This is a genomic window from Streptococcus sp. V940 (genome assembly GCF_054353495.1).
Genome location: NZ_JBTHHZ010000001.1, coordinates 109,725 through 167,395, shown reverse-complemented (window position 1 = coordinate 167,395; position 57,671 = coordinate 109,725). Strand labels below are relative to the sequence as shown.

50 protein-coding genes (2 of these 50 cut by a window edge) are annotated in these 57,671 nt (G+C 41.0%); 9 read left to right on the top strand and 41 right to left on the bottom strand.

Features of this window, described 5'->3' with window-relative positions:
- The 10 genes from infB to ACXYSM_RS00940 all read right to left on the bottom strand — a co-directional run.
- Positions 1–2,100, bottom strand: partial view of a translation initiation factor IF-2 gene (gene infB / locus ACXYSM_RS00985; protein ID WP_458634024.1) — the 5' portion only. Its footprint begins 642 nt before the window's first position; the window shows 2,100 of its 2,742 coding nt (coding positions 1–2,100); it begins with the start codon at positions 2,098–2,100; its stop codon lies off the left edge, out of view.
- Between the two features lie 16 nt (positions 2,101–2,116).
- Positions 2,117–2,416, bottom strand: a complete 300-nt coding sequence (locus ACXYSM_RS00980) for a YlxQ-related RNA-binding protein (protein ID WP_447263580.1) — start codon at positions 2,414–2,416, stop codon at positions 2,117–2,119.
- Complete coding sequence (rnpM, locus tag ACXYSM_RS00975) at positions 2,409–2,702, bottom strand: RNase P modulator RnpM (protein WP_006144965.1); 294 nt, start codon at positions 2,700–2,702, stop codon at positions 2,409–2,411. Before rnpM ends, ACXYSM_RS00980 begins: the two co-directional genes overlap by 8 nt.
- A 21-nt stretch (positions 2,703–2,723) precedes the next feature.
- Positions 2,724–3,860, bottom strand: coding sequence for a transcription termination factor NusA (gene nusA / locus ACXYSM_RS00970; protein WP_006147911.1), 1,137 nt, complete (start codon positions 3,858–3,860; stop codon positions 2,724–2,726).
- Between the two features lie 41 nt (positions 3,861–3,901).
- The gene (gene rimP, locus ACXYSM_RS00965; RefSeq protein WP_458634023.1) at positions 3,902–4,381 is read right to left on the bottom strand and encodes a ribosome maturation factor RimP; all 480 of its coding nucleotides are present in this window, start codon (positions 4,379–4,381) and stop codon (positions 3,902–3,904) included.
- Between the two features lie 165 nt (positions 4,382–4,546).
- Positions 4,547–5,698 carry a glycoside hydrolase family 3 protein gene (locus ACXYSM_RS00960; RefSeq protein ID WP_458634022.1) on the bottom strand — a complete coding sequence of 384 codons (1,152 nt, stop codon included), beginning with the start codon at positions 5,696–5,698 and terminating at the stop codon, positions 4,547–4,549.
- A 169-nt stretch (positions 5,699–5,867) separates the two neighbouring features.
- Positions 5,868–6,503 (bottom strand): tRNA (guanosine(46)-N7)-methyltransferase TrmB, encoded by a 636-nt coding sequence (gene trmB / locus ACXYSM_RS00955; RefSeq protein ID WP_458634021.1) that lies wholly within the window; start codon positions 6,501–6,503, stop codon positions 5,868–5,870.
- Positions 6,500–7,294 (bottom strand): cell cycle regulator CcrZ, encoded by a 795-nt coding sequence (ccrZ, locus tag ACXYSM_RS00950; protein WP_458634020.1) that lies wholly within the window; start codon positions 7,292–7,294, stop codon positions 6,500–6,502. Before ccrZ ends, trmB begins: the two co-directional genes overlap by 4 nt.
- A 47-nt stretch (positions 7,295–7,341) precedes the next feature.
- Positions 7,342–8,391: an ABC transporter permease gene (locus ACXYSM_RS00945; RefSeq protein ID WP_458634019.1), complete on the bottom strand. Its 1,050-nt coding sequence runs from the start codon at positions 8,389–8,391 to the stop codon at positions 7,342–7,344.
- Positions 8,388–9,119, bottom strand: a complete 732-nt coding sequence (locus tag ACXYSM_RS00940) for an ABC transporter ATP-binding protein (protein ID WP_458634018.1) — start codon at positions 9,117–9,119, stop codon at positions 8,388–8,390. Before ACXYSM_RS00940 ends, ACXYSM_RS00945 begins: the two co-directional genes overlap by 4 nt.
- A gap of 67 nt (positions 9,120–9,186) precedes the next feature.
- Between ACXYSM_RS00940 and ACXYSM_RS00935 the strand changes: the two genes are divergently transcribed.
- The 3 genes from ACXYSM_RS00935 (at position 9,187) to ACXYSM_RS00925 (ending at position 10,620) form a co-directional block, all read left to right on the top strand.
- The gene (locus tag ACXYSM_RS00935) at positions 9,187–9,597 is read left to right on the top strand and encodes an HIT family protein (protein WP_458634017.1); all 411 of its coding nucleotides are present in this window, start codon (positions 9,187–9,189) and stop codon (positions 9,595–9,597) included.
- A gap of 9 nt (positions 9,598–9,606) precedes the next feature.
- Positions 9,607–9,894, top strand: coding sequence for a hypothetical protein (locus tag ACXYSM_RS00930; RefSeq protein ID WP_004251799.1), 288 nt, complete (start codon positions 9,607–9,609; stop codon positions 9,892–9,894).
- A gap of 84 nt (positions 9,895–9,978) precedes the next feature.
- Positions 9,979–10,620 carry a hypothetical protein gene (locus ACXYSM_RS00925; RefSeq protein WP_458634016.1) on the top strand — a complete coding sequence of 214 codons (642 nt, stop codon included), beginning with the start codon at positions 9,979–9,981 and terminating at the stop codon, positions 10,618–10,620.
- A gap of 72 nt (positions 10,621–10,692) precedes the next feature.
- On the opposite strand, the gene dnaJ is transcribed toward ACXYSM_RS00925, so the two are convergent.
- From dnaJ to recJ, 20 genes are all read right to left on the bottom strand, one after another.
- Complete coding sequence (gene dnaJ / locus ACXYSM_RS00920) at positions 10,693–11,829, bottom strand: molecular chaperone DnaJ (protein ID WP_458634015.1); 1,137 nt, start codon at positions 11,827–11,829, stop codon at positions 10,693–10,695.
- A 545-nt stretch (positions 11,830–12,374) separates the two neighbouring features.
- The gene (gene dnaK / locus ACXYSM_RS00915) at positions 12,375–14,198 is read right to left on the bottom strand and encodes a molecular chaperone DnaK (RefSeq protein WP_458634014.1); all 1,824 of its coding nucleotides are present in this window, start codon (positions 14,196–14,198) and stop codon (positions 12,375–12,377) included.
- A 261-nt stretch (positions 14,199–14,459) separates the two neighbouring features.
- The gene (gene grpE, locus ACXYSM_RS00910) at positions 14,460–14,975 is read right to left on the bottom strand and encodes a nucleotide exchange factor GrpE (protein ID WP_247912803.1); all 516 of its coding nucleotides are present in this window, start codon (positions 14,973–14,975) and stop codon (positions 14,460–14,462) included.
- Between the two features lie 26 nt (positions 14,976–15,001).
- A complete protein-coding gene (gene hrcA, locus ACXYSM_RS00905; RefSeq protein ID WP_458634013.1) occupies positions 15,002–16,036 on the bottom strand; it encodes a heat-inducible transcriptional repressor HrcA in 1,035 nt (344 codons plus the stop codon).
- Positions 16,037–16,197: 161 nt separating this feature from the next.
- Entirely contained in the window at positions 16,198–16,710 is a 513-nt protein-coding gene (locus tag ACXYSM_RS00900; protein WP_458634012.1) for a DUF2812 domain-containing protein, read from the bottom strand.
- 21 nt (positions 16,711–16,731) lie between these two features.
- Positions 16,732–17,307, bottom strand: coding sequence for a DUF2812 domain-containing protein (locus ACXYSM_RS00895; protein WP_458634011.1), 576 nt, complete (start codon positions 17,305–17,307; stop codon positions 16,732–16,734).
- Positions 17,307–17,627, bottom strand: coding sequence for a PadR family transcriptional regulator (locus ACXYSM_RS00890; RefSeq protein ID WP_000423982.1), 321 nt, complete (start codon positions 17,625–17,627; stop codon positions 17,307–17,309). Before ACXYSM_RS00890 ends, ACXYSM_RS00895 begins: the two co-directional genes overlap by 1 nt.
- Positions 17,628–17,746: 119 nt before the next feature.
- Positions 17,747–19,093 carry a type I glutamate--ammonia ligase gene (glnA, locus tag ACXYSM_RS00885; protein WP_458634010.1) on the bottom strand — a complete coding sequence of 449 codons (1,347 nt, stop codon included), beginning with the start codon at positions 19,091–19,093 and terminating at the stop codon, positions 17,747–17,749.
- A 33-nt stretch (positions 19,094–19,126) separates the two neighbouring features.
- Positions 19,127–19,483 (bottom strand): transcriptional repressor GlnR, encoded by a 357-nt coding sequence (gene glnR, locus ACXYSM_RS00880; RefSeq protein WP_458634691.1) that lies wholly within the window; start codon positions 19,481–19,483, stop codon positions 19,127–19,129.
- Positions 19,484–19,565: 82 nt separating this feature from the next.
- Complete coding sequence (locus ACXYSM_RS00875; protein ID WP_075568048.1) at positions 19,566–20,087, bottom strand: FUSC family protein; 522 nt, start codon at positions 20,085–20,087, stop codon at positions 19,566–19,568.
- A gap of 131 nt (positions 20,088–20,218) precedes the next feature.
- A complete protein-coding gene (gene mraY / locus ACXYSM_RS00870) occupies positions 20,219–21,199 on the bottom strand; it encodes a phospho-N-acetylmuramoyl-pentapeptide-transferase (protein WP_458634009.1) in 981 nt (326 codons plus the stop codon).
- A 1-nt stretch (position 21,200) separates the two neighbouring features.
- Positions 21,201–23,456 carry a penicillin-binding protein PBP2X gene (gene pbp2x, locus ACXYSM_RS00865; protein WP_458634008.1) on the bottom strand — a complete coding sequence of 752 codons (2,256 nt, stop codon included), beginning with the start codon at positions 23,454–23,456 and terminating at the stop codon, positions 21,201–21,203.
- A 3-nt stretch (positions 23,457–23,459) separates the two neighbouring features.
- A complete protein-coding gene (ftsL, locus tag ACXYSM_RS00860; protein ID WP_458634007.1) occupies positions 23,460–23,777 on the bottom strand; it encodes a cell division protein FtsL in 318 nt (105 codons plus the stop codon).
- A 9-nt stretch (positions 23,778–23,786) separates the two neighbouring features.
- Complete coding sequence (gene rsmH / locus ACXYSM_RS00855; protein WP_036754792.1) at positions 23,787–24,737, bottom strand: 16S rRNA (cytosine(1402)-N(4))-methyltransferase RsmH; 951 nt, start codon at positions 24,735–24,737, stop codon at positions 23,787–23,789.
- 68 nt (positions 24,738–24,805) lie between these two features.
- Complete coding sequence (gene uvrC, locus ACXYSM_RS00850; protein ID WP_458634006.1) at positions 24,806–26,632, bottom strand: excinuclease ABC subunit UvrC; 1,827 nt, start codon at positions 26,630–26,632, stop codon at positions 24,806–24,808.
- A 69-nt stretch (positions 26,633–26,701) separates the two neighbouring features.
- Positions 26,702–27,403 carry a M57 family metalloprotease gene (locus ACXYSM_RS00845; protein WP_458634005.1) on the bottom strand — a complete coding sequence of 234 codons (702 nt, stop codon included), beginning with the start codon at positions 27,401–27,403 and terminating at the stop codon, positions 26,702–26,704.
- A 106-nt stretch (positions 27,404–27,509) separates the two neighbouring features.
- Positions 27,510–28,289 (bottom strand): alpha/beta hydrolase, encoded by a 780-nt coding sequence (locus ACXYSM_RS00840; RefSeq protein ID WP_458634004.1) that lies wholly within the window; start codon positions 28,287–28,289, stop codon positions 27,510–27,512.
- Between the two features lie 68 nt (positions 28,290–28,357).
- Positions 28,358–30,019, bottom strand: coding sequence for a ribonuclease J (locus ACXYSM_RS00835; RefSeq protein WP_458634003.1), 1,662 nt, complete (start codon positions 30,017–30,019; stop codon positions 28,358–28,360).
- Between the two features lie 324 nt (positions 30,020–30,343).
- On the bottom strand, positions 30,344–31,000 hold the full coding sequence (locus ACXYSM_RS00830; protein ID WP_006147881.1) for a COG3942 and LysM peptidoglycan-binding domain-containing protein: 657 nt from the start codon (positions 30,998–31,000) through the stop codon (positions 30,344–30,346).
- Positions 31,001–31,212: 212 nt separating this feature from the next.
- Positions 31,213–33,432, bottom strand: a complete 2,220-nt coding sequence (recJ, locus tag ACXYSM_RS00825) for a single-stranded-DNA-specific exonuclease RecJ (protein WP_458634002.1) — start codon at positions 33,430–33,432, stop codon at positions 31,213–31,215.
- Positions 33,433–33,651: 219 nt separating this feature from the next.
- On the opposite strand from recJ, the gene ACXYSM_RS00820 reads away from it, so the two are divergent.
- Both ACXYSM_RS00820 and ACXYSM_RS00815 read left to right on the top strand, forming a co-directional pair.
- Positions 33,652–34,230 carry a class I SAM-dependent DNA methyltransferase gene (locus ACXYSM_RS00820; RefSeq protein WP_458634001.1) on the top strand — a complete coding sequence of 193 codons (579 nt, stop codon included), beginning with the start codon at positions 33,652–33,654 and terminating at the stop codon, positions 34,228–34,230.
- Between the two features lie 220 nt (positions 34,231–34,450).
- Positions 34,451–38,188, top strand: coding sequence for a pullulanase (locus ACXYSM_RS00815; protein WP_458634000.1), 3,738 nt, complete (start codon positions 34,451–34,453; stop codon positions 38,186–38,188).
- Between the two features lie 313 nt (positions 38,189–38,501).
- Here the strand turns inward: ACXYSM_RS00815 and ACXYSM_RS00810 are convergent, their stop codons facing one another.
- Positions 38,502–38,939, bottom strand: coding sequence for an Rrf2 family transcriptional regulator (locus ACXYSM_RS00810; RefSeq protein WP_458633999.1), 438 nt, complete (start codon positions 38,937–38,939; stop codon positions 38,502–38,504).
- Between the two features lie 70 nt (positions 38,940–39,009).
- Complete coding sequence (locus ACXYSM_RS00805; protein ID WP_458633998.1) at positions 39,010–39,849, bottom strand: metallophosphoesterase family protein; 840 nt, start codon at positions 39,847–39,849, stop codon at positions 39,010–39,012.
- Between the two features lie 144 nt (positions 39,850–39,993).
- Here ACXYSM_RS00805 and ACXYSM_RS00800 point away from each other — a divergent pair, with 144 nt between their 5' ends.
- Positions 39,994–40,446, top strand: coding sequence for a universal stress protein (locus tag ACXYSM_RS00800; protein WP_458633997.1), 453 nt, complete (start codon positions 39,994–39,996; stop codon positions 40,444–40,446).
- A gap of 32 nt (positions 40,447–40,478) precedes the next feature.
- Here the strand turns inward: ACXYSM_RS00800 and ACXYSM_RS00795 are convergent, their stop codons facing one another.
- The gene (locus ACXYSM_RS00795) at positions 40,479–41,870 is read right to left on the bottom strand and encodes a Cof-type HAD-IIB family hydrolase (RefSeq protein WP_458633996.1); all 1,392 of its coding nucleotides are present in this window, start codon (positions 41,868–41,870) and stop codon (positions 40,479–40,481) included.
- Between the two features lie 65 nt (positions 41,871–41,935).
- On the opposite strand from ACXYSM_RS00795, the gene ACXYSM_RS00790 reads away from it, so the two are divergent.
- On the top strand, positions 41,936–42,898 hold the full coding sequence (locus tag ACXYSM_RS00790) for an asparaginase (RefSeq protein ID WP_458633995.1): 963 nt from the start codon (positions 41,936–41,938) through the stop codon (positions 42,896–42,898).
- A gap of 39 nt (positions 42,899–42,937) precedes the next feature.
- Here ACXYSM_RS00790 and ccpA read toward each other — a convergent pair whose 3' ends face one another.
- Positions 42,938–43,945: a catabolite control protein A gene (ccpA, locus tag ACXYSM_RS00785; protein WP_004251755.1), complete on the bottom strand. Its 1,008-nt coding sequence runs from the start codon at positions 43,943–43,945 to the stop codon at positions 42,938–42,940.
- 204 nt (positions 43,946–44,149) lie between these two features.
- On the opposite strand from ccpA, the gene ACXYSM_RS00780 reads away from it, so the two are divergent.
- Positions 44,150–44,467 (top strand): DUF960 domain-containing protein, encoded by a 318-nt coding sequence (locus ACXYSM_RS00780; protein ID WP_004251754.1) that lies wholly within the window; start codon positions 44,150–44,152, stop codon positions 44,465–44,467.
- 33 nt (positions 44,468–44,500) lie between these two features.
- On the opposite strand, the gene ACXYSM_RS00775 is transcribed toward ACXYSM_RS00780, so the two are convergent.
- From ACXYSM_RS00775 to ACXYSM_RS00745, 7 genes are all read right to left on the bottom strand, one after another.
- The gene (locus tag ACXYSM_RS00775; RefSeq protein WP_458633994.1) at positions 44,501–45,784 is read right to left on the bottom strand and encodes a DUF308 domain-containing protein; all 1,284 of its coding nucleotides are present in this window, start codon (positions 45,782–45,784) and stop codon (positions 44,501–44,503) included.
- Positions 45,777–46,598, bottom strand: a complete 822-nt coding sequence (gene folB, locus ACXYSM_RS00770) for a dihydroneopterin aldolase (RefSeq protein WP_458633993.1) — start codon at positions 46,596–46,598, stop codon at positions 45,777–45,779. The genes ACXYSM_RS00775 and folB overlap by 8 nt, the downstream gene beginning before the upstream one ends.
- A gap of 38 nt (positions 46,599–46,636) precedes the next feature.
- On the bottom strand, positions 46,637–47,191 hold the full coding sequence (folE, locus tag ACXYSM_RS00765; RefSeq protein ID WP_458633992.1) for a GTP cyclohydrolase I FolE: 555 nt from the start codon (positions 47,189–47,191) through the stop codon (positions 46,637–46,639).
- Between the two features lie 3 nt (positions 47,192–47,194).
- Complete coding sequence (locus tag ACXYSM_RS00760) at positions 47,195–48,493, bottom strand: bifunctional folylpolyglutamate synthase/dihydrofolate synthase (RefSeq protein ID WP_458633991.1); 1,299 nt, start codon at positions 48,491–48,493, stop codon at positions 47,195–47,197.
- A gap of 1 nt (position 48,494) precedes the next feature.
- Entirely contained in the window at positions 48,495–49,439 is a 945-nt protein-coding gene (gene folP, locus ACXYSM_RS00755; protein WP_458633990.1) for a dihydropteroate synthase, read from the bottom strand.
- Between the two features lie 400 nt (positions 49,440–49,839).
- The gene (locus ACXYSM_RS00750) at positions 49,840–51,039 is read right to left on the bottom strand and encodes a phosphoglycerate kinase (protein WP_006147868.1); all 1,200 of its coding nucleotides are present in this window, start codon (positions 51,037–51,039) and stop codon (positions 49,840–49,842) included.
- A gap of 234 nt (positions 51,040–51,273) precedes the next feature.
- Positions 51,274–56,277: an endo-beta-N-acetylglucosaminidase gene (locus ACXYSM_RS00745; RefSeq protein WP_458633989.1), complete on the bottom strand. Its 5,004-nt coding sequence runs from the start codon at positions 56,275–56,277 to the stop codon at positions 51,274–51,276.
- A gap of 298 nt (positions 56,278–56,575) precedes the next feature.
- Here ACXYSM_RS00745 and ACXYSM_RS00740 point away from each other — a divergent pair, with 298 nt between their 5' ends.
- On the top strand, positions 56,576–57,671 hold the 5' portion of the coding sequence (locus tag ACXYSM_RS00740) for a Na/Pi cotransporter family protein (RefSeq protein WP_458633988.1). 536 nt of this gene lie beyond the right edge of the window; the window shows 1,096 of its 1,632 coding nt (coding positions 1–1,096); its start codon is at positions 56,576–56,578; the stop codon falls past the right edge of the window.

Genomic DNA, 57,671 nt, shown 5'->3' with positions numbered 1-57,671 from the left:
AAGACTTACACGCTGTGTAGCTTGACGTTGTTTCATAAGAGCACGTTTGGCACGTTCTTCACCGGCTGCACGCGCAGACTTCTCATCTTCATAAACGGCAAAGTGATCACCTGCCATCGGTGCTTCGTTCAAACCTGTAATAGATACTGGTGTTGATGGTCCAGCAACCTTCACACGACGTCCAAGGTCATTGGTCATGGCACGAACACGTCCAAAAGTATTACCTACAACGATTGGGTCTTGAACATTCAAGGTACCTTGTTGGACAAGAAGGGTCGCAACCGCACCTTTTCCTTTATCCAAACGAGCTTCGATAACGGTACCAATGGCACGGACTGTTGGGTCTGCTTTGAGTTCTTGGATTTCAGCTACAAGAAGGACCGTTTCCAAGAGTTCATCGATGTTTTGGTTGAATTTGGCTGAGATTTCTACAAACTCAGAATCTCCACCCCAGGCAGTTGACATAACTCCGTGTTCAGCCAATTCACCGATTACACGTTCTGGGTTGGCACCTGGTTTATCAATCTTATTAATAGCAACGATAATTGGAACATTCGCTGCTTTTGAGTGGTTGATAGCTTCGATCGTTTGAGGCATAACACCATCATCTGCCGCTACGACCAAGATCGTAATATCGGTAACAGAGGCACCACGTGCACGCATAGAAGTAAAGGCCGCGTGTCCAGGTGTATCAAGGAAGGTAATCTTCTTGCCATTTTCCTCAATCTGGTAGGCACCGATGTGCTGAGTAATACCACCTGCTTCTCCTGTAGCGACACGAGAATTACGTAGGGTATCCAAAAGGGTTGTTTTACCATGGTCAACGTGTCCCATGATGGTTACAACTGGTGGACGTTCAACCAACTTGTCTTCATTCAGATATCCATCTTCTACGAAGAAACGTTCGATATCCGCATTGTCCACTTCAACCTTTTGTTTAGCTTCGATTCCGTAATCAACCATGAGAAGTTCGATTGTTTCTCCATCCAAAGATTGGTTTTGAGTGGCCATAACGCCCATCATAAATAGTTTCTTAACAATCTCAGCTGGTTCACGTTTGATACGTTTTGCGATTTCCGCAACGGTCATCCCATCTGTATATTCAAATTCTGTTGGCAATTCATGGAATTTGCGTTCTGTAATCGGTTTTGGAGTCTGATTACGGTTATTTTGTTTATTGCCTTTTTTATTTTTCTTATTGTTATTCCAGTTACTATTTCTTTGATTTCTCACTTGATTCTGACTACTTCGATTCTTTTGTTGTTTTCTAGGACCATCTTCCTCGTGATCGTAATCATCACGATCTTTGTCTGGTCGAGCTTGCTTTTTACGACGTGTATCCACTACAGCCTCTTTGGCTACAGGAGCTACTTCCACTACAGGCTGACTTTGTTCAGCTAGTTTAGCAGCTTCCTCAAAGATTTCCTCTGGCTCTTTACGTTTGTTAGCTTGAGCCATGGCTTCTTTGGCAACTTGAGACTGTTTGTAGCGTTCCTCGCTTGAGCGTGCGTACTCCGCATTTTGCTCTGCTTTCAGAGCTGCTGCACGAGCTTTGAAGTCAATACGAGGACCAGCTTGGTTGGAACGATTATCAGCTTGTTGGCGATAATCATTGCCACGATTCCCTTGACCTTGTGGTTTCTTCCCTTGGTCGTTAAAACGACGATTGTCACGGTTTCCTTGACCAGGTTTCCCACCATTACGGTTATCGTTCTTTTGACGGTTACCGTTTTGTTGTTGATCGCGGTTGTTGCCCTTGTTTTGTTTGCGTCGTTCTGCTTGCTCTTTGGCACGTGCCTCACGTTCTGCTTTAAAGTTTCGACTCTGTGGTCTTGCTGCTACAACTTTTTCTTCCTTTGGAGTTGCTGGTGTAGCTGGTTTACTTTCCACCTTTGCTTCACTTGCTTTTGGTGCTGTAGGCTTTGCTTCAGCTTTAGGAGTAGCAGGTTTAAAGCTAGCAACGATTTTTTCAGCAGCCGCTGCTTCTACGCTTGATGCATGGCTTTTTACTTCCAAGCCCAACTCTTTTGCACGCGCTACAACTTCCTTACTTTCTTTTCCAAGTTCTTTTGCGATTTCGTACAATCTTTTCTTAGACAAATCATGTCCTCCTCTTCTATTCCATAAGAGACCTCATTTTCTTTGTAAATCCAGCATCTGTCACAGCTAAAACCTTTCTTGATTTTCCGACTGCTATGCTTAATTCCAGTGTTGAAAACACGGTAATAACTTCTACTTGATAATAGTCACTTTTATCATGAATCTTCTTGGTCAGGTTGGGAGCCGCATCGTGGGCTAGAAATACCAGCTTTACTTTCTGGTCTTGGATGGCCTTGACCACCATTTCTTCACCCGAGATAATTTTCCCTGCTCGTTGAGCCAATCCCAAGAGATTACTTATTTTTTGCTTATTCAAGTCCTAACTCTCTTCTTTTTACTTTGTGATCAACATATGCGATCAACTCGTCATAAAAGCTTTCTTCAACTTCCATGTTAAAGCTACGGTTAAAGACTTTTTTCTTTTTGGCCTCTAGGGCTTCTGCATTGTCTAGCTTGATATAAGCGCCACGGCCATTAGCCTTGCCTGTCGGGTCGATGAAGACCTCACCTTCTTTGTTCTTGACAATACGGAGTAAATCTCGCTTATCAATCACTTCGTTAGAAACAACAGACTTGCGCAAAGGGATTTTTCTTGTTTTCATCTTTCCCTCCTCTAGCAGATCTTATTCTTCAGTCAATTCGTCTGTTTCAGCGTAATCCACTTGACCTGCTTCTTCCATAGCTTCAAATTCACTTGCAGACTTGATGTCGATACGGTAACCAGTCAAATGTGCTGCCAAGCGAACATTTTGTCCACGACGACCAATCGCAAGAGAAAGCTTGTTATCTGGAACAACTACCAAGGCACGTTTGCTGTCATTTTCATCAAAGATAACTTGATCAACTTCAGCAGGAGCAATGGCGTTATAGATAAACTCAGCTGGATCTGCTACCCACTCGATAACATCGATGTTTTCTTCTACAGGTACCATGCGGTCGCTCTTAGCATCGTAGCGAGCCGGATGGAACTTGCTAGTGATTTTCTTGATGTTGGCTCCACCACGTCCAACAATTGTCCCGATAGCATCCACGTTTGGATTGTGGCTACGAACCGCAACTTTAGTACGGTCACCTGCTTCACGAGCGACGCTCATGATTTCAACAGTTCCATCATATACTTCTGGAATCTCTTGTTCCATCAAACGTTTGATCATTTCTGGATGGCTACGGCTAACAAAGACATTTACTCCACGAGGATTGTCTTCAACTTTGTAGACATAGACTTCAATACGGTCATGAGAAGCAAAAACTTCTCCAGGAATTTGGTCTTGTTTTGATAATTGGGCTTCGATGCTACCAAGGTTAACATAAATGAAGCGGTTGTCAAAACGCTCTACTGTACCTGACATGATTTCTTGTTCATGTTCTTTGTAAGTATTGTAGGTAATAGCACGTGTTTGCTTGCGCATCTTTTCCATGATTGTTTGTTTGGCAGATTGGGCTGCTACACGACCAAACTCTCCTGGCGCTTCTTCAAACTTGATTTTATCACCAAGTTCATAGGCTGAATTAATGGCAAGAGCATCTTTCAAGCTGATTTCCAAACGGCTATCAAACACTTCATCAACAACTTCACGGACAGTATAGACAGTAAAGTCACCTGTCTTTTCGTTGAAATCGATAGCTACACTGTCTGATTGACCATAGCGTCTGCGATAAGCAGAACGAAGTGATTCTACTACTGCATCAATGATATCTTCCTTCTTGATTCCCTTGTCTTCTTCCAAAATGCGGAAGGCCTCTAGCATTTCTTTACTCATGTTTTTTTCACTTTTGAATTTTCAAAAGCTATCCTTTCTTTCTATAATTTTACTGCTAAACGTGCTTTTGATACCAAATTGTATGGAATTTGAACTGTTTTTTTACGAGTTTTGTTCATATATTCCATGGTCAACTCATCCTCTTCAAAGGATAATAAGGTTCCTTCAAAAATCTTTTGCTTGTCGATAGCTTGGTAAAGCCCGACATGGATATATTTCCCGACCGCTCCAGCGACTGCTTCCTTGGTTTTCAAAGGACGCTCCAATCCTGGACTGGTAATTTCTAGGAAATATTGTTCTGGGAAGGGATCCGGCTTGATAGTATCTAGGACAGGACTGATAATTTCAGTCAAGTCTGCCGTATCATTCAAGGTGATTCCTTCAGGCTTGTCTACAAAAATACTAAGAATCATGTCACTGCCAATCTTTCCGTACTCGATATCTACGAGTTCAAAAGGAGCTTCAATAACAGGTTCTACGACTTCTCTGACTAATTCAACGATCGTTGCGATTGCGTCCACCTCCTCATAAGCAAGAGGCGAAGATATCTCCCCGCCTCTCTTTCTTATATTCTTGCTATAAGTATACCACAAATCATTCCAGCCTGCAAGGATTTGACCTTTTCACAACCAATAGAAGGCTTTCCTTCAAAGGTTTCTGCATGATTTTATAAATGACGTTTCCTTTTACTGAGACGTATCGAATAATCCCAAGTCATATTTCCATGCTAAAATACGTCTTACAGACTCATCAATACGCTCTTCTGTCAAGTCTCCAGAAGAAATTTTCTTTAATAGATAAGGAATCTGAGTTTGGTAGGAAGAACCTAGGATTAGATCATTTCCAGCTAATATTACCTGGAGAGCAGCTTCATCCTGATTGACAATATCGGCTAATCCTGCCATATCTAAATCATCCGTCATTATGACCCCTTTAAAATTCAGCTCCTTGCGAAGAATTTCGTTGATTTTTGGCGAGATAGATGACGGCACTGTATCAATTTTAGTCAGGATGTTGTGAGAAACTAAAATACTATCCGAACCTGCATCTATGCCAGCTTGAAAGGGTAGAAAATCTGCTTGTCTTAAATCATCCAAAGAGCGGTTATCTCGGATAATGTCGGTATGACTGTCTCCATTATCACCATATCCTGGGAAATGCTTCAAGGTTGAACCGACCTTATTCTTTTGAAGTTCTTCTACAACTTGCTTAACATAACTCGCAGTTGTTTGAGCATCTTGTCCGATGGTCCGATCGTAAATAAAGGCTGATGAATCACCTGCAAGATCCGCAACTGGAAAGAGTCCAGCATTGATACCAACAGATTTCAGCAGCTCTGCCTTTTTCCTAGTATCAGAAAGAACAGCCTCCATCCCTCCTTGATGATAAAGGGTCATAGGAGATTGGAAAGGAGTATCCAAAATCGAACTAATACGAGTTACTGTTCCTCCTTCTTCATCGGAACCAATTAACAAAGGTGTCTTTGAAGCAGCTTGGTAGCGACTTGTCAAAACTTTCATATCCTCTAAGGTTTGTCCTTCAAAATCTCGTCCAAATAAGATATAACCAGACAAATGATAGGATTTGAGATCTTCTATTTGATGATCGGCAGGAACTCTGGCCCAGAATAATTGCCCGACTTTCTCCTCCAAAGTCATCTTAGCTAATCTATCTTCAACAACCTTTTCCTTATCTGTTTCACTCGTTTGAGTAGTTTTCTCAGTTTTTTCTACTTGCACATCTGCTTGTCGATGGTGTTGATGATCCAAAAAAATCAAACCACCTATCACAAGGAGAAAGAAAAAATAGACTACAACAGGTTTTATGCTTCTTCTCATAACCCCTTCATTATACCACTTATCAGGGCACAAGTACACACTTATCAAAATCCCAAATCTATTAAAAAACTCAAGGATTTAGTCCTATCGAAGACAGAACTAAATCCTTGAGTTACATGTTTACATTCCATTTGAGTGAACGACAGTCTTTCACTAACAAGTCTTCACATTAAAACTGAGCTTCAACTCTATAAATGACTTGACCCTTGCTTGAAAACTTTTGCTCATACTCCGTCATGACATTTCCTTCAAAGTCGCTGGCATGTAAGTCTAACCAAACACCATTGAGTTTCATGCCATATTGTGAAAAGCTCACTAAGCTATATTCAAACAAGCCACGATTATCTGTCTTGAAATGAATTTCACCGTGTTCAGGTAAGATTCGTTTGAAAGTGTCCAAGAAGCTCTTATAAGTCAAACGACGCTTCTCATGGCGTTTTTTAGGCCATGGATCCGAGAAATTCAAATACAAGCGGTCAATTTCACCATCTTCAAAATAATTGGTCAATTCTGAACCATCAACCCATAGAAGTTTGATGTTGGGAACTCCAACTTCTAAGACCTTGTCTAATGCATAGCTTAATACAGACTTCTGAATATCAATCCCGATATAGTTGATGCCAGGGTTTTGTTTGGCCATTCCTGTTACGAAAGCACCTTTGCCACTACCAACCTCTACATGGATTGGATTGTCATTGCCAAACAAATCTCGCCACTTTCCTTTAGCTTCTGCGGGGTTTAAGACAACATACTGCGGATTAGCCTCTAACAGTTCTGTTGCCCCTTTACGATTTCTAACTCTCATTTTTTCTTTCCATACTTTTCTCGGAAGCTACGCAAAGCATAGATTTCCCGATTTACATTATCCAAATCTTGATTTTCATAGTATTTGGTAATGAGGCTCAAAAATGACAGTTGAGCATACCAATATAACTTATTCAAGACAGTTTGATTATACTTATAGCCATAATTAGCTAGCCATTCTTGCCACTGATACTCTGGAATATAGTGACAGAGCAGATAGGCCACATCAAACATACGATCAGTCAAGCGAACAGAATCCCAATCTACTAAATAAATCAAGCCACTCTCTGTCTCAAACCAGTTGCTATGACGAACATCCCCATGGACTATGGTTGCATAGTCTTCCCTAAAGCCAGGAAGATTCTCACGCAAATCACCTAAAACCATACGTAGATACTGGTTATTTTTTAAAGCATCCGGAGCCATGTTTACCCATGACTGAAGTAAATCCGAAGGTGTTTCCATTGCATATCCCAATCGTGTCAACTGGGTCATTAAGGGACGTGAACAGTGTAAACGTGTCAAAATATCGATAATTTGTTTACGGTTCATATCACTTGGCGTCAAAATTTTTCCTGTCAACCATTCCTGAGCAGACATATCACGGCCGTCTGGTAAACGACGACTCCAGAGCAATTGTGGTGCAATTTGCTCTCTAGCTAAACCAGGCAGGATTGGAGAAGTATTCATTTTTATAAAAACACGTTTTCCATCTGGATAACTTCCCATATAAGCTTTTCCGCTCTTCCCAGATATCGGGGTTAGCGTTAGCTCAATATCACCCAAGTCCATTTCTTTCCTCCGAATAAAGTTTCCTTATTATTCTACTAATTTTTATGCTATTCGTCAACCAATCTTCTCAGTTGATACGGCAAATAAAGAAATTGCAAGACAAGACTTGCTCCCACAAGTACTAGAACAAGAATTTTGTCCTTAAAAACAAGCAATCCTATGAGACTTTCCAAGATTAATACAAAGACCCCAATCGCTCTCAAAATTTCCTTCAAGCCTTTCTCTTTTTGCCCCTTACCTACTGGGAATAATTGCGTCAAATATTGATAGTCAAAGGCATGATAGAGGGCTAGAAGTTGGAATAACAAAAGATAATTGAATAAAATTACAATTGCGACTGCAATCCAAGATTGCTCAATGAAGATGAGAGCGGTCAAAGATAGGATTATGAGTCGCAGACTAAGGACGAATAAATCTCCATTTCTCAGATAGGAGCGGAGATAAAGATTCTGCCAGATTTTTCCTGGTACTTTCTGAACTCCCTTGAGGATAAAGTCCAGATAAGCTCGGTGTTTAACACTATTTGAAATCCCCTTGACTTGTGTAAAAAGGGCAAAGAATCGAAGCAAGAACTGCTTCCGTTTACTTTCTTGTGCAATGACATAATCCCAGTCAAGTTCATTTCCAAGGAAAAAGTTGCTAGACTTTTGGCGAAAAATCACATATTTTACTATCCCCAAGACAAGGAGATAGACTCCAAAAATCGGCAAACCAAGGCCCATGGCTAAGAATAAAGGCGCAAACAGGAGCAAAAAGAGAGTCTGTACACTGACCCAAAAGATGAAAGAAATCAGACTTTGCTTCTGGATGTGTCCTCTCACTTCTTCTTCAGCAACTAAAAGAAATAGTTTGTCAGGCGCTTCTAGATAGGTCGCAATACCACCCCAAAGCAAAAGTAAAATAGATATCATCCCAATCAAAATCAGAATTGGGAAATGATTCTCAGGAAAGTGTTGGAGCAACTGGTTGTACTGGTAGGCCAAAAATCCTAACAACACCAACAAAAATAAGACAAAATGATCATTGAGCACATAACGGAGATAGGCCAAGCATTCCTTGCGAAATTCCTGCTTTCGTTTTAAAAACAAGTCCTTCATAGCTCCTCCTCTTTGGTCAGAGTCAAATAGATATCATTGAGGCTTGCTTCTGGCATATCAAAGGCTTCTCGGAGTTGTTGGAGATTTCCTTTGGCTCTTACTTGACCTTTGTGAAGAATGACAAAAGAGTCACACATCTTTTCAGCAGAATCAAGAACGTGGGTACTCATAAGGATAGACTTTCCTTTTTTCTTTTCCGCTTCTAGAAGTTGAATCAAATCTGAAATCGCCAAAGGATCAAGACCAAGGAAAGGTTCGTCTACAATAAAGAGACTAGGATCCACGACAAAGGCACAGATAATCATAACCTTTTGCTTCATCCCTTTGGAAAAATGAACTGGAAACCAATCCAATTTTTGATCCAAACGGAACATTTTTAAAAGCGGTTCTACACGTTCAAAAGCGATAGTTTGTTCAATACCGTAGGCCATAGCAACTGTCTCAATATGTTCTCTGAGCGTCAATTCTTCATACAAGCTAGGAGTTTCAGGGATATAACCAATTTTCTTGCGATAGCTCGAAGCATCCTCTCCTAGAGTCAATCCGTCAATCTTAATCTCCCCACTATATGGCGTCAAAAGACCAATAATCTCATTGATAGTCGTAGATTTCCCCGCACCATTCAAACCTATCAAACCGACCAACTGTCCACTCTCAACGCTAAAGGACACATCTTTCAAGACAGGGACATGAACATAGCCTCCTGTCAGGTTTTTAATTTCTAACATATTTTCTCCGAATCTGGTATAATGTAGCTATATTATATCAAAATTCAATACACTAGAGGTGGTTTTTATGTCAGATTGTATTTTTTGTAAGATTTTAGCAGGAGAAATCCCTGCAGCCAAGGTTTATGAAGATGAACAAGTCCTTGCCTTTCTTGATATTTCTCAAGTAACACCTGGTCATACCTTGGTCGTACCCAAAGAACACCATCGTAATCTTTTAGAAATGGATGCTGCGAGCGCTAGCCAACTCTTTGCAGAGATTCCGGTTATTGCTCAAAAGGTCATGAAGGCTACCCAAGCTGAAGGCATGAATATCATCGCCAACTGCGAAGAGGTAGCTGGACAAACCGTTTTCCATACCCATGTCCACCTCGTTCCTCGTTATGGTGCCGAGGATGACCTAAAAATTGACTTTGTTGCCCATGAACCTGACTTTGACAAACTTGCCCAAGTCGCTGAAACGATCAAAAACGCTTAAGGAGTTCCTATGAAACTATCAAATTTACTACTTTTTGCTGGATCAGCAGTCGGATCTTACCTCCTCGTTAAAAATCGTGAAGTTATCACCGAAGAAGTTTTAGATACAACTGATCGCGTTGAAGCAATCAAAGGTGATTTAGATGTTATCCAAAATAGCTTACAAATTATCAATCAACAAAAAGAAGTCATCAAAGAGTATCAAGAAGACCTCACTTACAAATTTAAAGTCCTAGAGAAAGACCTCCAAGCAAGACTTGCTGTGATAAAAGAACTACGAGAAACTGAAGAAAACTAAAAAAGAAAGCATCCAACTTTCCTTATATCCCCTTAAATCCATCTTGGATTACTAGCTCCTAACAGAAAAGGGAGGGACTAAAACATGAAACAGTTTTTAAAAGTCATCTTGATTATTTCCGGTTGCTTCTGTCTTTTTGTAACCCTAGCATTTCTACTTGTGGCCAATCTTTTCAAGGCCTCATCAAGTGATATTCGAGAAGGAAATGAAACCTTAAAACAAATCTTTATCTCCCTTAACCTGTCTCCTGAGAAAGTTGAATCAAATGGACACTATCAATACGAGGGGGGAGGATTGGATTTTTATGTGACTTTCTCAGATGAGGTCATCAATAGCCACCCTGTCCTTAAAGAAAGTCCAAACCTCACTAAAAACCGACTCAAAGTCTATGTCCTACAGGCAGGAGATATTTCTTACTATAAAGTAGGGGATAACTTGTTCAATCATGGTTTAATACAATTTTTAGAGGAGGAAGGCGAGAAGTATTTTCGAGAAAACGGAAAGAAATCACATTCTTCTTACACAATTCTAACTTTGAAGGATCCGGAAAGCATGAAAAAGGGGATCGCATTCTATGAAAAAGCGTTGACCTTGGTGGATATCCAGGATAATTCGGCGATTAAGCACATTGATACCGTAACTGTGAAACCCGGCAAAGAAGCGGAACTCAAGCAACTCATCCAGGAAATGGATAAAGCCGGCTTGCTCATTCAAAAATATCAATAACAGATCAGTCAGAGAATCTTTTCTCCGATACTGACTACAAACAAAAAAAGAGCCTTATGGCTCTTTTTTGTTTTATTCACCCTCAAAGGCATCTTTTATATGGTCAAAGAAGCCTTTTTTCTTTGGATTGACTTTCAAATCACCTGCAGCTGCGAATTCTTTCAAGGCTGCTTTTTGTCGTTCGTTCAAGCCTGTTGGAGTCACGACATTAACAGTGACGTATTGGTCACCAACAGCACCACCACGAAGACTTGGAGCTCCCTTACCACGTAGACGGAATCGTTTACCGGTTTGAGTTCCCTCTGGAATCACCAATTCAACATCACCGTGAACGGTTGGGATATCGACAGTATCACCAAGAGTTGCTTGGACGATATTGAGGTTTAACTTGTAGAAAATAGTTGTTCCTTCACGTTCAAATTTATCGCTTGCTTCTACAGAAACTACTACATACAAGTCCCCATAAGGACCACCGTTAAAGCCTGCCTCCCCTTGACCAGCTAGACGAATTTGTTGACCAGTTTCGACACCTGCTGGAATTTTCACATGGACACTGTGGGCTTGTTTTTCATGACCTGTTCCATGACATGTTGTACATGGATCTTTGATTTCTTTTCCGCGACCATGACAGACATCACAGGTTACTTGGCGACGCATCATACCAAGCGGTGTTTGAGTATCGACGTTGATAACACCAGAACCGTGACAGCGTCCACAAGTAACTGGACTTGTTCCAGGCTTAGCACCTGATCCGTTACAAGTACGACAGCTTGATTCACGATTGTATTTGACTTCTTTTTCAGTACCAAAGATGGCTTCTTCAAAAGTCAAATTGACGCGATACTGGAGGTCATCACCTTGACGAGGAGCGTTTGGATTGCGAGAAGAACCGCCTCCACCGAAAAAACTTGAGAAGATATCTTCAAATCCACCAAAACCGCCTGCACCATCGAAGCCACCGAAACCGCCTGCACCACCAAAGCCACCGTTGGCTCCAGCCGCACCGTATTGGTCATAGGCAGCCCGTTTCTGTTCATCGCTCAAAGTCTCATAGGCTTCTTGAACTTCCTTGTACTTTTCCTCAGCACCAGGCTCTTTATTGATATCTGGGTGATATTTTTTAGATAATTTCCGATAGGCTTTCTTGATCTCATCTTGAGATGCATTCTTTGAAACGCCCAAACAGTCATAAAATTCAGTATTGTTCATTTAAGATACCAAGACCGTAAAATTCGACTGAAAAATAGGAAATCTGATGCAGGAGCGATGCTCCTAGACAGATTTATCTTTTTTCCGAGAATTTAGGTCGGGTTCAGTTCCTTTCTTTCATATTGAGTAAGAAACTTCAGAGCTCGAGTTCAATTCCCCGAACACTCTTTGTTCCTTTCTATTGATGTTGTAAATCAAACCACGATTTAGGTCGGGTTCAATTCCTTTCTTTTATATTCCCAAATAAATGAGATTCAGTCCCCTTTTACCGAAAAACAGAGGCTGGGTTGCAACCTCTGGATTTCTTCTTATCATTACGATGTTCAAAAACAAAGTTGATTATACTTTATTTTTGAACTAGTAAGGCTGAATTGAGTTTCGGCTAAATCGAGCACGCCCTAACCTCTTGGTGAAAAAGAGACGTAGCTGTTTTCGCTTTAGCGAATTACAGATATGGCTACCTTTAGGTGTAAATCTTTCTAGAAACTAAAGTTTCTGCGTCAGATTTCCTATTTTCACTGTGAGGTTTTAACGGGCTTTGCATCTTACTTTTCAGTAAACTCTCCGTCTACGACGTCATCGCCTGCGTTTCCTGTTGCTTGTGCACCTTCTGCTCCTGCTTGAGCTTGTTGCGCTGCTGCGGCTTGTTCGTAGAGTTTAACCGCAAGTCCTTGAGCTTTTTCGTTCAATGCTTCAAGTTTTGCTTTCATTTCATCCAAGTTGTTGTCTTCTTGAGCTTTCTTAAGATCATCAAGGGCAGCTTGTGCAGCATCACGTTCTGCATCGAATCCTTTGCCTTCAGTTTCTTTGATTGTCTTTTCAGTCGCAAAGATAGCTTGGTCTACTTCGTTACGAAGGTCAACTTCTTCTTTACGTTTCTTATCTGCTTCAGCGTTAGCTTCTGCATCTTTCATCATACGGTCGATTTCTTCATCTGTCAAACCTGAGTTTGATTGGATAACAATTGTTTGTTCTTTTTGAGTTCCAAGATCTTTAGCCTTAACAGATACGATACCGTTCTTGTCGATGTCAAAGGTTACTTCGATTTGTGGGATACCACGAGGTGCAGCTGGGATGTCAGTCAATTGGAAGCGTCCAAGAGTCTTGTTATCTGCTGCCATTGGGCGTTCACCTTGAAGAACGTGGATATCAACGGCTGGTTGGTTGTCTGCTGCAGTTGAGAAGACTTGTGATTTAGAAGTTGGAATTGTAGTGTTGCGGTCGATGAGTTTTGTGAAGACACCACCCATTGTTTCGATACCAAGTGACAATGGTGTTACGTCAAGAAGGACAACGTCTTTCACATCACCAGTGATGACACCACCTTGGATAGCAGCACCCATAGCAACTACTTCGTCAGGATTCACTGATTTGTTTGGTTCTTTACCAGTTTCAGCTTTAACAGCTTCAACAACGGCAGGGATACGAGTTGAACCACCGACAAGGATGACTTCGTCAATATCTGACAAGCTCAAACCTGCATCTGAAAGAGCTTGACGAACTGGAACTTTTGTACGTTCTACAAGGTCACGAGTCAAATCGTCGAATTTAGCACGAGTCAAAGTCATTTCCAAGTGAAGAGGTCCAGCCTCACCAGCAGTAATAAATGGCAAGCTGATTTGAGTTGAAGTCACTCCAGAAAGGTCTTTCTTCGCTTTTTCAGCTGCGTCTTTCAAACGTTGAAGAGCCATCTTGTCAGCTGACAAGTCGATGCCGTTTTCTTTCTTGAATTCTGCTACTAAGTAGTCGATGATTTTTTGGTCAAAGTCGTCACCACCGAGTTTGTTGTCCCCTGCAGTTGCCAATACATCAAAGACACCATCACCCAATTCAAGGATAGATACGTCGAATGTACCACCACCAAGGTCGAATACTAAGATTTTTTCTTCTTTGTCAGTCTTATCCAAACCGTAAGCAAGAGCTGCTGCAGTTGGTTCGTTGACGATACGTTCTACTTCAAGGCCAGCGATTTTCCCAGCGTCTTTAGTTGCTTGACGTTGAGCATCGTTAAAGTAAGCTGGAACTGTGATAACAGCCTTGGTTACTTTTTCACCAAGGTATTCTTCAGCGTAACCTTTCAAGTATTGAAGGATCATTGCTGAGATTTCTTGTGGTGTGTATTCTTTCCCATTTGCAGAAACTTTTTCAGAAGTTCCCATCTTAGATTTGATAGAGATGACTGTATCTGGGTTTGTGACTGCTTGACGTTTTGCAGCGTCACCAACGATGATTTCACCGTTTTTGAAAGAAACTACAGATGGAGTTGTGCGGTTTCCTTCTGGGTTTGCGATGATTTTGCTTTCAGTTCCTTCAAGAACTGCAACTGCTGAGTTTGTTGTACCTAAGTCAATACCGATAATTTTAGACATGTGTTTTTCTCCTTAAATTTTATATTCTATTTTTGATTTTTCTTTTTGATACTCTTCTTAGGTGGCGGCGCCGTCAGAGCTTAACTTCGTTAATCTCTTTGACTAAACTTTGAGCCTAAGGTCTCAAAATTTGCGCAAATAACGCCACGGCGAAGAGTACCGCCTTTGGTTCGCTTCGCTCACTATTGGTAAAGCTGAATAATTTTTTATCTTTCTTCATAGTTTAGTGTCGTTTCGGACAAGGTTTTTAAGTTCTCTAGCCTAGTTATATACAACCACCATGGCTGGGCGTAGGATGCGGTCATGGAGTTTGTAGCCTTTTTGGAAGACTTGTGCGATGGTGTCTGCCGGATGCTCATCATCTGCTGGAACTGTTTGAATAGCCATATGGTAGTTATGGTCAAATTCTCCGTCCGCTGGAATTTCTTCAATTCCTTCTTCTTTCAGAGCGTGAATCAAGCTTTCTTGGACCATTTCTAGTCCTTTTTTGACATCATCTGTCAAACCTTCAACAGCAAGAGCTCGTTCAAGGTTATCAAGCGATGGCAAGATTGCTTTTGCTAAATCTTGGCTACGATAACGTTGCAAGAGTTGGCGCTCTTCATTGGCGCGACGCTGAATGTTTTGCATTTCTGCGTGGGCACGAAGATATTTGTTTTCAAACTCCTCGGCACGTTCATTAGCCAAGTCCAATTCCGACTTCTCAGGAGTTGTTTCTTCTACTGGTTCAACAACTTCCTCTTCTTTTACTTCTTCATTTTTTATATCTTGGGCCATTTTCGCCTCCTTTAATGATTTCAATCTTAATTCACTTCATAGTGATTACTGCTAAGATAGCGGTAAAAATCCGTCAACTTCATGGTTAGAACTCGATTGACAACATTAAGTTGATTAACCAATTGTTGATAATCCAGATTGACCGGACCTATAATCGCAATAATTCCAAAGCCACGATAGGGAATCAGGAACTTACTGCTAATCACCGCTAAGTCAGCAAGACAAGATTCTTGGCTATCCGCAACTCGGACACTTTGCATCTGGTCGCCAATCAGATTCTCTCGAATTTCCAAAGCTACCTTTTGTGGCTGATCAAAAAATTGATAGGCCGCTAAATTAGCGAAATTCAAAAGATTGACCTTGCCAGAAACCACGATATTTTCATTGAACATTTCTTTGAAGATATGCTCAATAAGATCCATAACGTTATCCGTTGTTGTGAAGTAACGTTGGATAATCTGCGGAATCTCTGTCCGAATCTTGTAGTGAATATCCAAAACAGTCTGATCCAGGAAACGTTCTTGAATCATGGTCTTGAGGCGATTTAAATCCTCCTGCAAGAAATTTCTCGGAATCAAAAACTGACTGGTAACTGTTCTAGACTCATCAAGCGTAAAAACAGCAAGAGCTGTATGTTGCCCGAGGACAACAATATCAAAAGCTGTTAGCTTCTGCCTACTTGGTTCTACATCCAGCGCTACAACCGTACAACCACTCAAGTCTGACAAAATTTTCGTTGCCTCTTGAAGAATATCCTCAAGCTTGAAGAATTCTTGATCAAAGGCTTTTACAATCTCATAAACTTGATTTTCAGCTAAACGGTCAAAGGATAGGGAGTGTTTGACATAGTATTGAAATCCAGCCACACTCGGCATCCGACCACTGGAAGTATGAGCCTTTTCAAGCAAACCTTGCTTTTCTAGAGCTGCCATATCATTTCGAATGGTAGCACTACTTGAGTTGATAGACTCTTGCAAGGCTTTGGATCCAACAGGTTCGTGCGTTTTGGTAAAGATGTCAATAATCAGATTTAAAATATTCTGCTGACGTTCCGTAACCATCTCGTCACTCCTCTCTGATAGATCTTTTTAGCACTCGTAACCCCCAAGTGCTAACTTATGATTCTATTATACACCCTTAGAAAAGAATGTCAAGACAAAAACTCAAAAAATTAGCACTCTTTTACCAAGAGTGCTAAAAATCAGTCTGAGGACCTAGAAAATCATCTTACATTCTCAAGATATTTCTTTTTAAGTCTATAAAAACTATAAATTAGATAAGAAATCATGAGGGCATAAAGGGCAAAAATAAGGAAGAAAGATTGAGAGAGACTTTCGCGAAACAAGCTCATACAAATAACTAGACCGCCAGAGATAGAAACTATGGATGTACGAAGTCTAGATTTCACATCGGCCCATTGAAGACGATTGTCCATGAAAGATTGATCATTTGAATCTACATCACAAGTTGCTTTTCTAAAAACAGTATAAGAACAATTTTCCACAAATTCCCATCCTCTATCCTTAATACTTTGTAAATCTACCTCATTTTTTCTAAGGTAGCTGGTATTCCACACACGGTAAATTACATCATCTGGTCGGCATTGTTCAAAATAGAAAAAGCCAAAACGATTCGATTTAAATTTCCAACCTTTCAAATGCATCTCATGCAAATAATCTTCTACCTTATCCAAATCAAAAATGGTAAACATTCGAAATTGTACTTTGCTTTTCATTGTCTAACCTCCAAAATGGTTTTATTTATCAGATAATTCTTTCCACTTTTGAAACAATCTCCAAAAAATATAAGAAATCTGAATCGTGAAAACTATCAATAAAGTACAGTCTATGATAACAATCAAAAACATTCCCCAACCGAAATAACCTCTTCCACTGACAAACTTTGAGAAAACCGGTAGTAGCGCTAAAAAGAGGAGCAAAATAGGAAGCATCCGCATTGTTAAAATCTTCTTGACCATTGCTAACTTCCCGGTCGCGTCATTATAAATTTCAAACTCGGCATCCGACTCAACTCCAGAACAAAGCTTTCTAAAGTAGGAAAAACCATTAAAGTCTGTAATATGCTCCCAGCCACAATCTTTAAATAGTTGTAAATAGGAAGCTCTCTCTGACTTTTTCATAGGATAAAAGTCCAACTGATAAACCACCTGCTCCGGTTGGCACTTTTCAAAAGTATACTTAACCGCAACTACTAAGTTAGAATAGCTTACTTCCTTAAGTTTCCAGCCCTGAGCATGCATTTCTCCGAGATAGAGAGCTTCTCTATCATAATCCGCAATGGTAGCAATTCTATAAACAACTTTCTTTTCCATCAAAGCTCCTCCCGACTGTTTCTATAGAGCCGCTCAATACGTTTCAACTCAATCTCTAAAACTTTTCGGCCCAAGTCTGTTATCTGATAGATTTTACGTTTTTCCTCTTCTCGGACAAAGGAAACCAAACCATCCTTTTCCATCTTTGATAGGGTTCCATACATGGTCCCAGGACTAATCGAAACTTGCGAATCTGTCATCTCTTTAACCTTTTGCGTAATACCATAGCCATGATTTTCCTTCTGCAGACAGAATAGAATATAAAAACCCGTTTCAGTCATAGGAAGATAAACCCGCCTAATCTTATCTGTTAATTCCATTTAATCAGACCTCCTATTTAGTTCGATATATCGCACCTCGTTATATAAAATATATCACACCTCGATATAAATTGCAAGAAAAAAAGATCGTCCTCACGGACAATCTTTCTGATTTATCATTAGTATAGATCTAGGTAGTTATCAATTTCCCATTGTGAAACGAAGGTTGCATAGCTTGCCCATTCGATTCGTTTAGCTTCAAGGAAGCTAGTGTAGATGTGTTCACCTAGAGCTGCTTTAACCACTTCGTCTTCTGTCATAGCCTTCAAAGCGTTGTGAAGAGTTGATGGAAGGTCTGTGATTCCAGCCTCTTTACGCTCTTCTGAAGTCATGATATAGATGTTTTCTTCGATTGGCGCTGGTGCTTCGATTTTGTTTTCAATACCGTGCAAACCAACTTCCAAAAGAACAGCCATTGCGATATATGGATTTGCCATTGGGTCTACTGAGCGCAATTCCAAACGTGTTCCCATTCCACGAGTAGCAGGAACGCGCACCAACGGTGAACGGTTACGACCAGCCCAAGCGATGTAAACCGGCGCTTCGTAGCCTGGAACCAAACGTTTGTATGAATTTACTGTTGGGTTCATAATAGCTGTGTAATTGTAAGCGTGCTTAATCAAACCACCAAGGAAATGATAGGCTGTTTCTGACAATTGCATTCCTTTTGGATCATTTGGATCAAAGAAGGCGTTGTTCCCTTCAGCATCAAACAAGGACATATTGCAGTGCATCCCTGAACCAGCGATACCAAATTTAGGTTTAGCCATAAAGGTTGCATACAAACCATGTTTACGCGCAATTGTTTTTACAACAAGTTTAAAGATTTGAATCTTGTCACAAGCACGAAGAACTTCATCATACTTAAAGTCAATCTCATGTTGACCTACAGCAACTTCGTGGTGGCTAGCCTCTACTTCAAATCCCATTTTAGTCAAGACGTTAACGATCTCACGGCGAGTGTTATCGGCAAGGTCTGTAGGCGCCAAATCAAAGTAACCACCCTTGTCATTCACCTCAAGAGTTGGGTCTCCATTTTCATCAAGCTTGAATAGGAAGAATTCTGGTTCCGGACCAAGGTTGAATGATTTGAATCCAACTTTCTCCATGTGATGAAGAGCTCGTTTAAGATTGCTTCGAGGATCACCAGCAAATGGCTCTCCTTCTGTTGTATAGACATCACAGATCAATCCTGCGACACTACCGTTCTCATCTCCCCAAGGGAAGACAGTCCATGTGTCCAGGTCAGGGTATAGGTACATATCTGATTCATTGATACGAACAAACCCTTCAATAGAAGATCCATCAAACATAGCCTTGTTTTCCAAGACCTTGTCTAGTTGTTCATCTGTAGCAGGAATTTCGACGTTTTTCATGGTTCCCAAAATATCTGAGAACATAAGGCGGATAAAGGTTACATTTTTTTCCTTAACTTCACGACGAATATCTGCAGCTGTGATTGGCATGGTTTTTCTCCTTATATAGACGACTAGCGGTGCCTAACCGCGACCAAAAGGTGATTGTTGAGAAGCAAAGCGACTTTGTTGAAGAACTTCATTTCGAAGAGCTCGGCGAACCTCAGTTTGACTGACTGGTTTCTTAGCTTTCGCCTCACGTTCGGCATATTTTTTCTTGATGGCAGCAATATTATACCCTTCAGAGATATAGTCCTTAATCTCAAGCAATCGATCCATGTCATTCAAAGAATACATCCGGCGATTACCTTCGTTTCGATCAGGTTTTATCAACTCCTGATCTTCATAATAACGAATTTGACGCGCCGAAAGATCGGTCAGCTTCATAACACTACCAATGGGGAAAACTGCCATATTGCGACGAAATTCTTTTTCCTTCATGTGCACTTCCTCTTCTTTCTGTCTATTATAGTCTAAAAAAAATCAATCGTCAATTGTTAATGTCATATCTTGTGACATTATTTTATTTTTTCTGTATGAGACTCCGCAAGCGATCAATATCATAATTGACTAGAATTGCTACAAAAACTCCCATAAAAGTCTCAAAAACTCGAGCAAACACGTACAAAACAGTCTCTCCGCTCGGAATTGATAGGGTAATAATCAGCATAGCTGCAACTCCCCCAATAACTCCTGACTTATTGTTCATAGCAACATTTGTCATGATGGTTAACATGGTACATATCGGAACCACAAGGAGAGTTACCCAAAAGGCTCCATGAAAAAAGTTGTTCAAGAGAAAGAAAATCAGCGCGTAAAAACCACCGATACTATTCCCTAAAATACGTGATGTCCCAAAGTGGACGCTCTTATCAAAGTCTTCTCTCAAGCTAAAAACGGCTGTCAAAGCTCCAATCTGAAGTCCCTTCCATCCAAAAAAACCAAAAATCATGAGGACCAAAAAAACAGCGATTCCTGTTTTAAAGGTGCGCATCCCTAACTTAAACTTGCTTTTATCAAATCTATACTTTTTAAAATAACTCATCATTTCATCTTTCTTTTTTTCCATTTTATCATAATTTTACTCTTTTGAGAAAAGGATTCCTCAATTGAAGAAAATAGGAACAAAAAAGAGAAGGGTATAAATCCTTCTCTTTTATAGTCTAATATTCTATTTTAGAATAAATACATGAAAGCCAAGGTTACGAGACTAGCAAGCAAGCCCACTCCCCAGAAGAAGAAATCGACCTTCCACTCACTCCAGGCTTGACCTTTACCTGAAAATCCACCCAACTCAAAATGGTGATGAACTGGTGTCATCCGGAAGATACGTTTTCCTCCAGTCAACTTAAAATAGGCAACTTGCATCATGACAGATGTTGTTTCAAAAACATACACTATACCAATCAGGAGTAGCGTCCATTCTTGGTGCAGCGCCATAGAAATAGCGGCCAACATTCCTCCAAGAGCAAGACTTCCGACATCTCCCATGAATACCTTAGCAGGCTTATGGTTAAAGACAAAGAAACCAAGAAGACCACCAATCATGGCAAGAATCACTAGGAGAATATCCAATTGGTTTTGTACATAAGCAATGACTCCATAGGCAGACAGGCTAATCACTACTGAGATACTTGCCAAGCCATCAATTCCGTCAGTCAAGTTAACAGCATTTGAAAAACCAACTAACCAGAAGAGAGCAAAGAAAATGTAAAGAACGCCTAGGTGCAATGGATACCCAAATACATTTAAGACATCCCCTCCTCTTTCATAAAAGAGATAGAAGATAACTCCTCCTACTAATTGAAGCAGGAGCTTTTGTTTAGGATTGAGTCCTTCATTGATTTTACGGAAAACCTTGAGGAAATCATCTAAGAAGCCAACCAAACCATACAAAACGAGAATAAAGAGGATCATTCCAACATTGTTGGTCAATTGATTGGTTAAAAGTGCAAAGATAAAGCTGACTAAAACACCTACTATAAGGAAAACAATTCCACCCATTGTTGGTGTTCCAGCTTTTGCTTGATGCTGTTTCACATCCTCGTGCATCTGCTGACCAGTGATTTGTGCTTTACGGTAAAAACGGATAAAAGCTGGAATTCCTACCACTGTAAGAACAAAAGTAAGGATTCCAGGAAAGATAGAAACTAGCATTCTAATCTCCTAAAGTTATTTTTATTTTCTGTATATTTTTTAAAGCTGTATTGGTACGAACACTTTGTTTTTTTACAGTTTCTCCTGTACCTTCAAATTCAACTTCGATATCCAGCCATTTTGCAAAAGTTTCGACATTCTTCTTAGACCATCCGTACAAATCAGGCATTTCTTCTACCTTATCAGAAAGGAGTAAGATCTGCTCATTTGCGTCTAGATTGCTTCCTTCTGCCGCTGAACTTTCTTTGATTTTCGTTCCTGAACCGATAACGATTGGTTGAACAAGGTTACGTCGTAGTTCTTCTGCCAAATCTCCAGGGCTATAGTCTTTTGTCGAAGGCATAGCATAGTTAGTCGTAGTGGTAACCTGATCCAGACTTTTAGCAGTTGATTGAAGATTGAGAGATTCTTTCATCGCAGAAGCACGCTCCAAGATAGGGTTGGCGAACTCACCCAACTGAATCCCAGAATAATGCTGAGGTTGTTGAACTGTTACATAGAGGATGAAATCGGGATTTTCAGAAGGATGCATGGTTACTACAGAAAAGATATGATTGGTTTCCCCAACTAAGTATCCTCCATTTTGCTCATCAGCAATCTGAGCTGTTCCTGATTTCAGGGCAACATTTTGCCCCGGAACAGTTACAGTTGGCTTGCCTGTGCTGTGGTTATACATGGTTCCATAAACCGGATCCGTCCCTACCAAAATCATATTAGTCCGAGTTAGACTAGCTGCATCTTTAGAAACAGGATTTCCCACAATTTCTTTTTGAGATTTCCGAGCAGTTTGATCATTTGGATCATATAAAGCACTGATAAATTTAGGCTCTAGCATAACTCCATCATTAGCAATAGCTGTAAAAGCTCTGAGCATTTGCACATGAGTTACAGAAATACCCTGACCGAAGGAACTCATGGCAATATTGACAATATTGTCATCAGGCAATTGTCCACCATACTCATTACTCATCCCAAATCTTGTTGGAATTCCGAATTTGAAACGATTGAGGTAATCCAACCAAGTTGCATCTCCCATCTTTTGCTCCAACAAGGTCATTCCGACATTACTAGAGTGGGCAAAACCTTGCAAGTATGTCATTATTCCACCACTCGTTAACCCAGCATTTACATCCCAGTCCTTGATGGTAACATCAGCAATTTTTAATTCGCTACTGTTGAAATATTCTCCTCCAGGGAAGGTATTATTGTCAATAGCGGCCGCCAGAGTCATTACCTTCATGGTTGATCCTGGTTCATAGTTACTTTGATACAGAAAATCACGCCAAACAAAGTTCTCTGTAATCCCTTCTTTGGTATCAGCATCAAAGGTTGGTCTTTGAGTTGTAGCCAGAATTTCTCCTGTCTTGGCGCTGACCAAAGTCGCAGTCATATATTTCCCTTTTACTTTTTCTTGGAAGGCATCCATTTGACTTTCCATGAAAGATTGTAAAGGACTAGATAGGGTTGTATAGACGTCTTTCCCGTTTACGATCTGTTGAGTAACTTGCTCAGTCCCTGGAACAATATTCCCTAGACGGTCTTTTTCATAGGTGATAATTCCATCTGTTCCTGCTAATAAGCTATTCAAGGAACTCTCAACACCAGATGTCCCAACAAGACTTTTTGAGCCATCCTCGTTTTCATGCAGCTGAGCTAAGCCAATGAAAGGCGATGCGAATTTCCCATTTGGATAGCTTCGATTTGGGCTAGTTGTAAAATCGACTCCCGCAACCTTAGCTGTCTCCAAGTCTTTTTTGATAGACATCATATTGGCATAAGTAATACCATTTCCCTTGACACCGAAGGAAACCTGTTTCAGATTAGGTTGAGAAAGTTGTTCCTTGACGTAGGATTCATCCATATCTAGATACTTATGGAAGACTTCCGCAACTTTATTATACTGGGATTCCTCTACATAGAGAATTTTCCCATTTGCGGATTTGTATTCCTTATCGATAATCGCATAGACATTGTATGATGTTGCATCTTCTGCAATCGGTGTTCCATTACGGTCATAAATGGTCCCTCTTTTAGCAGGGACTGTTCGAGTTGTTTGATGGACCCTCTTCGCTTCTTTAACGAGGTCAACACCAAATTTTGAGCCTGTACCAATAATTACCGCAAAGTTAACCAAAAAAACAGCAAAGAGAAAGACGGCCAAGAGACTGAGGCTCTTCCCAACTCGTCTGCGGTTTTCAAGGGGAGATTTGCGATTCTTAATGGCAAAGTGTATAATTCTTTCTTTCCAGTTTTTCATTTACTACTCCGCCGATCGGATATTTTCATTATTCAATTGCAAGTCTTGTGAGTCTGCAATCCCGGTCAAACGTTCTGATCGGATCAATTCATTAACTTCTTGTTTCGCATCATCCAGCTCTGTCTTTTTCTCCTCAATCTGTGTATTGAGAGTCGTCAAATCCCTTTGGACCTGCAAAAGCTTAGTCTGCATATAAACAACACTAACTGCCAAGACAAGGGCTGTGATAGCAATTGAAAGGTAAAAAGCCTTTTCAACACGTGAAAATTTTTTTATACGAGCTTGTAGCAATTGGCTCGTTGTTCCTCTGTTTTCTGCCATTATTTCCTCTTACTTGTGAATTTTTCTTGCCACTCGAAGCTTGGCTGAGTGGGAACGATTATTGGCTTCCAATTCTTCCTTGCTTGGTAAAATCGGTTTACGAGATACCAATTCCATTTTGGGCTTGAGATCGTCTGGGATGAAAGGCAAGCCTTTAGGAACTTCAACTGTGGAAGCTTCCTTAAATAACTGTTTGGTCAAGCGGTCCTCCAGCGAATGGAAGGTAATCACTGATATTCTGCCATCTAGAGCCAGCATATCCATAGCTTGCTGGATTGATTCATCTGCAGCACCCAGTTCATCATTGACCTCTATACGGATAGCTTGGAAAATTTGTTTGGCTGGGTGGCCTTTTTTCTTGAGCTCCTTTGCCGGTTTGGCAGATTTAATAATCTCTGCCAATTCCGTCGTGGTCTCAATCGGTTTCTGTTCACGCGCCTGTTCAATTTTTCGAGCAATCTGTTTGGAAAATTTGTCCTCTCCATATTTGAAAAAGATTCTTACCAAATCATGGTAGTCGTAGTGATTAACGACTTCATAAGCGGTCAAACTAGCTTCCTGATTCATGCGCATATCCAGCGGTGCATCCTTCTTATAGGAAAAACCACGTTCACGTTGATCCAACTGCGGGCTTGACACACCTAAATCATAACAAATTCCATCAATTTCAGTCACACCCAAGTCATGTAAGCGGTCCTTCAAATGACGGAAATTATCCTTGATGAAGGTGACCATTCCCTTTTCGATATAGGGAGCCAAACGTTTTTGCGCATTATCAATGGCATTCTGGTCTTGGTCAAAGGCATAGAGATGCCCTTTCTCGCTTAATTTACTTAACAAATACTCGCTGTGGCCTGCCCCACCCAATGTTGCATCAACGTAAATACCATCAGGCTTCACATCTAGCATATCAATGGTCTCATGGAGCATGACTGTTACATGATGAAATTCTTTTGTCATATCTTATCTATTTTACCACAAATCCGACTAGCTTGCACTCACTAAAGCAAAAACATTCCACTGCGTCTTTATTCTTTATATTCAAGAGGTTTCTCAGCTACTTGAGCTAGCGGTGAATCTGCTTCTGGATTTAACTGTCGATGAACAGCCTCTGCAACTGCTCTTGGTATTCCAACTTCTACAATCTCATCCACGCTAGCTTCCTTGATTTTTGTCAGAGATTTGAAATATTTCATCAAATTCTGCTTGCGTTTAGGACCTAAGCCTTCAATCCCATCCAATTGAGAGGAGAAGGAATTTTTAGAACGGAGTTGACGGTGGAATGTAATGGCAAAGCGGTGTACCTCATCCTGAATGCGTTGCAAGAGGAAAAATTCCTGAGAATTGCGAGACAACTCTACCACCTCAAGCGGATCTCCAAAAAGTAATTCATGGGTTTGGTGCTTATCATTCTTTTGAAGTCCTGCGATCGGAATATCTAAGCCTAACTCTTCTTGAATAACCTGCTTAGCAATGTTAACTTGTCCCTGACCACCATCGATGACGATTAGATCTGGCGGTGTCAAACCGTCACGCTGGACCCGTCCATAACGTCTACGAATGACCTCTCGCATACTTGCATAGTCATCTGGTCCGACCACAGTCTTGATTTTATACTTGCGGTAATCCTTCTTGCTCGGTTTTCCGTTGACAAAAACAACCATAGCAGAGACTGGACTAGTCCCCATAATATTAGAGTTATCAAAAGACTCGATACGGACTGGGGTTGGAATTTGTAGAAGTCGCCCAAGATTTTCAATAGCTCCTTGAGTCTTTTCAACTGATTTTTCCAACAGATTAAACTTCTGCTCTAAGCTAACGCGAGCGTTTTTGATAGCCAGATTAACCAGTTGCTTCTTCTCCCCTCGTTGGGGCTTGAGAACCTTTGTATCCACCAAAGCCTTGATAGCTTCTTCGTCAATATCTTGAGGAATCAGGATTTCATTGGGGATCAGGTGAGATTTCTCCTGGTAAAACTGTCCCACATATGTCAAGAAATCCTCGTCTGGATCGTTGTAGTAAGGGAAGAGATTGACATCGCGTTCAATCAGTTTACCTTGACGGACAAAGAAAACCTGAACACACATCCAACCCTTATCCACGTAGTAACCAAATACATCACGGTTTTGAAGATCTTTTGCCATGACTCGTTGCTTAGTCCGCAGAGTGCCGATGGCCTGGATTAGATCACGGTATTCCGCCGCACGTTCAAATTCCATACTTTGGGCTGCCAAAGCCATCTTACTCTTGAGTTCATCAATGATTTTGTCATCCTGCCCCTTGAGAAAATCAGAGACTTCTTGAGACATAGCTTTAAAATAGGCTTCATCCTTTCGACAAACCGTGTGAGCCATACACTGGCCGATATGGTAATAAAAACAAACTTTGGAAGGAGGATTGGTACACTTGCGAAAAGGGAAAATCCGATCCAATAGCCGTTTGATTTCATTGGCTGCCCCCACATCCGGATAGGGACCAAAATAGAGACCTCCGTCTTTTTTGACCTGACGGGTGATAATCAAGCGAGGATAGCGCTCATTGGTGATTTTGATAAAAGGATAGGACTTGTCGTCCTTGAGCATAATATTGTACTTAGGCTTGTTTTCCTTGATGAGATTAATCTCTAAAAGAAGGGCCTCAATATTAGACTCCGTAACAATAAACTCAAAATCCACAATCTCAGACACCAGGGCTTCTGTCTTGGTATCATGGCTCCCACGGAAGTAGGACCGCACCCGATTGCGCAGATTTTTAGCCTTTCCTACATAAATGATAGTGCCGTTTTTATCTTTGTGAATGTAACAACCAGGGCTAGTCGGCAAGAGCTCCAGTTTTGATTTAATCAAGTTATTCATAATTCCATTATAGCAAAAAGCCCCCTGTATTGCTTAAATCAGAGAGCTCCAGTTCCCTTAGAAAATCACTTATTCCCCAGAATCATACAGTTCTTGAACTTCTTTTACATCTTGAGCTTGGATTCCATAATAGGAGCCTGCTGGTTGCATAACCGAAACTTCATTGGTGTGTTCCAAACCGATAGCATGACCTAGTTCATGCTCTGCTGTATGCATGATACGATCATAGGTATAGCCATAGTTTGGATTGGATAAATAATAGTGATTCAAGCGAACGGTTACAGAAGTGAATTGTTTGGTTAGGAGATTTGTCTGACTCTCCGCCTCACCTGCTACAGCTGTCGAACCATCATTCATTTCAGTAGCGAAAATATCGGCCTGATCCGCTTCTGTCACAAGCTCAAAGTTAAAGGCGCCAGTCTGATTCCAGTTAGCAATAGCTTCAAGGTAGGCCTTTTGGAAAGTGGCATCCATTTGAGGATCAATATAGATAGTTGCTTGCGCCTTTGACCATTTTGCTCCTGAATCTTGATGATGATCTGTCTGAGATAAACCTTGTAATTTACCAGTTTCTTGCCATTGATTCCAACCTGCTTGGCTGACTTGAACCACTTTGCTAACTTGATTTAAAGTAGCAGGCAAATCCCCTGTCACATACCAGAGAATCCCAAAAGTGATGAGAATGAAGAAGATAAGTGTCCATACAAGGCGCCAAAAAATACGCAAAATCCCTAGTAAAAATCGACATAACACACGAATTATCCAGCCCATAATTGCCCACCTTTCTAAAAAAATAAGAACCCATCTTTAAGCCATGGATTCCCATTCTAAAGATAGATTCTTAATTATACTAAAACAAACTGAAAGAAAACTAAAATTAAGACAAGCGTTCTTCCAACACAAAATCAATTGGCAGTGTAGCCAAAAAACGTTCCAATTGCTTTTCCCAATAATACCACTCATGGGTTCCTGCACTATGGCTATAAGTCACATCTAAACCAAGTTTTTTAAGATTTTTAACTGCTAGATTATTGGCAGAATAGAGATAATCTTGTTCGCCACACCAAACCCAGAGTTTGGTCTCCTTGTCTGACTTTTTGGCAAGGGTCTCAAGCGAGTAAGGGCTATTCACCCAATCATTAACTTTGCCAAAAACACCTCGCCAGTAGGCACGCGTTCCTAAATCTTGACTCTCAGGAGAAAACTCCTCGAAGCTAAGCGCCCCAGAAAAGCTAGCGGCATGTGAGAAACGGTCAGTTGACAGTGCTAACTTAAAGGAACCGTAGCCACCCATTGATAAACCAGCAATGAAGGTTTTTTCTCGCTCGTTGGTCATATTGGGGAAGAAGCGTTTGAGCACCTTAGGCAATTCTTCTGCTAGAGCTGTGTAATAGTTATAGCCATACTGAGTATCTGTATACCAGCCATTGTTTGTATTGGGCATGACAACAATCAGATTAGTCCCTCGTAGCAAGCGCTCTACATTGGTCCGCTTGAGCCAACTGTTGTGGTTCCCTGACATTCCATGAAGAAGATAGAGAACTGGAATATCTTTACTGTTTGGCTCTGTCACCCGAGATGCATCCGGATAGAGTACATTTACTCCCCACTCCATACCTAAAACTTCTGAGTAATACTCAATCTTCATTACTGCCATAACTTGCTCCTTATTCGTTTGAGATAAGAAAAAGCCGAAACTCGACTTTCTCTCTTGCTATTTTATCCTTATTTTGCTTCCATGACTACTGGTAAAATTGCTGGACGACGTTTCGTTTGTTCAAAAAGGAATTTAGCCAAATTGTCACGAACCTTACCTTTAAGATCAGCCCAGTCAAAGTCCTCCCCTTGGAGATAGTCTTCAACTGTTTGGTTCACCAACTCTGTACTTTCGCGCAGAATATCTCGACTCTTCTTGAGGTAGACAAAGCCACGTGTATGCACTCGCGCTTTGGCAATGATTTTCTTTTCACGACGGTTAACAGTGATAGCCACGATGAAAATACCATCTTCTGACAAGACCTTACGGTCACGAAGAACAACATTACCAACATCCCCGATAGCATTTCCGTCAATCAAGACATCACCTGCAGCAACTGCACCAGACGGGACAAAGTCCCCATGTTCATAAGACATTGTTGTGCCCTTTTTCGGGATAAAAATGCGTTCTGGCAACAACCCAACAGCCATAGCAGCCTTGGCATGAGCGTCCAACTCACGGTATTCACCCTGGATCGGGAAGAGATACTGAGGTTGTAAAAGATTAATCATCAATTGAAGATCACGCGCATTCCCATGTCCTGATACACGTAAGCTTTGAGTAATCGGCTTAACGACACCACCTGCTTGGTAGACCATGTTTTCTACACGTGCCATCACAGCTTCTTTAGCGATTGATGGCGTTGTAACGATATAAACCAAGTCTCCATCCTTGATTTCAACATAGCGGTGACGACCGATTGACATTTTACGGAGTCCATTAATCGGTTCACCCATACGACCGGTTTCAAGGATAATTAACTCGTGGTCTTCAAAACGAGTCATATCTTTAGGTTTAATCAAGAGACTTTCGTTAGCCAATGACAATTTTTTCAAGCGAATAGCTGTACGAACGATATTTTCAATATCAAATCCAGTCAAAACAACGCGACGTCCTGTATCTGCAGCAGCATCAAAGACTTGCTGAATACGAGAAAGGTTACTTGCAACAGCGGCTACAATGATACGTCCATCCCAGTCAGAAATAGTTTGCGTAATTTCATCACCAACTTCACTTTCGCTGGCCACTTGAATATTACTGTCTGCGTTTGCTGAGTCGCTTAGAAGAGCTAAAACTCCTTCGCGACCAATTTCTGCTAAACGACCAAAGTCAGTCGCATATGATTCGCTAGCCGTTTGGTCAAATTTGAAGTCCCCTGTATAAACGATACTTCCTTCAGATGTTTTCAAAACGACACCCAGACTCTCTGGGATAGAGTGAGTTGTGCGGAAGAAGGAAACCTCCGTACCGCCAAAGTCGATTTCTGTATTTTCATCAATAACATGGAAATCATCGAATTTTTTAGCACTATCATTTCCTTTAACAAAAAGCTTAGCAAGCTCAATTGTCAACTCTGAACCAAAAACAGGAACTTTCACTTCTGACAAGAGATAAGGAAGAGCTCCAATCGCATCCGCATGTCCGTGCGTTAAAAAGACACCTGCAATACGGTCGCTATTTTCAAACAGATATTCCATATTTGGAATAACGACATCGACACCCAACTGCTCATTTTCAGGATATTTTAAACCTGCATCTAAAACAAAGATTGAATCGTTAATTTCTGCGATGTACATGTTTTTCCCGTTTTCACGAACACCGCCTAAAGTTGTTAATTTAATATTGGTCATTTTCCCTCCGAAGTATTACTATAACGTGTTTGTAGAGTCTTCACAACTCTCTTTTTGTAAAAGTCCAATTTACTTTTATCCGAATCTTTTCTTCTCATTATACCATTTTTTTACTAATTTTCAAAATGAAGATAGGATTTCAACTAGAGAACATTCACCACTGATAACCGAATCGCTTTGCTTTGTTTTCTCTTTGCGAAATCGCTGTCCGCCAACGGACCTAGGGCCTTACTTCACAAGCAGCTACTCGGCAAAAAATTGTAATAAGGAGCTTACTCGCAAATAAAAAAAAGATTTAGAAGCTCTAAATCTTTTTAATCATCTTTAGTTTGGATAAATGTAAGTAACTTTACCTAAAAATTCATGTGGATTAAAGAAACCACGATAGTTAGCAATTTGTTTTTGACGTCTGTAGTTTGCTTCCAATACCTGAATAGAATTCTCATTTTGTACATCTGTCACATAAGCAACGTGTCCATATTCACCACCGTCCCAAACGGCGATTGCGCCTACTACTGGAACATCTCCTACACGATAACCTTGAGCACTAGCATAAATCGCCCAAGTATTAGCATTCCCCCACCAGTTGCTAGCCCAAGGAGCCAATTCTTTCACGCCCCATGTACACTGACCAACAGGATATGAGTTTCCATAGTCTGTCGGAGTATTCACGACAACATCATCATCTGAAGCAGGATTCAAAGTACTAGTCGCCTCAGAAGCCGGAGCGCCGTATGAATAAGTAGCCTGAGCTGGACCGCTTACTTCTAGCACATCCCCTGGGTGGATCATATCAAAAATGCTTTTCCCGTTATTTGCTGCCAACTCATAAGGATCCATGCCATTTGCTGTGGCAATAGCAAAAAATGAATCTCCGTCTTGGACAACGTAAGAAGATGCACTAACAGTTTGAGCACCTACTGACGCTAAAATAGCAGTGGACGTCAAACCAAGAGTCAGTTTAGCAACTGTTTTTTTCATAATAATTTTCTCCTAAAATTTTATTGATTATTTTTAATTTTTTTGTTGACAAGAGAATCATACCTGATTTACATGTCAGTTGTTTTAGAATTATGTTGTAGTCATGTTACAAATATGTATACTTTTACTACATAACATTCTAAAGAACAAATAATTCAAAAATTATAAGAGACAACAAAAAACTGAGATTATTCACCTCAGCTTCTTTTCTTCTATTTTTCCATTAAAAAGTCATAGATTTCCTGCACCGTACCTAGTGCCATCATTTCTTGATCTTTAACAGTTTGTTTGAGATTTTGATAAATCTGACTTTCAGCGATGTCCCGCTTGGCAGCATCTTTATTTACTTTCATTACACCATTTTCAATCGTAACAAAACCAAGTTCTTCAAAAATCTGAATCATTTTGACTAGCAAGATCTGTTCTATCTTCAAATAAGCTGATAAGTCCTTGAGCTTATAACGAATATCAAATTCTGGGAACTGGTAGATTGTCTTATAAAGCTTAGCGAATTGCTCTCTTGTACCATAACCTGTCAAATAGTATGCTTTAGCGATATCATTTTTAAAGTAAATAGCAGAGAAATCCTGTTCTTGCAGCACTTGTTTGAGAAGACTGAGATCCTCGGGAATATTTTTTACAACGATTGCTGGGCTAGAAAGCAGTTCTGATAAATCACTGGTAAAATCTAGGACAGGTACTCCCTCTGGTAGCTCTACACTCTTACTACGGATGTTAAAAAGTTGAACACCGTCCACACGGGCATCTACCATCATCAACTGGAGGGTTGTTTGCCCATTCCATTGGTTAACAGAAAGGGTAACTGCCAATTCCAGTTGTTTTACCTGAGAAAATTCTGTAGCCTTTAATCCTTGACCAAAAGCTACTACCTCAAAACTCGCGGTCCCTTTAGAAATCTTCAATTTCAAATGACTATCGCTCGCTCCCATAGAACGAGCATTTTCAACTTGAAAATCTCGAATATAAAAAACAGGTTTTTGGTTATCCATTCCAAAAGGAGCTAATCGTTCAAAACTTTTAACCGTCTCTAAACTTAGGCTTTCCAAATCTAATTCTTCATCTAGATATAATGTATTCTTGCCTTTGGCATCTATCCCTTTGTCTTTTACATAGGTTTCTAAAATTTCCGATAAGGCGTCTAGCTGCTCCGCTTCAAGTGTCATACCTGCAGCGCCTGCATGCCCACCAAAGGCGATAAAAAGTTCCCGATGCGGATTAAAGGCTTCAAAAATATCGACTGCATCAATACTTCGAGCACTCCCCTTGGCACGGCCATCTTCAATATTCAGAACAATAACTGTCTGCCCTAATTCTTCCAACAAGCGCCCAGCTACAATCCCAAGCACTCCTGGGTTCCAACCTTCTTTGGCTAAAACTTGAACACTTTTGTTAGGGTCTACCAAACTTTTAGCTTCTTCATAAATAGCCTGAACAATTTCCTTACGTTCTTCGTTTTTATTTTGAATCATGAGGGCAATCTCACGCACCTCTTCATCATCAAAGCCAGTTAGTAACTCAATAGCAGGATTAGGATCATCCAAGCGCCCTAGGGCATTCAAGCGAGGCGCCAACTGAAAACCAACCGTCTCTTCTGTAAGGTCACTACTAGAAATCCCTGCAATTTCAAATAGTTCTTGGAGGCCTAGTCTCTGGGTATTGCGTAAAACTTCTAGACCGTATTGAACCATGATTCGATTTTCATCTGTCAAGCTGACCATATCAGCAATTGTCCCAATAGCAACCAAATCAAGCAACTCAACCTGCACTTCCTCCAAGAGGGCACAAGCTAGTTTAAAAGCCACCCCACAACCCGCCAAATGTTTAAAAGGGTAGTCTGCTTCAGGATGCTCCGGATGAACGATTGCATAAGCATCAGGTAAGACCTCCGGTAGAGAATGGTGATCCGTTACAATAACATCCACTCCCATAGATTGAGCCAAGTCAATAGCCTCATGACCTGCAACTCCATTATCTACGGTTACAATCAAGGATATCCCTTGTTGCTCAATGAAGTACTTGTAAACACTGGCATTAGGACCATAACCATCTGTAAAACGATTAGGAAGATAGACTAAACACTCGGCTCCTAATTGTTCTAATGTTTCTTTAAGGATAGAAGCTGATGTCATCCCATCTGCATCGTAGTCTCCATAAACGAGGATAAATTCACCCTGCTCTATAGCACGACGAATACGATTCACTGCCTTGTCCATATCGTGGAGAAGATAGGGATCATGTAAATCATCTAGACTTGGTGCCAAAAAACGAGACAAACTATCTCCATCCTTAATACCACGGCTAAATAATAAACGAGCAGCTTCAGGCCCTAGCCCAGCTTTCTTGGCGATTTTTGTAAAATCTGCATCCTCAACTTGAGGTGCAAATTGCCAATTATAAGTCGGAATAATCAAAATTCATCCACTCTTTCTTACGATTCTATCCCTTTATTATAACATGATTTCAAGTTTTTCTCCTCTTTATTTCCTTAACTCTTTCAATCAAAATCCCAAAAAATTCCTATTCTCATCAAGGTTAAAAAAGAAGCTAAACACCAGTCGATAACTCTATCCCTTTCCAACAAGACCTAGCCAACATTTTAAAACATCTTCTCTTTATGCTACACTATTGGCATGGAACATCATTTTAATCATAGAGCAGAATCTTTCGACTCTCCCAAAAACCAATTTCTAGCAGACCTTGTAAATGCAGAGATCAAGCAACAAGTCTCTGATCTATCTACCAAATCAATCCTAGACTTTGGAGGAGGAACTGGACTTATCGCTCTTCCTCTAGCCAAACAAGCCAAGTCAGTGACCTTGGTTGACATCGCAGAAAAAATGCTGGAGCAAGCTCGTATCAAGGTTAAAAACCAAAAACTTGAAAATCTACACTTGATTCAACAAGACTTAGTGCTTAAGCCATTAGAGCAAACATTCGATCTCATTATCGTTAGTCGTGTTCTTCATCACATGCCTCAACTTGATTCCAGTCTAGCTATGTTTCAGGAACATTTGACTCCCGGAGGTCAACTATTTATCGCTGATTATACCGTACCAGATGGAGAAACACATGGTTTTATGATTTCGGAACTTGAGGAGATTCTAAAGAATCATGGCTTCTCAGATATTCAGACACAAATACTTTATAGTTCCGAGCATCTTTTTCTTGATAAACCTTCTCAACTATTTCTTACATCTGCGATAAAATAATCACTTCTTAATACAAGCACTGAAAGAATTCTACTTTATTTTTTCTTCAGTTATTAAACTTTTCAGGTTACTTCTTTCCAACTATTTCAATCATAAAAACTCTCCTTAAAACATTAAGGAGAGTTTCTTGTTACCATAAAATAAATATCTAGGAAAACGCTTGCATAATTTTTTACCTCGTGTTATACTAATTTTAAAATAAATTTATAGGAGACTATTGATGAAGAACACATTCCCTCAATGCGAGAAAAAAATGGTTTATAGTATCCGTTCCTTGAAAAATGGGACCGGTTCAGTACTTATCGGAGCGAGTTTTATCCTACTGGCCCTTGCAGCACCTCATGTTGCTGCAGATGAAAATCTCTCGAGCACCAGAGAAAATGTAAGCGCTGTTACTATTGGTCCTACAGATACAGATTCTAAGCCAGCTACAACTACAGTTTCTGGGCAGAATAATGCAAACGATTCCCTCAAAACTGAAGAAAAAGCTAAAGATTCTGAAGTAGCTTTAACTACTGAAAGTGCTAAAGCAGAGGGTACTACAACCAATCCTTCTAGCGATCAAGTAGAAAAGAGAGACGAGCCAGCTACAACTTCAGAGGATAAAAAAACTGAAGTAGCTGCAAGTCCAGCTTCAGATGAAAAAACAAAAGAAGAAGCTAGTTCTGAAACACCAATCGCAGACAACTACTTCCGCATCCATGTCAAAAAACTTCCTGAAGAAAACAAGGATTCTCAAGGTCTCTGGACTTGGGACGATGTAGAAAAACCTTCTGAAAATTGGCCAAATGGAGCCAAGTCCTTCAAGGATGCCAAGCAAGATGACTATGGCTATTACCTAGATGTCAAACTCAAAAATGAACAAGCCAAGAAAGTCAGCTTCCTCATTAACAATACAAAAGGGGATAATCTTACTGGAGACCGTTCTGTAGAGCGTCTATCTCCAAAAATGAATGAAGCTTGGCTAGATGAAAACTACAAAGTTTACAACTACCAACCTCAGCCTGCGGGAACTGTCCGCGTCAACTACTACCGTACTGATGGTAACTATGATAAGAAATCTCTCTGGTACTGGGGAGATGTCAAGAACCCAAGTAATGGTGAATGGCCTGATGGAACAGACTTTACAGCAACTGGAAAACACGGTCGTTACATTGATATTCCTCTCAATGAAGCTGCAAGAGAATTTGGATTTTTACTATTAGATGAAAGCAAGAAAGGCGATGACGTGAAAATCAGAAAAGAAGACTATAAATTCACTGATCTGAAAAACCATAGTCAAGTTTTCCTTAAGGATGATGACGAAACAATCTACACTAACCCTTACTATGTACATGACATCCGTATGACAGGTGCCCAACATGTGGCCACATCTCGAATCGAAAGTAGCTTCTCTACACTTGTCGGTGCTAAGAAAGAAGATATCCTCAAACGTTCAAACATTACAGACCATCAAGGAAACAAGGTGACCATCACTGATGTTGAACTCGATGAAGCTGGTAAAAAAGTAACCTACATTGGTGATTTCTCTGATACTCAAAACCCTTACACAGTTGCCTACGATTCAGACCGTTTTACCACACGTTCAAGCTGGCGCCTCAAGGATGAGACCTACAGTTATGACGGTCCACTCGGCGCAACCCTAAAAGAAGATGGCAAGCGTGTCGACCTTACCCTCTGGTCTCCAAGTGCTGATAAGGTTTCAGTTGTCGTCTACGACAAGAAAGATCCTGAAAAAGTTGTCGGAACAGTCGCTCTTGAAAAGGGAGAAAAAGGAACCTGGAAACAAACTTTGGACGCAAACTCTGGTCTAGGTATCAGCAACTACACTGGCTATTACTACCACTACCAGATCGAGCGCCAAGGTAAAACCGTTCTCGTTCTTGACCCTTATGCCAAATCATTAGCGGCTTGGAACAGTGATCTAGCAAAAACAGACCCTGCTCATAAAGTTGCTAAAGCTGCCTTTGTGGACCCAGCAAAACTAGGTCCACAAGACTTGACCTATGGTAAGATTCGCAACTTCAAATCACGTGAAGATGCTGTCATCTACGAGGCACATGTCCGCGACTTTACTTCAGATCCTGCCATCGCAAAAGATTTAACCAAACCATTTGGTACCTTTGAAGCCTTTATCGAGAAGCTCGATTATCTCAAAGATTTGGGCGTGACCCACATCCAACTTCTACCAGTATTGTCTTACTACTATGTCAATGAATTGAAGAACCAAGAACGCTTGTCTGCCTATGCTTCAAGCAACAGTAACTACAACTGGGGATATGACCCTCAAAACTATTTCTCCTTGACTGGTATGTACTCTAGCAATCCCAAGGATCCAGAAAAACGTATCGCGGAATTCAAAAATCTCATCAACGAAATCCATAAACGTGGCATGGGAGCTATCTTGGACGTGGTCTACAACCATACTGCCAACGTCGATATCTTTGAAGACCTTGAGCCAAACTACTACCACTTTATGGACGCAGACGGAACTCCACGTACTAGCTTTGGAGGCGGTCGTTTAGGAACAACCCACTACATGTCTAAACGAGTCCTAGTTGACTCTATCAAGTATCTGGTTGAAACTTACAAAGTGGATGGCTTCCGTTTCGATATGATGGGAGACCACGATGCGGCTTCAATCGAAGAAGCATACAAGGCTGCACGCGCCCTCAATCCAAATCTGATCATGCTAGGTGAAGGTTGGAGAACCTATGCTGGTGATGAAAATATGCCTACTAAGCCTGCTGACCAAGATTGGATGAAACATACCGATACTGTCGCTGTCTTTTCAGATGATATCCGTAACAACCTCAAGTCAGGTTATCCAAATGAAGGCCAACCTGCCTTTATCACAGGTGGAAAACGCGACATCAATACCATCTTTAAAAATCTCATTGCTCAACCAACCAACTTTGAAGCAGACAACCCTGGAGATGTGATTCAGTATATTGCAGCCCACGATAACTTGACTCTCTTTGACATCATTGCTCAATCTATCAAAAAAGACCCTAGCAAGGCTGAAAACTATGCTGAAATCCATCGTCGCTTAAGACTTGGTAACCTCATGGTCTTGACAGCTCAAGGAACACCATTTATCCACTCTGGTCAAGAGTATGGACGTACCAAGCAATTCCGTGACCCTGCTTACAAGACACCAGTTTCAGAGGATAAGGTTCCAAACAAATCTCACTTGTTGCGTGATAAAGACGGCAATCCATTTGTCTATCCATACTTCATCCATGACTCTTACGACTCTAGTGATGCTGTCAACAAGTTTGACTGGACCAAGGCAACAGATGGAACAGCATATCCTGAAAATGTCAAGAGCCGTGAATATATGAAAGGTTTGATTGCTCTTCGTCAATCTACAGATGCCTTCCGACTCAAGAGTCTGCAAGATATCAAGGAGCGTGTCCGCCTCATTACTGTCCCAGGACAAAATGGAGTTAAAAATGAAGATGTGGTCATCGGCTACCAAATTACTGCTCCAAATGGAGATATCTACGCTGTCTTTGTAAATGCAGATGAAAAGGCTCGTGAATTCACTCTAGGAACAGACTTTGCTCATTTGAGAAATGCTGAAGTCCTGGCTGATGAAAACCAAGCAGGACCTGTAGGGATTGCAAACCCTCAAGGTCTCGAATGGACTGAAAAAGGCTTGAAATTGAACGCTCTCACTGCTATCGTTCTCCGCTTGTCTCAAGGTGGTGCCATTGTCGCTCCAGCTGTGGAAGAAAAGCCAGAATTTGATCTTTCTAGCTTGAAAGTAGAACAAAATCAGGCCCAAAACCTAGCTGTCCAGCCTGAAACTCAAGAAACTGTTGTAGAGGGTCTTTCTCAAAAAGTCCTTCCAAACACAGGAACTGAAAACAAATCACCTCTTGCTCTTGCTGGATTCAGCATTCTGTCCCTTCTTGGACTTGGAAGTTTCCTAAAGAAAAAAGAGGAAAAATAGGGCTATAGACTTCAATAAGACAGCACGTCATAAATAATCAATAAAAAAGCAAGAACTAAAAAATTCTTGCTTTTTTACATGAGCGAGTTAAAATAGAGACTTTTATGACCAAAGAATTCCCTTATAGGATAAAAGAAGAGCTAGGAATCATAATCCGTAGAAAAACATAAAGAGCCACTTTAATGTCACACATAGAGCTACAAATCACGGATAAATGTTAATACAATTCCTACAACGAGATACATTTCTTCCTCCTTTAATGATTCTATTTTATTATCATTATCCACATAGAAAAAGAGGAACTCCGGTCCTCTTATCCTTCTATCCTACTCTCTGCATCCGCCACTACTCGGGCCAAACTAGTTTGGCTTAATTCTTCTTCCATGGCTTCTTGAATTTTATCTAACTTTTCATCTAAAACCCCATGGATATTAGCTCCTACTGGACAGTCAGGATTAGGATTATCATGGAAACTAAAGAGTTGTCCAGTCTTTCCAAGGCATTCCACCGCTTGATAAATATCCAAAAGACTAATATCCTCAAGATTTTTGATAATCTCTGCCCCTCCGGTTCCACGCGCGACGGAAATCAAGTCTGCTTTTTTCAGTTGGGACAAAGTTTTTCGGATAATAACAGGATTGACTCCAACACTACTAGCTAGAAAATCACTAGTCACCTTGCTTTCCTTCCCTTTTAGGGCAATGATTACCAACATATGTGTCGCAATGGTAAATCGGCTTGAAATTTGCATGCAGTCCTCCTTTATTATCAACCAAGCTCATTCTTCTCTTATATTTATTATATCTCCTAGAGTTGTAATGTCAAGAGTTACGACTAAGCCAGTCGTCCAATTCAACATCATGTCCTTGACTCTGAGCGATTTCGTGCAACAAGTCCTGATTATGGGTATGGTGAATTCCATTGACTAAGCTTTCATAGTATACCTGATAGTAGGGCAATTGTAACTCTCTAGCCAACTGTAATTCTGACTCAACATCGTAATCAACACGACGAAAATCTATATCCTTCAAGCCTTTGTCATCAAAATCCAAAATCATATATTGCGCCCGCAAATCCTCACGTAGACTTGCTGATAAAAAGAAGGGTTGCCCAATCGAACCTGGATTCAGGATAAGCTGACCACCACTACCATAGCGAAGAAACTGCTGATGGATATGACCATAAATGGCAATATCACAGTCCGGATTGGTGACAAGACGATCAAAGTCCTCTTGTTTTCCCAGATGAATCAACTCTCGCCCCCAATTTTTATCCGGCAAATGATGGCTTATCCCTACCTTCAGATTTCCAAACTGGCGGTGTGTGTGCATGGGAAATGCCTGTAGAGCTTCAATATCATCTAGACTAATTTCTTCCATAATATACTGGCATTGGCGCAAGAGGTAGCGATGGCTAGGTCTACTTGTATCTAATTTTCGATGAGCTGCTCGCCATAAACTCTCTTCCCAATTTCCCAGAACTCGAATCGTAATCGGCAAGTCCTCTAATCGTCTGAGAATATTTTTTCGTCCTGTCCCAGGCATGAGAATATCTCCCAAAAGCCAATATTCCTCAGCGCCTGCCTTCTCTGCATCTGCTAAAACAGCTTCTAGTGCTCTTGTATTTCCATGGATATCTGAAAGTACCGCAATTTTTGTCATATGATCCCCTCTTGCCTTCTCTCCTTTAATTATAACACTCTCAAAACCAAAGTCAAAAGCATTTTGTTTGCTATCATTTTTTACTTTACTTTTTTAGTGAAAAGGATTACAATGAAGGTGATAAGAAATGAGGAGGTTTTTGCTATGACACAACGTTACGAAAACATCATGGTAGCAGTCGACGGTTCTAAAGAAGCTGATTTGGCTTTTATCAAAGGAGTTCAGTCAGCATTACGTAACCAGGCTAAATTAACCATTGCGCATGTAATCGATACTCGTGCTCTTCAAAGCATTTCAACATTCGATGCAGAAGTTTACGAAGAGTTACAAGTTGAGGCCCAAGATTTGATGGCAGAATATGAAAAGCGTGCAAAAGATACTGGTCTTACAGATATTCAAGTTGTCATCGAAATGGGAAATCCTAAAACTCTTTTGGCTAAAACAATCCCTGATCAAGAACACGTTGATTTGATTTTGGTTGGAGCAACAGGGCTTAACGCCTTCGAACGTTTACTTGTCGGCTCTTCATCTGAATATATCCTTCGCCACACAAGCGTTGACCTTCTCGTCGTCCGAGACAAGGATAAAACTTTATAATTAGACTAAAAAAGGAGCCAATGCGCTCCTTTTTATTGTTTATTTTTTCTTTCTTTATGACGTTCATAAGCTCTAATCTGACGCTCAAGTTCCTTCTTGATAGCTGGTTCTGGAGCATACTTCTCCTCCCAGCCTTCCGGCTTAAGTATCTTGTGAGTCACAGGATCAAACTGTGCCTTGCCATCTGGGAATATTTTACCCATGTTTGCTTGATGGACAATCTCGAATATCCGCTCTGGATCTACTCCCATCAGTACAAAACTACCATACGTAAAATAGAGAGTATCAATCAAGGCATCGACTTGTCCAACCAAAGTACTTTTAGCCGGTATTTTTTGAGAAACTTTATCTGCTGATACATCAAGTGCCTGGTGCAAATCTTGTACAGCTTGTTGAAATTCCTCTTCAGAATTGCTGGCAGCACGGACAAATTCAACTAACTCTTCAATCTTAAAGCCGGCACGATAAGTTGCCCCTTGCAAATCCCAAGCTATTGGTTCTTCTTGAGTTCGCTCGTCCATCATATGATGGAAGGTTTTAACCTTGTTAAAATGATAGTCACGACTGACAAAGACTTTTTCAGAAGATAAAACTCCAAAATATTCCAAAGCCTTGTGAATCCCATCGTTTTGGTTGCTGGCAGTAATATGCTTGGCAACTTCTTTTACGCTGCTACTACCATTCCCCATGGCAACAGACATCCCAACACCAGCCAACATTTCCAAATCATTATCCGAGTCTCCAAAAGCCATGACTTGGTTGAGATCAAAACCATACTCTTTCCCTACACGACGGATACCCTCTAACTTAGAATTTCCTTGATTGATAATATCGGCCGCGAATGGATTACTTCTGGTAAATTTCAAATGATTTAATACTTCAGCAGCATGGTTTGTCTCCTCAGGCGTCATCAACATAAGCACCTGATAGATTGGTTGGTTGATTAAGTCCAACAAATCATCTTCCTTCTGAGGAAGGGCCTTACTGACCATACGATTAAAGGAATGACTAACAGTACGAGTCAAAAATTTAGGTACAAATCGACTAACTAGCTGTGAAAGAGGGCTGAGTCCAAAGGACATAATCCGAGAACCGACAACGTCTTGTCGCGTTCCCATGGCAATCTCTTTTCGATTTTTCTTGGCATAAGAGATGATTTGTCTGAGACTTCTCTTATCAATAGGGCTAGCAAAAAGAACGCGATCTTTGTTAAAGATATATTGGCCATTGTAGGTCACTGCAAAATCCAGATCCAAATCATCCATCAAATCCTTAACAAAAAAAGGTCCTCGCCCTGTTGCTACCCCAACAAGCACCCCTTGTTCTTTCACAATCTTGATAGCTTCCTTAGTGGACTTCAAAACACTCTTACTGTCATTTACAAGCGTTCCATCAATATCAAAAAATACAGCTTTGACTTCCATTCTATCTCATTCCTTTCTTTTATGATACAATGATTATACCACATTTCAGAAAAAGTGAGTGAATCATGACTAAGAAAATCCTTGTTTTACATACCGGTGGCACTATTTCCATGCAGGCAGATGAATCTGGAGCTGTAAGGACTAGTGCTGATAACCCTATGAATCATATCTCTAATCCTCTCGAAGGTATCGAAGTCCATTCCTTGGATTTTTTAAATTTGCCCAGCCCACACATCAAGCCTAAGCATATGTTAGCCCTCTACCATAAAATTAAACAAGAGGCATCGTCCTATGATGGTGTTGTCATTACACATGGGACAGATACACTAGAAGAAACAGCTTATTTCCTCGATACCATGGAGGTACCTCATATGCCTATCGTCCTGACAGGTGCTATGAGAAGTTCCAATGAACTGGGAAGTGATGGTGTCTACAACTATCTTAGCGCCTTACGAGTGGCCAGTGATGATAAGGCTGCAGATAAGGGTGTGTTGGTCGTTATGAACGATGAAATTCACGCCGCCAAATATGTCACAAAAACGCATACTACTAACGTTAGTACCTTTCAAACACCAACTCATGGACCACTCGGGCTCATTATGAAGCAGGAAATTCTCTACTTCAAAACGGCAGAACCTCGTGTTCGTTTTGACTTGGACCACATTCAGGGATTGGTCCCTATCGTTCCTGTTTATGCGGGCATGACCGATGAACTTCTCGATTTACTTCCTGTTGACCAACTAGATGGATTGATTATTCAGGCTTTTGGTGCTGGAAATGTCCCCAAGGAAACAGCTGAAAAATTAAAATCTCTCAGTCAAGCAGGACTTCCTATTGCACTAGTCTCACGTTGTTTCAATGGGATTGCAGAACCCGTTTACGCCTACGAAGGTGGTGGTGTTTGTCTTAAGAATGATGGTGTATATTTTGTAAAAGAACTAAACGCTCAAAAAGCACGACTGAAGCTTCTTATCGCAATCAATGCTGGACTTAAGGGCGATGAGCTCCAAGCTTATATGGAAGGATAATAAAAAACCAGGAAATCAGCTAGATTCCTGGTTTTTTTATTACTTTTTGCGAGTTGATTTGCGTTCTGTCAAACCGTGAGGTAGGAGGACTTCACGTTCTTCTAATTCCTCTTTATGCATAATTTTAGTCAACATACGCATACTAATCGCACCTAAATCATACAAGGGTTGTGCGATAGTTGTAAGGCTTGGTCGAGTAAAGCGTGCGATTTGAGAATCATCACTCGTAATGATTTCAAAGTCTTCTGGCACTGAAACTCCATGGTCAGCTAAGCCGTTCAAGAGACCAGCTGCCAATTCATCACCAGTCACAATCGCTGCAGTTGCTTTTGAAGAAACTAAGCGCTCTGCCAAAGCATAACCATCATCATAGCGATATTTAGATTCAAATACAAGTCCTTCACTATAGTTGACTCCTGCTGCTTTCAAAGCTTCTTTGTAGCCAACCAAGCGAATTTTACCGTTAATATCATCTACCAATGGACCACTCACAAAGGCAATTTTTTTGTTACGCTTCAACAAATGGCGAACAGCATCCGCAGTAGCATTCTTATAGTCAATATTAACACTTGGAAGCTGGTGTTCTACATCCACTGTTCCCGCAAGAACTACAGGGGTACGTGAACGTGAAAACTCTGAGCGAATTTTCTCTGTTAAGTGATAGCCCATAAAGATAATACCATCAACTTGTTTTGAAAAGAGTGTATTCACTACTGCCACTTCTTTTTCATCATCCTCATCACTATTCGCAAGGACGATGTTATATTTGTACATCTCTGCAATATCATCAATCCCTTTTGCTAGCGCAGCAAAATACGTGTTAGTGATATCTGGGATGACAACCCCAACAGTTGTTGTTCGTTTGCTTGCCAAGCCACGAGCTACTGCATTTGGACGATAGTCTAGGCGATCAATCACCTCTAGAACTTTCTTACGAGTGTTTTCTTTGACATTCTTGTTGCCATTGACTACACGACTGACAGTTGCCATTGAAACTCCTGCTTCTCGGGCAACGTCATAAATTGTTACTGTATCATCTGTGTTCATACCGTTTCCTTTCTAATGTTGAAAATTTTGTTTTCATGTTTACACCACTACTAGTTTACCACTAATTGTAAGCATTTTCAAGGATTAATTGAACTTTCTTTGAAAAAATTTCACCGATAATCATATTTTTGTAAATCAGTTTACTTTTCTTGATTTTTAGGCCAGTTTGCAGTATGATAATAAAAAATTAAGTAGGAGGCATGGATGGCTTTTACGGATTCTCATAGACGTTGTGCTAGCTTTGGTGTGGTAACCAATCTCCCAGACGATGTGATTGACTCAATCTGGTACATTATCGATCATTTTTTAAAGCATGTTTTTGAATTAGAAGATGAGTTGGAATTTCAGCTCTTAAACAGTAACGGTTCCATCACCTTCCGTTTTTCAAGTGAGCATCTACCTACAACGATTGACTTCGATTTTAATCATCCCTTTGACCCATTGTACCCACCGAAAGTACTTGTTATGGATATGGACGGTAAGGAAACCATCCTCCTACCTGAAGAAAATGACCTATTTTAAAAACTCTAGCCTTCTGACTAGAGTTTTCTTTTTTTAATAAATAGAACGACTAACCACGATACCACCTGGTTTTTTAAATTCTAAATCCAGATAATCCTGATAGGTTCCAGGAACGATAAACCCTTGCGGGCTCAGGATATCTGTCCCAGCTTCTCCAACGATAGAATCTGCTAACAGAACACAGTTGGTACTGAGGACAAAGTAGGTTTTAAATTTAGATGATGTGAACTTATAGAGTGTCGCATCAGCCTCGTGTTTCAGTTGATAAGAGTAGGTATGTTTGACCTCTCCTTCCCTTCTTTTCAGCAGTTGTGAACTTGGCTCCCAAGGTATCAAGAGGCTTTCTATCTCTCTCAATCGTTCTTCGATGGCTTTTTTCTGTTGTTCAGACAGGCTTAAACCATAGGCGAATAGGGTTTTCTGGCTTTCTCTCTTACAAAGTTCAATATATTTTTCACGATTAGCCTTAAATAATACTCCGTCACCGATTGCCCCAAACAAGCGCTCTGAGTGAGGGTCATAAGAACCGTAGGAAATAACCTGACCTTGGTAGCAAATATCTACATGGCCCATTGCCAAGAAGAAGGATGATTCTGAAGTATGGATGAAAATTTCTAAGTCAACAGATTTTTCATTTTTTCTCTCCAAATGCACTTCGTTTTCTTCCGTCTGATGGGTAGCTAAGGTTTCATTCCATCTTCGTAAGGTACTAATAGGAATTAAAGCCGTCACAAATATAGGCAGTGTCATTCTCATTCTGCGCTTGAGCTTTGGATTACTTCTCCCTTTTTCAAAAAAGAATCCATCCCTGACACTACTCGCTCCCAACATGATTAAGTAAAAACCAAGCAGGAGCAACTCAAAATTTGTTGCATCATGAAAAGGGGAGATACTATAGAGACCAAATCCCATCATCCACAAAGCATCGAATAAGTAATTGACCCTTGAGCGAATATGATTCTTCCGATAAATCAACCAGGTAATCAGGCTAATCAGACCTGTAAACAATTGATAACTACCAATAGAAATAACCAAGACATAGAGGGCAATCCCCTGCAAGATGACAGAGTCAAATAGAATGACTGCAAGAAAGAGTTTGGCTAGAGTTACAAAAATATTTTCTCTGCGAGACTTTTCCTGAAACCATCGCGTCAATAGTTGCCAAACGGCAGACAAAGAAAAATAACCCATTAATAGCTGGTAACCTAACATCGGTACCAGCTGCCCAAAACAAATCAAGAGAAGGCCTAGGGTTATGGCTACTGCACCTTCCCCTAGACTTCTCCATTTACTATAAATTTCGAAAAACTTAAACATTTTCTTTCTCCAATTGACGATATAAGTGACGAATCGGTTGTCCTAGGACTGGATGGATGAAATGAGGCGCAATTTCCTGCAGAGACTCTAAGACAAAGAGTCGCTCAGCAAGATAAGGATGCGGCAAGATGAGATTATCGTTATAAATGACCTGATCCTCCATAAAAAGCAAGTCCAAGTCAATCAAACGAGGTCCCCAATGCACTTCTCTAACCCGACCCATTTCTGCCTCAATGTCCAACAAGGTTTCTAACAAGATTGGAGCCGGCAGCCAAGTTTCGACTTCAACCACCTGATTGGCAAAACTATCTTGTTCTACACCACCCCAAGGCTCAGTTGTAATCACACTAGATTCTTTGAGAATACGAATCCCTCGAGTACGCATCTTGCCAAGAGCTAGTTCGAGATTAGCCGTCTTATCCCCCATATTGCTACCTAGAGCAATAAAGGCTCTTTGTTTGCGGCGATGGATGGTTACTGAACAGGTGTCTAGTGGTAGATGAATAGGCGCCCATGGTTTTTTGAGTTCCAGTTTAATTTCTTGAACTATTGGATAGGTTTCAAAAGTGCGCTCTACTAGTTTGTAGGCAACTGTTTCAATCAAGTCTTCCGTGGTTTCCTGAAACCAAGTCGTCCATTGCTGACAGAGCTCGCCATAATGGACAGAAGCTTCTAAATCTAGGTCCGTAGCAGCCTTGGTCATATCATAGGATAAGCTAGCATCAATGATAAATTTTTGACCCAGTTCCTTCTCACTCGGGAAAAGACCATGATAGGCAAAAATTTCCAAATCCTTAATGCGCAATTGATCCATAACTAGTCCTTTCTAGAAAAAATCGTTTGAATCGATTTTTATAACCCCATGAGACGGTAGGCTTGATTTCGAAGATCTTTATCCGTTTCAAACACTCCACGAGCTACTGTTGTCAAGGTTGCAGTTCCTGGTTTTCGAACACCACGCATGCTCATACACATATGCTCTGCTTCAATAACAACGAAAGCACCTTTGGCACCTAGATATTCCATCAAAGCATCTGCTACTTCGATATTCAAGCGCTCTTGAATCTGTGGCTTTTTAGCATAAACTTCCACAGTACGTGCCAGCTTTGACAAACCTGCCACACGTCCGTCTGGAATGTAGGCGATATGAGCTTTCCCATAAAATGGCAAGAAGTGATGTTCACACATGGTATGGAAAAAGATATCCTTTTCTACTACCATATTGTCATCAATAATTTCAAAGGATTTTGACAAATGCTCCTCCGCAGTTTGACCAAGTCCCGAAAAAATCTCTTGATACATGCGAGCTACACGAGCAGGTGTCTCCTGCAATCCCTCGCGGTTAACATCTTCACCGACCGCTTCGATAATCATTTTTACAGCCGTCTCAATTTTTTGTGTATCCATTCTCTAGTTTTTCCTCTCCATTAGATAGGCTCTCACCTGGCTCAAGAAATACAAGGAGCCCGTTACTATCCTAACTATTTTTTTCTCTTCAATATCTATTATACTTTGATCTAGAAATTCCTTCCAACTTTGATAGTTGAGATTTCTAGAATAAGCTACTTTTTTTAGTACTTTTTCGTCTGTCGCTCGACCGTCATCAAAGTGAGTCAATGTCAGCTCAGTATCTGGCAAAGTTCCTAACAAGTCTAACATATCCTCCAAGGCCTTGGTTTTGATACATGTAAAAAGTATTTCCTTGTGATAATCAGCAAATCGTTCTTCCAAGGTAGCTAATAAAGCCTTGACAGCATGGGGATTATGGGCCCCATCTAAAATCATCAAAGGGCTTCTAGAAACAACTTCAAAGCGTCCTGGCCAACTTGTTTCTTCCAAAGCTTGAGCAAGCAAGTCATTGCTTGCTAGTTCTCGACCATCTTCTTTACAAAAAGTATCAAGTAAAGCTAGTGCCATCCCAGCATTCTCTACCTGGTGCAAACCCAGCAATCCTGTTTGAAAACGACCTTGTCTAAGCGGGCTTGTATAGTCAAAGACTTCTCCCGTCCCCACACTCCCTTGATGACTGACTTGATAATCTTCCCCATAAACAAGCCTAGGAGCCTCTTTCACTTTCGCGATTTGGTTGATAACTGCTAAGGCTTCTGGGACAATATTTCCTGTTGCCAGGGGAACTCCTTGTTTGATAATTCCAGCTTTCTGCTCCGCGATAGCTTCCAAGCTAGCCCCTAGTAAAGCTACGTGATCCAGGCCAATGGTCGTAATACCTGTTAAGATAGGCTGACAAACATTGGTACTATCCAAAAGTCCACCCATACCTACTTCCATAATCGCCACATCGACTTGCTCAGAAGCAAAATAGTCATAGGCTATAGCAGTGATAATCTCAAACTCTGTTGTCCCCTGCAAATCATGAACATGCTCCCCCTCAAGTAGTGAGCGATAGTCTACCATCAAGGTCTCTAATCTTGCTTCTGGGATAGATTCCTCATTAATGACAATCTGATCGGTATAATGAATCAGATAGGGTGAGCTAAAGACTCCAACTCTTAGCCCCATCTTTACCAACATATTCTTCAAAAAGGCTATAGTAGACCCCTTACCATTGGTTCCTCCGATATGGATAATCTTGAGTTTCAGATGGGGATTGCCACGTAGGGCTAATAGCTTCACCATCCTCTCCAAACCAAAATGCGGTTGATCTGTCCGATAGTTAGCTATCCACTGATTCGTTTCGTTTTTATTCATCTTATTTATACTGTTTCAAGTTTAAATTTTCCGCATCATCTGCCAGACGAATGGCTGATGCGATTTCAACTGCCATCTTGTGGCTGGCTACATCGTGTACACGCACAACTTCTACACCCTTTCTAGCAGCGATACTAGTCACATGAGCTGAAGCCGTATCACGATTGCGGAAACCAGCTTCAGTTTCTGGGTTTACTTCAAAACCATTTTCTTCCAGAATATTGATGACAAAGCGCTTGCGAGAGACTCCTAAAAAGATAGGATAGCCCATCTCGTGTAATTTATCAAGGTCACGTAGAAGTAGTAGATTTTCCTTTTTGGTCAAGCCAAAGCCAATCCCAGGATCCAGCATGATCTTTTCTTTCGAAATTCCTGCTTTTTCCGCTCTTGCTAGAGCACGGTCAAAGAAAGCTGTCATCAATTCTTCTACTGGTAGTTTTTCAAACTCATCTAAGTCTTCCTTTGTAAAAGGCTCTCCAAAGCCAAAATGAGGGAAGATAAGTGAACTAGGGTGCTGAGGGCGTGCCATGACTGGATTAAACATGATGACTACCTGAGCTCCAGCTTTGGCAACCACTTCTGCCATCTTCTCATCCCCCATAAAACCTGTAATGTCATTGACTATGTGGGCCCCAGCCTTTAGAGCTGCTTCAGCAACTTGACTTTTCCAAGTGTCTACCGAAATCAGAACATCACTTTCTTGACGGATAGCCTTAATGACTGGAACCACACGTTGGATTTCCTCTTCTATCTCAACATAGCTACTTCCAGGTCGAGTAGACTCTCCACCGATATCTAAAATAGTGGCACCTTCAGCAATCAATTTTCGAGCCTGCTTCAAAGCTTCCTCAACAGCAAAAAACTGGCCCCCATCAGAAAAAGAATCTGGGGTGACATTGATAATACCGCAAATAGCTGTTTTTGTATGATTGTCTCTTTTTTCCACGATTATCACTCAAATTTCATTTAGATTGGTATTCCTCTATTTTACTGTTTTTTTTGGATTCTGTCCAATTATCCCTCGCTACTCTCAAACTTTAAAAGAGCGAAAAAAAAGTGGGACAGAAATCGGTAATTCGTTAGAATTCGATTTCGTCGTCCCACCTCCGCACAGCTTCAACAGTCTGGGAGACTGTTGAAGGTTGCAGATAAAGGAAACATAGTTTCCGTCAACATAGGGCATCTTTGAAGCTTAAAAAGCGAACAAAGACTTAGGATACTTGCTTCGCAAGTTCTATCCGCCACCTCAAAGCAGTGCTTTGAGCACTCAACCATTGCATCCTGCTCGAAAATCCAAAGACAATTGAGAGGCTAGGACTTTTGTCCTAGCCTCCTTTTTTATATTCTTATTTTTCAGTCAAAGCTGCAAGTCCTGGAAGAACTTTACCTTCAAGAAGTTCCATTGAAGCTCCACCACCAGTAGAGATCCATGAGAACTTGTCTGCACGACCAAGGTTGATAGCTGCGGCAGCTGAGTCACCACCACCGATGATTGATTTAACGCCTGGTTGTTTCACGATAGCGTCCATTACACCGATTGTACCAGCTTGGAAGTCAGGGTTTTCAAATACGCCCATAGGCCCGTTCCATACAACTGTTTTCGCACCAGTCAATGCTTCATCAAATTTAGCGATAGATTTAGGACCGATATCCAAACCAAGGAATCCTGGGTCTACTGCTTCACCTTCAGTGTCTTTCACTTCAGTGTAGTCAGCAAATGCGTTTGCTTCTTTTGAGTCAACTGGCAAGATCAATTTGCCGTTTGCTTTTTCAAGAAGAGCTTTAGCGACATCCAATTTGTCTTCTTCTACAAGTGAGTTACCGATTTCGATACCTTGTGCTTTGTAGAATGTGTAAGTCATCCCACCACCGATAAGAACTTTATCAGCTTTTTCAAGCAAGTTTTCGATAACACCGATCTTGTCTGAAACTTTTGAACCACCAAGGATCGCCACGAATGGACGTTCTGGAGCTTCAACTGCTTCTTGGATGTAGGCAATTTCGTTTTCAAGAAGGAATCCAGCAACTGCTTTTTCAACGTTTGCTGAGATACCAACGTTAGATGCGTGTGCACGGTGAGCTGTACCGAATGCATCGTTTACGAAGATACCATCTCCAAGTGATGCCCAGTATTTACCAAGTTCAGGATCGTTTTTAGATTCTTTCTTGCCGTCAACATCTTCAAAACGAGTGTTTTCAACCAAGAGAACTTGTCCATCTTCAAGAGCGTTAATCGCTGCTTCCAATTCAGCACCACGAGTAACACCTGGAAGGAATGTAACTTCTTGACCCAATTTAGCAGCCAAGTCAGCAGCTACAGGAGCAAGTGATTTACCTTCTTTGTCTGCTTCTTCTTTAACACGTCCAAGGTGAGAGAAGAGGATTGCACGTCCACCTTGTTCAAGGATGTACTTGATAGTTGGAAGAGCTGCAGTGATACGGTTATCGTTAGTGATCACGCCATCTTTTACAGGTACGTTGAAGTCAACACGAACGAGAACTTTTTTCCCTTTCAAGTCAACGTCTTTAACAGTCAATTTTGCCATTAGATATGACTCCTTCTTTTTTTTTACGTGTTAATTATATCACAAAATCAATAAAAGAGATAGCAAAACCTTAAACTTTTCCCCAACCATTTCACAAGATTAAATAAGGATAACCTTTGAAGCTATGACAGTATACACCACAATTTTTTCCTCAACTACTATGCAAAAAAGATTTGACCATTAAATGTCAAATCTTTTTATTGTATGAAGTCAATTTTAGATTAAAATTCTAGCTTAATCTTCTTTTTTCTTTTGAGCGAGAAGTCCAAAGCCACCTAGGACTCCGACCAATCCAAGGGCCAGAAGATTTGCATCTGCTCCTTCACCTGTACTTGGGAGTTGTTTTCCTTCAGGTTTTTCAGCTTGTGCTTCTGCTTTTGCTGGTTCCTGCTTAGCTGCTTGTGTTACTGGAGCAGGTGCAAGAGGTTTGTCAGCTTGGACATCCACTTTTGGCCCAATCTCAACAATCTCAGTAACGGTTTCTTTGATAAGCTCTGTTCCCTTAAGACTGCGGTTGCCTTCAGTGTCAACCTCTACCAGATTTCTACGAAGTCCTTCAACTCCTGCTTGAACCAAGCGACGTTCTCCTGTCTGAAGACTAGAATTTACTCGTTCTTCATGGCCGTATGCAACCTTTTCTTCCTCAACCACTAATGCTGGATTGTTAATGGTCAAATCTTTGACTCCGTCTAGTGGTTGAACACGGCTTTCTACCTTGGTACCAACTTCAGTAATCTCAGCCACTGCTTCCTTGACTACTTCTGTCTCAAGAAGAGTGCGGTTGCCTTCTGTATCTACTTCAATCAGACGACGAGTTTGGCCTTCTACACCCGCCTGAACGATACGACGTTCTCCTGCTTGAAGGCTAGGATTTACTCGTTCTTCGTGGCCGTATGCAACTTTTTCTTCTTCAATCACCAATGCTGGATTGCTGATAGTCAAATCTTTGACTCCGTCTAGCGGTTGAACACGGCTTTCTACCTTGGTACCAACTTCAATGATTTCTGCCACTGCTTCCTTGACTACTTCTGTCTCAAGAAGAGTGCGGTTGCCTTTGGCATCAACTTTAATCAGACGACGAGTCTGACCTTCTACACCTTCCTGAACGATTCTACGTTCACCCAACAAGAGGTCTCCTGACGGACGGTCTTGACGTTCGAAGGCTTGAGTTTCTGTTTCAACCACTAGCTCAGGTAGAGCTTCAACTGTTGGAGCAGTTTCACCTTCTTCTAAGCTACCCACATGGTGGCTTTCTTCTGCAGGAGCTAGTTTCTTATTCAGCTTTTCTTTCATGTCCGCAAAGGCTGCTGGAGTTGGATTTGTTGAGCCAATAATAGTTTCTGCTTGAGCGATGATTGGATCGTCTGCATTTTTCTCACGAACTTTTCCTAGAAGAGTTTCAAGCTCTTCCTTAGTTGTTTGATAAAGCTGTACACCATCCAAGTCTGCACCAGCTTGTTTCAAGTCATTCAAGGCTTGGTTGACTGCTTCTTGACTAGCATCATGGTTTTCTAAGATGGCTTTTGCTGCAGCAAGCTTCTCAACTAGAGCTGCTTGTTTTGCTGCATCCGCAAATGTATAAGCTAATGTTTCTTTGCGTCCTTGAGCAGATGTGATTTCTTGTTTCAGATATTCGTCGTTAATGGCTGCCTTAGGTGATACTAGAACATCAAATTCGACAGTTTGTCCTTGATAGTGCAACTCAAGTTTTTGACGGCCTGTCTTTTGAGCATCATAACCTGTAATTTCGACACCCTCGTCTGTAAAGCTATGTTCTGTCTCAGTTTCATCATCATACAAGACCTTGAAGCGTCCTTCTGATAAGTCAAGAGCATCGCCTACAAAGTAATCAATCTTCGGTTGTTTACTAATATACAGAGCTGCGACTTCTTTTGGACCAGCTTCTTCACCAGTCACTTGAACCTTGAAGCTTCCTGCAACTGGAAGACCAAGATAGGTTACTGTTAACTCTTGTTCACCATGATGGTGAGCATCATAGCCGTTAACAACTACACCTGCATGACTGAGGTTGATGATTTCGTCTGCTTCTTCTCCCTCATATTTGACACGGAGAAGACCACCTTTGAGATTCAATTCCTCGCCACCTTGGTAAGTTGTCTTTTTAGGTGCTGCTTCTAGACTGACAGACTTAATCTTTCTCTCATCCTGAGGAATCGTCACAGCAAGAGTATTACTGATTTCTTTCCCTGGCAATTGTGTGCGGTAGTAAAGAAGGCTTGGACGTTTTTCAAAGCTCAATGGTTCTGTTGCTACATCCCCTCCAACTACCGTATTTAAGGTAGCGATTGGAGTTTGTGAATCTGCCTTGTCATAGACTGTAATGGTTGCTCCAGCAGGAACTTCTGAGAATCCAAGTTGAATCTTATTGTCTGTCAGAACACGCGCTGCAACTTTAGCCATTGGAATGTTCTGGCTCTCCGTATCTAGAGTTTCATACATCTTCCAGTTGTAGATGCGGATGGCTTTCCATGGCGTTCCATTGTCAGACGTGATGACATGCAAGCGCCATTCTTGCGCAGTGATTGGGCTATCCAAGGTAATATCTGAAACATGGGCTTTATTGCCACGAACAGCCTTGGCTAGTTTCCATTCTCCAGCTTCATCCTTATAGTAGAGGTCAAAATCCTTAGTATTCATCAAACCATCGTTGACAGACTCTCCACCAGCTCCTGCGTGGTCCATGATCCATCTAACAACACGGCGTGGTTGGGTCAAACGAATATCAACGCTACCACTCAACTGAGCAGAAGACCATTTATCAGATAAGCTAGTGATAGTTCCATTCAACATTCCTTCGATACCTTCGCCACCTTCTATGTCTGGGAAGGTACTTCCGATAACAGTCGCTCCTGGAACGATGTTTTCTGCTAATGGTCTTGGAAGACTTGTGTCTTGAACAGTCATTCCCCACTCAAAGTTTGTAGTTGCTGCTTCAGAACGAAGGCCATTCTTACCAACTGCAACAACCTTCAACTCTTGACTAGTACCAGTTGCACTAGCTGAACGGCTAACTTTTGGTAGGTAGATCGTAGTTGCAGATGAACCTGTCAATAGGCGCCAAGCATCGCCATCCTTCTCATAAACTTCATAGAAATCAGCATCTTTATTTCCAGTAAATTGGACAATGGCTTCTGCTTCTTGGGCATTTTTAAGGGATTGTTTAGCTACTTTGAGAGCTGTTGGTGCTTGAGGAGCCTCTTGATTATCTGTTACAGTCAACTCACCCAAGTTAAATTGATAGCCCTTAAGGGCAGCAGTATTTTCAAAAGTGAGCTTGATACCGTAAATAGTCTGACCTGCCAAGGCACTCAAATCAAATTCATCTTTTGTCCAATCGTCAGATAGAGTCAGCTCTTTACGAGTATTCTCGCCACCATAGGTGTAGTTTTTCTGGGTCGCAAACTCTACATAGACCTTGCTTCCCTTACCACCTTTATGAGCAACACGGAGTTTTGTTTTATCTGTTACTTCGAGTTTTGTAGAGTAGAGACGAACATCTTGGTTGGTATTTTCAGCTAAATCACCCGCAAACTTAAGTGAGTTACCACCATTGTAGGCATCTTCAAAGTCATAGTCAGCTTGAAGTTTAGCACCTGATGAAGTTTGCCACCAGCGCCATGTAGGCAAGATACCTGATACAGAACGATAGTTCCATTCTGAGTCCTTGGAAACTTTACCGTCTACAAACCATTTTTTACCATGTCCTGTGTTAAAGGATGTTGTAAAGGTACGGCCTACTGCTGGTGTACGGTCAGCTACGAGGTTGGCAATCCCGTACCAGTCCTTGTCCTCTGGTTTTTGACCAGTTGGATCTCCTTGATAACCTGTAAAGAAGATATTTTCATTCTTGTGATAGTCTTCTCCTGTCTTACCAAGACTAGTGATAGTATCAGGTGCAAAGAGTCCAAGCGACAAGCGAAGTTTGCCATTTTCATCAAAAAGGGCATCCCATTTCACTTTTGTCTTGTAGGAACCACCTTGTTGCAATTCCAAACCTGCAAAAACATCATACTGACTACGTCCAAGCCATTTGGCCATAGTTACAGAGTAATCATTTTTCTCTTTGGTCCAGTTAAAGTTGGCAAAGAAGTGATCCGCAGGAACCTTGTCTCCCTCTTTTTCCATGAATTGGTAATTGTATTCACCCAAACCATCTTCATGATAACGACCATATTCATAGGTCATGGCATCATACCAAGAATATTTGACTGGATGATTGACTTGAGCCGAATATTCCTTGGTATAGAGCATGAAGTCACGCATTTTCTTACCAAGAGGCGTTACGATATCTCCTGTTGTTTCTTGGTTGATAAAATATCCATCAAATCCATAGTATTTAGCCAAATCAACCAACTTACGAGCGATAGGGAAAGTTCCGTCTTCGTCTTGTTTAAGGGCTTCGGCAAATTTTTCTTGGTCTGCAATACTATTAGACCAGTTAAAGAAGAGTGTACCCAATACAGGGACACCATTACGGTGACCAGCATCAATCACGTCCGGAGTTGGAACGAGCCCTTCCCAGAAGACCATTGAATTCAAGTATTGCCAGTAGTCAAAAGCATAGGCTTTAAACTCTCCACCACCTACAGAAGCGTGGTCTTTAGCCTTAGAGTTGGTATTGGCAAGAGCTTCAACCTTGGCATCCTTATTGGCTTTTTCGTTGACTACATGCCCACGGTAACGTTTAGCCAATTCAACTGAAGAACGATTAATAGCGTCGTCTTCACGGGCACCCGGTTCCCATTTCAACAAATCTTCCCAAGTGTCAAATTTAATCTCTTTTGGTCGAAGACTTTTTTCTTCTTTCTTAGGAACATCTGAGACAGTTACTTTCTCTTCAGCCTTATTTTCTGCAGCTACAGGTGCTTCTTCAGCCTTAGGCGCTTCAGCAACCGGACTAGCTACTTCCTTATCAGCTGCAGTCAATTGGTCCAAGGTTGGTTTTTCTTCTGAAATAGGTTGTTTACTAACCTTGTTTTCTGTCTCTTCCAACTGCTTTAACACCTCAGGTGAAGCTGTAGTTGGTTGCTCTGATGTGGCAGGCGATGCTTGCTCTGTAGCCACAGCAGTAGTCCTTGTTTCATTCGCTGGGATTGCAACTTCTTCTGCTAGAGCTTGGTTGGCAAATAAAACCGAACCAATCATCAAAGAGCAGGCACCCACTGATAATTTTCGAATACTATAGCGACAACGTTTCTCAAAAAATGGATTCTTCATTTTTTCTCCTTTCACTTCCAAAAAAGTAAGCGCTTTATTTTTATTTTAAAAAAGTAACTGCCCTTAAAATAGCAGAACTGTTCATTTTTATTTTACGATATTTATAAGTAGAGTCAACACTCATCCTAAAATATCTATAAAGGGGTGAATAAATGATATAAATTAGACAATCAATTCTCTTTATTACATTTTAATGATATTTTTCTAAAAAAATGCGTTTACTACTTGTTAGATTGCTTAGAATCCTTTAAAATAGAATGGGAGAAATTCCGCGATTAGTTTTCGGAGGGAAAATAAAATGTCCATTAATTGGCAGGAAATTGCATTTCACTTTTTAGGTGGCCTGGGACTATTCTTATATAGTATCAAAACCATGGGGGACGGTTTGCAACAAGCAGCTGGAGATCGTCTTCGATTTTACATTGACAAATATACTAGCAATCCTTTCTTTGGAATTTTAGTTGGAATTGGGATGACCGCCCTGATTCAATCGAGTTCAGGTGTTACGGTTATTACAGTTGGTCTGGTTAGTGCTGGACTATTGACTTTACGTCAAGCTATTGGGATTGTTATGGGAGCCAATATTGGAACAACTGTCACATCCTTTATCATTGGTTTTAAATTGGGAGACTACGCATTACCTATGCTCTTTCTCGGAGCAGTCTGTCTCTTCTTCACAAAAAATAGAACCATCAATAACATCGGACGAATTGTCTTTGGTGTCGGTGGTATCTTCTTTGCCCTCAATCTTATGAGTGGCGCTATGGAACCCCTTAAGGATTTACAAGTCTTTAAAGACTACATGGTAGAACTTAGTAAAAATCCAATCTTGGGTGTTCTTGTCGGAACAGGTTTAACCCTTCTGATTCAAGCCTCCTCAGCGACCATCGGGATTCTACAGAATCTATACGCTAGCCATCTGATTGACCTTCAGGGTGCTCTACCAGTGCTCTTTGGAGATAACATTGGAACAACCATCACTGCTATTATCGCTTCCTTGGGTGCTAATATTGCAGCCAAACGTGTGGCAGCAGCCCATGTGGCCTTTAACGTTATCGGGACTGTTATCTGTATTATCTTCCTCGTTCCATTTACAGGCTTAATCCAATGGTTTGAGAGCTTCTTAAATCTAGCTCCAGAAATGACCATTGCCTTCGCCCACGGAACCTTCAACATTACCAATACAATCATTCAGTTTCCATTCATCGGAGCTCTTGCCTTCATGGTAACCAAACTTATCCCTGGAGAAGACGAAGTTGTCAAATACGAGCCACTTTACCTTGATGAGCAACTGATCAAACAAGCTCCATCTATCGCTCTTGGAAATGCTAAAAAAGAACTTCTACACTTAGGTAATTATGCTGCGAAAGCCTTTGACCTCTCTTACGACTATA

Excerpts from the sequence above, each read along its gene's own strand:
- dnaJ (WP_458634015.1), bottom strand. The coding sequence starts at position 11,829 with ATGAACAATACTGAATTTTATGACTGTTTGGGCGTTTCAAAGAATGCA.
- rsmH (WP_036754792.1), bottom strand. The coding sequence starts at position 24,737 with ATGACAAAAGAATTTCATCATGTAACAGTCATGCTCCATGAGACCATT.
- pbp2x (WP_458634008.1), bottom strand. The coding sequence starts at position 23,456 with ATGAAAAACTGGAAAGAAAGAATTATACACTTTGCCATTAAGAATCGC.
- nusA (WP_006147911.1), bottom strand. The coding sequence starts at position 3,860 with ATGAGTAAAGAAATGCTAGAGGCCTTCCGCATTTTGGAAGAAGACAAG.
- ACXYSM_RS00875 (WP_075568048.1), bottom strand. The coding sequence starts at position 20,087 with ATGAGTTATTTTAAAAAGTATAGATTTGATAAAAGCAAGTTTAAGTTA.
- glnR (WP_458634691.1), bottom strand. The coding sequence starts at position 19,483 with ATGAAGGAAAAAGAATTTCGTCGCAATATGGCAGTTTTCCCCATTGGT.
- rnpM (WP_006144965.1), bottom strand. The coding sequence starts at position 2,702 with ATGAAAACAAGAAAAATCCCTTTGCGCAAGTCTGTTGTTTCTAACGAA.
- ccrZ (WP_458634020.1), bottom strand. The coding sequence starts at position 7,294 with ATGGACTTGGGTGATATTGAGCTAACGCTAACCCCGATATCTGGGAAG.
- folB (WP_458633993.1), bottom strand. The coding sequence starts at position 46,598 with ATGGATCAATTGCGCATTAAGGATTTGGAAATTTTTGCCTATCATGGT.
- ACXYSM_RS00890 (WP_000423982.1), bottom strand. The coding sequence starts at position 17,627 with ATGGAATTAACAGATAAGATTAGGCGGGTTTATCTTCCTATGACTGAA.
- ACXYSM_RS00940 (WP_458634018.1), bottom strand. The coding sequence starts at position 9,119 with ATGTTAGAAATTAAAAACCTGACAGGAGGCTATGTTCATGTCCCTGTC.
- ACXYSM_RS00795 (WP_458633996.1), bottom strand. The coding sequence starts at position 41,870 with ATGGAAGTCAAAGCTGTATTTTTTGATATTGATGGAACGCTTGTAAAT.
- ACXYSM_RS00745 (WP_458633989.1), bottom strand. The coding sequence starts at position 56,277 with ATGAAGAATCCATTTTTTGAGAAACGTTGTCGCTATAGTATTCGAAAA.
- ACXYSM_RS00750 (WP_006147868.1), bottom strand. The coding sequence starts at position 51,039 with ATGGCAAAATTGACTGTTAAAGACGTTGACTTGAAAGGGAAAAAAGTT.
- folE (WP_458633992.1), bottom strand. The coding sequence starts at position 47,191 with ATGGATACACAAAAAATTGAGACGGCTGTAAAAATGATTATCGAAGCG.
- ACXYSM_RS00830 (WP_006147881.1), bottom strand. The coding sequence starts at position 31,000 with ATGAAAAAAACAGTTGCTAAACTGACTCTTGGTTTGACGTCCACTGCT.
- ACXYSM_RS00930 (WP_004251799.1), top strand. The coding sequence starts at position 9,607 with ATGAAACTATCAAATTTACTACTTTTTGCTGGATCAGCAGTCGGATCT.
- ACXYSM_RS00810 (WP_458633999.1), bottom strand. The coding sequence starts at position 38,939 with ATGCAAATTTCAAGCCGATTTACCATTGCGACACATATGTTGGTAATC.
- grpE (WP_247912803.1), bottom strand. The coding sequence starts at position 14,975 with ATGGCCCAAGATATAAAAAATGAAGAAGTAAAAGAAGAGGAAGTTGTT.
- ACXYSM_RS00845 (WP_458634005.1), bottom strand. The coding sequence starts at position 27,403 with ATGGGCTGGATAATTCGTGTGTTATGTCGATTTTTACTAGGGATTTTG.
- ACXYSM_RS00820 (WP_458634001.1), top strand. The coding sequence starts at position 33,652 with ATGGAACATCATTTTAATCATAGAGCAGAATCTTTCGACTCTCCCAAA.
- ACXYSM_RS00840 (WP_458634004.1), bottom strand. The coding sequence starts at position 28,289 with ATGGCAGTAATGAAGATTGAGTATTACTCAGAAGTTTTAGGTATGGAG.
- trmB (WP_458634021.1), bottom strand. The coding sequence starts at position 6,503 with ATGAGAGTTAGAAATCGTAAAGGGGCAACAGAACTGTTAGAGGCTAAT.
- ACXYSM_RS00775 (WP_458633994.1), bottom strand. The coding sequence starts at position 45,784 with ATGTTTAAGTTTTTCGAAATTTATAGTAAATGGAGAAGTCTAGGGGAA.
- ACXYSM_RS00800 (WP_458633997.1), top strand. The coding sequence starts at position 39,994 with ATGACACAACGTTACGAAAACATCATGGTAGCAGTCGACGGTTCTAAA.
- ftsL (WP_458634007.1), bottom strand. The coding sequence starts at position 23,777 with ATGGCAGAAAACAGAGGAACAACGAGCCAATTGCTACAAGCTCGTATA.
- ACXYSM_RS00935 (WP_458634017.1), top strand. The coding sequence starts at position 9,187 with ATGTCAGATTGTATTTTTTGTAAGATTTTAGCAGGAGAAATCCCTGCA.
- uvrC (WP_458634006.1), bottom strand. The coding sequence starts at position 26,632 with ATGAATAACTTGATTAAATCAAAACTGGAGCTCTTGCCGACTAGCCCT.
- ACXYSM_RS00790 (WP_458633995.1), top strand. The coding sequence starts at position 41,936 with ATGACTAAGAAAATCCTTGTTTTACATACCGGTGGCACTATTTCCATG.
- hrcA (WP_458634013.1), bottom strand. The coding sequence starts at position 16,036 with ATGGTTACGGAACGTCAGCAGAATATTTTAAATCTGATTATTGACATC.
- ACXYSM_RS00780 (WP_004251754.1), top strand. The coding sequence starts at position 44,150 with ATGGCTTTTACGGATTCTCATAGACGTTGTGCTAGCTTTGGTGTGGTA.
- ACXYSM_RS00895 (WP_458634011.1), bottom strand. The coding sequence starts at position 17,307 with ATGGAAAAGAAAGTTGTTTATAGAATTGCTACCATTGCGGATTATGAT.
- dnaK (WP_458634014.1), bottom strand. The coding sequence starts at position 14,198 with ATGTCTAAAATTATCGGTATTGACTTAGGTACAACAAACTCAGCAGTT.
- mraY (WP_458634009.1), bottom strand. The coding sequence starts at position 21,199 with ATGCTAGTTTCTATCTTTCCTGGAATCCTTACTTTTGTTCTTACAGTG.
- ACXYSM_RS00925 (WP_458634016.1), top strand. The coding sequence starts at position 9,979 with ATGAAACAGTTTTTAAAAGTCATCTTGATTATTTCCGGTTGCTTCTGT.
- ACXYSM_RS00900 (WP_458634012.1), bottom strand. The coding sequence starts at position 16,710 with ATGAAAAGCAAAGTACAATTTCGAATGTTTACCATTTTTGATTTGGAT.
- ACXYSM_RS00945 (WP_458634019.1), bottom strand. The coding sequence starts at position 8,391 with ATGAAGGACTTGTTTTTAAAACGAAAGCAGGAATTTCGCAAGGAATGC.
- ACXYSM_RS00835 (WP_458634003.1), bottom strand. The coding sequence starts at position 30,019 with ATGACCAATATTAAATTAACAACTTTAGGCGGTGTTCGTGAAAACGGG.
- glnA (WP_458634010.1), bottom strand. The coding sequence starts at position 19,093 with ATGCCAATCACAGCTGCAGATATTCGTCGTGAAGTTAAGGAAAAAAAT.
- ACXYSM_RS00960 (WP_458634022.1), bottom strand. The coding sequence starts at position 5,698 with ATGAGAAGAAGCATAAAACCTGTTGTAGTCTATTTTTTCTTTCTCCTT.
- ccpA (WP_004251755.1), bottom strand. The coding sequence starts at position 43,945 with ATGAACACAGATGATACAGTAACAATTTATGACGTTGCCCGAGAAGCA.
- ACXYSM_RS00815 (WP_458634000.1), top strand. The coding sequence starts at position 34,451 with ATGAAGAACACATTCCCTCAATGCGAGAAAAAAATGGTTTATAGTATC.
- ACXYSM_RS00805 (WP_458633998.1), bottom strand. The coding sequence starts at position 39,849 with ATGACAAAAATTGCGGTACTTTCAGATATCCATGGAAATACAAGAGCA.
- ACXYSM_RS00760 (WP_458633991.1), bottom strand. The coding sequence starts at position 48,493 with ATGAATAAAAACGAAACGAATCAGTGGATAGCTAACTATCGGACAGAT.